This is a genomic window from Actibacterium pelagium, assembly GCF_002285415.1.
Classification (GTDB): domain Bacteria; phylum Pseudomonadota; class Alphaproteobacteria; order Rhodobacterales; family Rhodobacteraceae; genus Actibacterium_B; species Actibacterium_B pelagium.
Genome location: NZ_NSBU01000005.1, coordinates 302,314 through 357,169 on the forward strand (window position 1 = coordinate 302,314; position 54,856 = coordinate 357,169).

59 protein-coding genes (2 of these 59 running past the window's edge) are annotated in these 54,856 nt (G+C 58.8%); 38 read left to right on the forward strand and 21 right to left on the reverse strand.

The window, feature by feature from the left end:
• Both CLM58_RS06420 and CLM58_RS06425 read right to left on the reverse strand, forming a co-directional pair.
• A protein-coding gene (locus CLM58_RS06420) for an ammonium transporter (RefSeq protein WP_095595100.1) crosses the window boundary here: on the reverse strand, window positions 1-48 show its 5' end (the start). The gene continues 1,281 nt to the left of window position 1, outside the view; 48 of the gene's 1,329 nt are visible here — the first part of the coding sequence; its start codon is at window positions 46-48; its stop codon lies off the left edge, out of view.
• A 40-nt stretch (window positions 49-88) separates the two neighbouring features.
• Entirely contained in the window at window positions 89-427 is a 339-nt protein-coding gene (locus CLM58_RS06425; protein ID WP_095595101.1) for a P-II family nitrogen regulator, read from the reverse strand.
• A 282-nt stretch (window positions 428-709) separates the two neighbouring features.
• Between CLM58_RS06425 and CLM58_RS06430 the strand changes: the two genes are divergently transcribed.
• Entirely contained in the window at window positions 710-2,881 is a 2,172-nt protein-coding gene (locus CLM58_RS06430; protein WP_095595102.1) for a transglycosylase domain-containing protein, read from the forward strand.
• A gap of 28 nt (window positions 2,882-2,909) precedes the next feature.
• Here the strand turns inward: CLM58_RS06430 and CLM58_RS06435 are convergent, their stop codons facing one another.
• A complete protein-coding gene (locus CLM58_RS06435; protein WP_095595103.1) occupies window positions 2,910-3,515 on the reverse strand; it encodes an MlaC/ttg2D family ABC transporter substrate-binding protein in 606 nt (201 codons plus the stop codon).
• Window positions 3,505-4,242 (reverse strand): MlaA family lipoprotein, encoded by a 738-nt coding sequence (locus tag CLM58_RS06440; RefSeq protein WP_095595104.1) that lies wholly within the window; start codon window positions 4,240-4,242, stop codon window positions 3,505-3,507. Before CLM58_RS06440 ends, CLM58_RS06435 begins: the two co-directional genes overlap by 11 nt.
• Window positions 4,243-4,494: 252 nt before the next feature.
• On the opposite strand from CLM58_RS06440, the gene CLM58_RS06445 reads away from it, so the two are divergent.
• Genes CLM58_RS06445 through CLM58_RS06465 form a run of 5 tightly spaced genes read left to right on the forward strand, consistent with a single transcriptional unit; the run spans window position 4,495 to window position 8,042 of the window.
• Complete coding sequence (locus CLM58_RS06445; protein ID WP_095595105.1) at window positions 4,495-4,956, forward strand: RidA family protein; 462 nt, start codon at window positions 4,495-4,497, stop codon at window positions 4,954-4,956.
• Entirely contained in the window at window positions 4,953-5,720 is a 768-nt protein-coding gene (locus CLM58_RS06450; protein WP_095595106.1) for a glycerophosphodiester phosphodiesterase family protein, read from the forward strand. Before CLM58_RS06445 ends, CLM58_RS06450 begins: the two co-directional genes overlap by 4 nt.
• Window positions 5,721-5,750: 30 nt before the next feature.
• A complete protein-coding gene (locus CLM58_RS06455) occupies window positions 5,751-6,938 on the forward strand; it encodes a GNAT family N-acetyltransferase (RefSeq protein ID WP_095595107.1) in 1,188 nt (395 codons plus the stop codon).
• On the forward strand, window positions 6,931-7,212 hold the full coding sequence (locus tag CLM58_RS06460; protein ID WP_095595108.1) for a 4a-hydroxytetrahydrobiopterin dehydratase: 282 nt from the start codon (window positions 6,931-6,933) through the stop codon (window positions 7,210-7,212). The genes CLM58_RS06455 and CLM58_RS06460 overlap by 8 nt, the downstream gene beginning before the upstream one ends.
• A 17-nt stretch (window positions 7,213-7,229) precedes the next feature.
• Window positions 7,230-8,042: a mechanosensitive ion channel family protein gene (locus CLM58_RS06465; RefSeq protein WP_095595109.1), complete on the forward strand. Its 813-nt coding sequence runs from the start codon at window positions 7,230-7,232 to the stop codon at window positions 8,040-8,042.
• Window positions 8,043-8,160: 118 nt separating this feature from the next.
• Here CLM58_RS06465 and CLM58_RS06470 read toward each other — a convergent pair whose 3' ends face one another.
• On the reverse strand, window positions 8,161-8,646 hold the full coding sequence (locus CLM58_RS06470) for a peroxiredoxin (RefSeq protein ID WP_095595110.1): 486 nt from the start codon (window positions 8,644-8,646) through the stop codon (window positions 8,161-8,163).
• 84 nt (window positions 8,647-8,730) lie between these two features.
• Here CLM58_RS06470 and CLM58_RS06475 point away from each other — a divergent pair, with 84 nt between their 5' ends.
• The 4 genes from CLM58_RS06475 to CLM58_RS06490 all read left to right on the forward strand — a co-directional run bounded on the left by CLM58_RS06475 (window position 8,731) and on the right by CLM58_RS06490 (window position 12,054).
• The gene (locus CLM58_RS06475) at window positions 8,731-9,936 is read left to right on the forward strand and encodes an NAD(P)/FAD-dependent oxidoreductase (protein ID WP_095595111.1); all 1,206 of its coding nucleotides are present in this window, start codon (window positions 8,731-8,733) and stop codon (window positions 9,934-9,936) included.
• On the forward strand, window positions 9,933-10,502 hold the full coding sequence (gene rsmD, locus CLM58_RS06480) for a 16S rRNA (guanine(966)-N(2))-methyltransferase RsmD (RefSeq protein ID WP_095595112.1): 570 nt from the start codon (window positions 9,933-9,935) through the stop codon (window positions 10,500-10,502). The genes CLM58_RS06475 and rsmD overlap by 4 nt, the downstream gene beginning before the upstream one ends.
• Before the next feature lie 87 nt (window positions 10,503-10,589).
• Window positions 10,590-11,018, forward strand: a complete 429-nt coding sequence (locus CLM58_RS06485) for a globin domain-containing protein (protein WP_095595113.1) — start codon at window positions 10,590-10,592, stop codon at window positions 11,016-11,018.
• A gap of 154 nt (window positions 11,019-11,172) precedes the next feature.
• Window positions 11,173-12,054, forward strand: coding sequence for a DUF2189 domain-containing protein (locus CLM58_RS06490; RefSeq protein WP_095595226.1), 882 nt, complete (start codon window positions 11,173-11,175; stop codon window positions 12,052-12,054).
• Here CLM58_RS06490 and CLM58_RS06495 read toward each other — a convergent pair.
• Both CLM58_RS06495 and dapA read right to left on the reverse strand, forming a co-directional pair.
• Window positions 12,051-12,524, reverse strand: coding sequence for an SAM-dependent methyltransferase (locus CLM58_RS06495; RefSeq protein WP_095595114.1), 474 nt, complete (start codon window positions 12,522-12,524; stop codon window positions 12,051-12,053). The two genes, CLM58_RS06490 and CLM58_RS06495, sit on opposite strands and share 4 nt — an antisense overlap.
• A complete protein-coding gene (dapA, locus tag CLM58_RS06500; protein ID WP_095595115.1) occupies window positions 12,524-13,396 on the reverse strand; it encodes a 4-hydroxy-tetrahydrodipicolinate synthase in 873 nt (290 codons plus the stop codon). Before dapA ends, CLM58_RS06495 begins: the two co-directional genes overlap by 1 nt.
• A 134-nt stretch (window positions 13,397-13,530) precedes the next feature.
• On the opposite strand from dapA, the gene CLM58_RS06505 reads away from it, so the two are divergent.
• Complete coding sequence (locus CLM58_RS06505) at window positions 13,531-15,468, forward strand: lytic transglycosylase domain-containing protein (protein WP_095595116.1); 1,938 nt, start codon at window positions 13,531-13,533, stop codon at window positions 15,466-15,468.
• On the opposite strand, the gene CLM58_RS06510 is transcribed toward CLM58_RS06505, so the two are convergent.
• Both CLM58_RS06510 and mnmD read right to left on the reverse strand, forming a co-directional pair.
• Window positions 15,465-16,340, reverse strand: coding sequence for a DMT family transporter (locus CLM58_RS06510; protein ID WP_095595117.1), 876 nt, complete (start codon window positions 16,338-16,340; stop codon window positions 15,465-15,467). The two genes, CLM58_RS06505 and CLM58_RS06510, sit on opposite strands and share 4 nt — an antisense overlap.
• Entirely contained in the window at window positions 16,337-17,017 is a 681-nt protein-coding gene (mnmD, locus tag CLM58_RS06515; protein ID WP_095595118.1) for a tRNA (5-methylaminomethyl-2-thiouridine)(34)-methyltransferase MnmD, read from the reverse strand. Before mnmD ends, CLM58_RS06510 begins: the two co-directional genes overlap by 4 nt.
• Before the next feature lie 50 nt (window positions 17,018-17,067).
• Here mnmD and CLM58_RS06520 point away from each other — a divergent pair, with 50 nt between their 5' ends.
• The gene (locus CLM58_RS06520) at window positions 17,068-18,111 is read left to right on the forward strand and encodes an NAD(P)/FAD-dependent oxidoreductase (protein ID WP_095595119.1); all 1,044 of its coding nucleotides are present in this window, start codon (window positions 17,068-17,070) and stop codon (window positions 18,109-18,111) included.
• 115 nt (window positions 18,112-18,226) lie between these two features.
• Window positions 18,227-18,625, forward strand: a complete 399-nt coding sequence (locus tag CLM58_RS06525; RefSeq protein WP_095595120.1) for a VOC family protein — start codon at window positions 18,227-18,229, stop codon at window positions 18,623-18,625.
• Here the strand turns inward: CLM58_RS06525 and CLM58_RS06530 are convergent.
• Complete coding sequence (locus CLM58_RS06530) at window positions 18,615-19,154, reverse strand: NADPH-dependent FMN reductase (RefSeq protein WP_095595121.1); 540 nt, start codon at window positions 19,152-19,154, stop codon at window positions 18,615-18,617. The two genes, CLM58_RS06525 and CLM58_RS06530, sit on opposite strands and share 11 nt — an antisense overlap.
• 98 nt (window positions 19,155-19,252) lie before the next feature.
• Here CLM58_RS06530 and CLM58_RS06535 point away from each other — a divergent pair, with 98 nt between their 5' ends.
• Window positions 19,253-19,537 (forward strand): hypothetical protein, encoded by a 285-nt coding sequence (locus CLM58_RS06535; RefSeq protein ID WP_095595122.1) that lies wholly within the window; start codon window positions 19,253-19,255, stop codon window positions 19,535-19,537.
• A 3-nt stretch (window positions 19,538-19,540) separates the two neighbouring features.
• Here CLM58_RS06535 and CLM58_RS06540 read toward each other — a convergent pair whose 3' ends face one another.
• Entirely contained in the window at window positions 19,541-20,008 is a 468-nt protein-coding gene (locus CLM58_RS06540) for a GNAT family N-acetyltransferase (RefSeq protein ID WP_095595123.1), read from the reverse strand.
• A 229-nt stretch (window positions 20,009-20,237) separates the two neighbouring features.
• Between CLM58_RS06540 and smc the strand changes: the two genes are divergently transcribed.
• Together smc and CLM58_RS06550 are read left to right on the forward strand one after the other, a co-directional pair.
• Window positions 20,238-23,693: a chromosome segregation protein SMC gene (gene smc / locus CLM58_RS06545; protein ID WP_095595124.1), complete on the forward strand. Its 3,456-nt coding sequence runs from the start codon at window positions 20,238-20,240 to the stop codon at window positions 23,691-23,693.
• Window positions 23,694-23,875: 182 nt separating this feature from the next.
• Window positions 23,876-24,964 (forward strand): Hint domain-containing protein, encoded by a 1,089-nt coding sequence (locus CLM58_RS06550; protein WP_158221864.1) that lies wholly within the window; start codon window positions 23,876-23,878, stop codon window positions 24,962-24,964.
• 405 nt (window positions 24,965-25,369) lie between these two features.
• On the opposite strand, the gene CLM58_RS06555 is transcribed toward CLM58_RS06550, so the two are convergent.
• On the reverse strand, window positions 25,370-26,539 hold the full coding sequence (locus tag CLM58_RS06555) for a lytic murein transglycosylase (RefSeq protein ID WP_095595227.1): 1,170 nt from the start codon (window positions 26,537-26,539) through the stop codon (window positions 25,370-25,372).
• 759 nt (window positions 26,540-27,298) lie between these two features.
• Between CLM58_RS06555 and CLM58_RS06565 the strand changes: the two genes are divergently transcribed.
• The 3 genes from CLM58_RS06565 (at window position 27,299) to CLM58_RS06575 (ending at window position 28,958) form a co-directional block, all read left to right on the forward strand.
• Window positions 27,299-27,826: a Flp family type IVb pilin gene (locus CLM58_RS06565; RefSeq protein ID WP_158221865.1), complete on the forward strand. Its 528-nt coding sequence runs from the start codon at window positions 27,299-27,301 to the stop codon at window positions 27,824-27,826.
• A gap of 269 nt (window positions 27,827-28,095) precedes the next feature.
• A complete protein-coding gene (locus CLM58_RS17470) occupies window positions 28,096-28,617 on the forward strand; it encodes a Flp family type IVb pilin (RefSeq protein WP_373286802.1) in 522 nt (173 codons plus the stop codon).
• Window positions 28,618-28,763: 146 nt separating this feature from the next.
• Complete coding sequence (locus tag CLM58_RS06575; protein ID WP_095595128.1) at window positions 28,764-28,958, forward strand: hypothetical protein; 195 nt, start codon at window positions 28,764-28,766, stop codon at window positions 28,956-28,958.
• A 97-nt stretch (window positions 28,959-29,055) separates the two neighbouring features.
• On the opposite strand, the gene CLM58_RS06580 is transcribed toward CLM58_RS06575, so the two are convergent.
• Window positions 29,056-30,228, reverse strand: coding sequence for a MalY/PatB family protein (locus tag CLM58_RS06580; RefSeq protein ID WP_095595228.1), 1,173 nt, complete (start codon window positions 30,226-30,228; stop codon window positions 29,056-29,058).
• Window positions 30,229-30,326: 98 nt separating this feature from the next.
• On the opposite strand from CLM58_RS06580, the gene def (CLM58_RS06585) reads away from it, so the two are divergent.
• From def (CLM58_RS06585) to CLM58_RS06605, 5 genes are read left to right on the forward strand one after another with little or no spacing between them, the layout of a single operon-like run.
• Window positions 30,327-30,845, forward strand: a complete 519-nt coding sequence (gene def, locus CLM58_RS06585) for a peptide deformylase (protein ID WP_095595129.1) — start codon at window positions 30,327-30,329, stop codon at window positions 30,843-30,845.
• Window positions 30,842-31,342, forward strand: a complete 501-nt coding sequence (gene def / locus CLM58_RS06590; RefSeq protein ID WP_095595130.1) for a peptide deformylase — start codon at window positions 30,842-30,844, stop codon at window positions 31,340-31,342. The genes def (CLM58_RS06585) and def (CLM58_RS06590) overlap by 4 nt, the downstream gene beginning before the upstream one ends.
• Window positions 31,342-32,253, forward strand: coding sequence for a methionyl-tRNA formyltransferase (fmt, locus tag CLM58_RS06595; RefSeq protein WP_095595131.1), 912 nt, complete (start codon window positions 31,342-31,344; stop codon window positions 32,251-32,253). Before def (CLM58_RS06590) ends, fmt begins: the two co-directional genes overlap by 1 nt.
• 1 nt (window position 32,254) lies before the next feature.
• Window positions 32,255-32,497, forward strand: a complete 243-nt coding sequence (locus CLM58_RS06600; protein WP_095595132.1) for a hypothetical protein — start codon at window positions 32,255-32,257, stop codon at window positions 32,495-32,497.
• Between the two features lie 9 nt (window positions 32,498-32,506).
• The gene (locus CLM58_RS06605) at window positions 32,507-32,746 is read left to right on the forward strand and encodes a GlsB/YeaQ/YmgE family stress response membrane protein (protein ID WP_095595133.1); all 240 of its coding nucleotides are present in this window, start codon (window positions 32,507-32,509) and stop codon (window positions 32,744-32,746) included.
• Between the two features lie 7 nt (window positions 32,747-32,753).
• Here the strand turns inward: CLM58_RS06605 and CLM58_RS06610 are convergent, their stop codons facing one another.
• The gene (locus CLM58_RS06610) at window positions 32,754-34,526 is read right to left on the reverse strand and encodes an SLC13 family permease (RefSeq protein WP_095595134.1); all 1,773 of its coding nucleotides are present in this window, start codon (window positions 34,524-34,526) and stop codon (window positions 32,754-32,756) included.
• Between the two features lie 117 nt (window positions 34,527-34,643).
• On the opposite strand from CLM58_RS06610, the gene CLM58_RS06615 reads away from it, so the two are divergent.
• Window positions 34,644-35,384, forward strand: coding sequence for a YebC/PmpR family DNA-binding transcriptional regulator (locus CLM58_RS06615; protein ID WP_095595135.1), 741 nt, complete (start codon window positions 34,644-34,646; stop codon window positions 35,382-35,384).
• Window positions 35,385-35,438: 54 nt separating this feature from the next.
• Here CLM58_RS06615 and CLM58_RS06620 read toward each other — a convergent pair whose 3' ends face one another.
• Window positions 35,439-36,326, reverse strand: a complete 888-nt coding sequence (locus CLM58_RS06620) for a LysR family transcriptional regulator ArgP (RefSeq protein ID WP_095595136.1) — start codon at window positions 36,324-36,326, stop codon at window positions 35,439-35,441.
• Window positions 36,327-36,419: 93 nt separating this feature from the next.
• Here CLM58_RS06620 and CLM58_RS06625 point away from each other — a divergent pair, with 93 nt between their 5' ends.
• Window positions 36,420-37,013, forward strand: a complete 594-nt coding sequence (locus CLM58_RS06625; protein ID WP_095595137.1) for a LysE/ArgO family amino acid transporter — start codon at window positions 36,420-36,422, stop codon at window positions 37,011-37,013.
• A gap of 81 nt (window positions 37,014-37,094) precedes the next feature.
• Complete coding sequence (locus CLM58_RS06630) at window positions 37,095-37,334, forward strand: YdcH family protein (RefSeq protein ID WP_095595138.1); 240 nt, start codon at window positions 37,095-37,097, stop codon at window positions 37,332-37,334.
• A gap of 63 nt (window positions 37,335-37,397) precedes the next feature.
• Here the strand turns inward: CLM58_RS06630 and CLM58_RS06635 are convergent, their stop codons facing one another.
• The 3 genes from CLM58_RS06635 to CLM58_RS06645 form a co-directional block, all read right to left on the reverse strand.
• Window positions 37,398-37,838 carry a CoxG family protein gene (locus tag CLM58_RS06635; RefSeq protein ID WP_095595139.1) on the reverse strand — a complete coding sequence of 147 codons (441 nt, stop codon included), beginning with the start codon at window positions 37,836-37,838 and terminating at the stop codon, window positions 37,398-37,400.
• Window positions 37,839-37,934: 96 nt separating this feature from the next.
• On the reverse strand, window positions 37,935-39,338 hold the full coding sequence (locus CLM58_RS06640) for a helix-turn-helix domain-containing protein (protein WP_095595140.1): 1,404 nt from the start codon (window positions 39,336-39,338) through the stop codon (window positions 37,935-37,937).
• A gap of 81 nt (window positions 39,339-39,419) precedes the next feature.
• Complete coding sequence (locus CLM58_RS06645; RefSeq protein ID WP_095595141.1) at window positions 39,420-40,670, reverse strand: multidrug effflux MFS transporter; 1,251 nt, start codon at window positions 40,668-40,670, stop codon at window positions 39,420-39,422.
• 200 nt (window positions 40,671-40,870) lie between these two features.
• Between CLM58_RS06645 and CLM58_RS06650 the strand changes: the two genes are divergently transcribed.
• The 6 genes from CLM58_RS06650 to CLM58_RS06670 all read left to right on the forward strand — a co-directional run bounded on the left by CLM58_RS06650 (window position 40,871) and on the right by CLM58_RS06670 (window position 46,464).
• A complete protein-coding gene (locus CLM58_RS06650; protein WP_095595142.1) occupies window positions 40,871-42,403 on the forward strand; it encodes an acyl-CoA carboxylase subunit beta in 1,533 nt (510 codons plus the stop codon).
• A gap of 58 nt (window positions 42,404-42,461) precedes the next feature.
• On the forward strand, window positions 42,462-42,818 hold the full coding sequence (locus tag CLM58_RS06655; RefSeq protein WP_229666152.1) for a hypothetical protein: 357 nt from the start codon (window positions 42,462-42,464) through the stop codon (window positions 42,816-42,818).
• Window positions 42,811-43,212, forward strand: coding sequence for a RidA family protein (locus tag CLM58_RS06660; RefSeq protein WP_095595144.1), 402 nt, complete (start codon window positions 42,811-42,813; stop codon window positions 43,210-43,212). The genes CLM58_RS06655 and CLM58_RS06660 overlap by 8 nt, the downstream gene beginning before the upstream one ends.
• Window positions 43,213-43,458: 246 nt before the next feature.
• Complete coding sequence (locus tag CLM58_RS17410; protein ID WP_268236417.1) at window positions 43,459-43,581, forward strand: hypothetical protein; 123 nt, start codon at window positions 43,459-43,461, stop codon at window positions 43,579-43,581.
• A gap of 63 nt (window positions 43,582-43,644) precedes the next feature.
• Window positions 43,645-43,998, forward strand: coding sequence for a hypothetical protein (locus tag CLM58_RS06665; RefSeq protein WP_095595145.1), 354 nt, complete (start codon window positions 43,645-43,647; stop codon window positions 43,996-43,998).
• Between the two features lie 465 nt (window positions 43,999-44,463).
• Window positions 44,464-46,464: an acetyl-CoA carboxylase biotin carboxylase subunit gene (locus CLM58_RS06670; protein WP_095595146.1), complete on the forward strand. Its 2,001-nt coding sequence runs from the start codon at window positions 44,464-44,466 to the stop codon at window positions 46,462-46,464.
• A gap of 37 nt (window positions 46,465-46,501) precedes the next feature.
• Here CLM58_RS06670 and CLM58_RS06675 read toward each other — a convergent pair whose 3' ends face one another.
• Window positions 46,502-46,966, reverse strand: coding sequence for a DUF4174 domain-containing protein (locus tag CLM58_RS06675; protein ID WP_095595229.1), 465 nt, complete (start codon window positions 46,964-46,966; stop codon window positions 46,502-46,504).
• A gap of 97 nt (window positions 46,967-47,063) precedes the next feature.
• Here CLM58_RS06675 and scpA point away from each other — a divergent pair, with 97 nt between their 5' ends.
• The 5 genes from scpA (at window position 47,064) to CLM58_RS06700 (ending at window position 52,222) form a co-directional block, all read left to right on the forward strand.
• Window positions 47,064-49,193: a methylmalonyl-CoA mutase gene (gene scpA, locus CLM58_RS06680; RefSeq protein ID WP_095595147.1), complete on the forward strand. Its 2,130-nt coding sequence runs from the start codon at window positions 47,064-47,066 to the stop codon at window positions 49,191-49,193.
• A gap of 154 nt (window positions 49,194-49,347) precedes the next feature.
• A complete protein-coding gene (locus CLM58_RS06685) occupies window positions 49,348-49,959 on the forward strand; it encodes a VOC family protein (RefSeq protein WP_143226536.1) in 612 nt (203 codons plus the stop codon).
• A 108-nt stretch (window positions 49,960-50,067) separates the two neighbouring features.
• On the forward strand, window positions 50,068-50,760 hold the full coding sequence (locus tag CLM58_RS06690; protein WP_095595149.1) for a molecular chaperone DjiA: 693 nt from the start codon (window positions 50,068-50,070) through the stop codon (window positions 50,758-50,760).
• Window positions 50,757-51,794: an endonuclease/exonuclease/phosphatase family protein gene (locus CLM58_RS06695; protein WP_095595150.1), complete on the forward strand. Its 1,038-nt coding sequence runs from the start codon at window positions 50,757-50,759 to the stop codon at window positions 51,792-51,794. The genes CLM58_RS06690 and CLM58_RS06695 overlap by 4 nt, the downstream gene beginning before the upstream one ends.
• Before the next feature lie 101 nt (window positions 51,795-51,895).
• A complete protein-coding gene (locus tag CLM58_RS06700) occupies window positions 51,896-52,222 on the forward strand; it encodes a hypothetical protein (protein ID WP_095595151.1) in 327 nt (108 codons plus the stop codon).
• On the opposite strand, the gene CLM58_RS06705 is transcribed toward CLM58_RS06700, so the two are convergent.
• Both CLM58_RS06705 and CLM58_RS06710 read right to left on the reverse strand, forming a co-directional pair.
• Entirely contained in the window at window positions 52,219-53,748 is a 1,530-nt protein-coding gene (locus CLM58_RS06705; RefSeq protein WP_095595152.1) for a Ppx/GppA family phosphatase, read from the reverse strand. The genes CLM58_RS06700 and CLM58_RS06705 overlap by 4 nt on opposite strands.
• A gap of 48 nt (window positions 53,749-53,796) precedes the next feature.
• Window positions 53,797-54,856, reverse strand: partial view of an RNA degradosome polyphosphate kinase gene (locus CLM58_RS06710; RefSeq protein ID WP_095595153.1) — the final stretch only. Its footprint extends 1,109 nt past the window's final position; 1,060 of the gene's 2,169 nt are visible here — the last part of the coding sequence; its start codon lies off the right edge, out of view; the stop codon is at window positions 53,797-53,799.

Genomic DNA, 54,856 nt, shown 5'->3' on the forward strand with positions numbered 1-54,856 from the left:
CGGAAGCGCTACTAGCGCTGCTGCCGGGAGGAGTTTGGTCAGTTTCATTTGAATTAGTCCTTTTTCTCGAGGATCGGTTCGGCGCGTCTTACAGCGCGTCTTCGTTGCTCTCGCCGGTACGAACGCGCACGGCCTGATTGACATCGAGGACGAAGATTTTGCCGTCGCCGATCTTGTCGGTTTTTGCGGTGGTTTGGATGGTTTCGACCACCTGGTCTGCCATCGCGGCGGAAACCACGATCTCGAGCTTGACCTTCGGTACGAAGTTCACGGCGTATTCCGCGCCGCGGTAGATTTCGGTGTGACCCGACTGCGAGCCGAAGCCCTTGATCTCGGTCACCATCATTCCGCGTACACCGATGGACGTGAGCGCCTCGCGCACTTCCTCCAGCTTGAACGGCTTGATTGCAGCAATGATTAGTTTCACGTTTCTTCCCCTTCCACGTAAGGTTCTGGGGCCCTTGCGGGTCCATGGGGGGCATGAAGACGAAGATCGGGGTGATGTCTCAAGATTCGGGTCGTGAAAATAGACCTCGAAATAAGCATATGATTAAAAATTGAGCGCTAAAGTTTGTGCGGGGCAAATTTTGAGCACAGTTTGAAGTCAATAGGCCAGTAATTGCGGGGGAAACCTCGCCGCTCGTTCCCGCTCCACATTTACGCAAATGCGGGGTATCTTGCGCTCGTAGAACCCCAAAGGGGACGGGAAATGAGCAGTAATCGCGGGAAAACGCCGCGCCTGATGGGCGAAAAACGCCAAAAGAAGCAACCGGTTAAACGGAAGAAGGCTGCGCCGGCCAAACGGCGGCGTGCAGCAACGCCTGCGAAGAAGGGTGGAAACGTCTTTACGCGATTCTTCCGAGGTATCTTCCGTTGGATTACCCGTTTGGTGTGGATTGTCGGCTCTCGCGTGGCGCTTATCGGCGGATTAGTGGTCGCGGTTGCAGTCGCCTATTTTTACGTCACTTTGCCCCCTGTGACCGATTTGCTTGATGGCCGCACGCGTGGATCGGTGACGATCCTCGACCGGAATGACAAGGTCTTCGCGTGGCGCGGGGACCAGTTCGGCGGCCAGATTTCGGCCGATACCGTTGCGCCTGCGCTGAAAAACGCCGTAGTCGCGACCGAGGATAAACGTTTTTACTGGCACCCCGGTGTTGATCCGATCGGGATTGCAAGCGCGGTTCGCATCAACCTGCGCGAAGGCCGGGGCCCTTTGTCGGGCCATGGCGGGTCCACTCTGACGCAGCAGACAGCCAAACTGTTGTGCTTGGGGGATCCCTATGATCCCCAGAAATGGAAGAACGAAGCCGCTTACGAGGCTGACTGTCGCCGCACCACGCTTTGGCGCAAGGCGAAAGAGGCCATCTATGCGATGGCGATGGAAGCCAAGTACACCAAGTCGGAAATCCTGACGATCTATTTCAACCGTGCCTATCTGGGCGCGGGGACGCGCGGGTTCGAGGCCGCGGCCCAACGCTATTTCGGGAAATCCGCGAACAAGGTGAACGCGTCCGAGGCCGCAATGCTGGCGGGTTTGCTTGTTGCGCCGACGAAATATGCGCCGACTAACGACCTGAAACGCTCGCAGGATCGCGCCAATCTTGTGATGGGGTTGATGGAGGATCAGGGCTATCTCAGCGCGAAAGAAGCGGCTGTCGCCAAGGCCAACCCGGCGCAGCTGTCACGTGCAGCGCAGGCGCGGGCGGGGGGCTATTTCGCCGATTGGGTCATGGAAAGCGGCCCCGCCTTCCTGACCAACGATACGACCGAAGATGTCATCATCCGCTCGACACTGGATCAGCGTATCCAAAGAGCTGCGGAAGACGCGATGCAGTATATCTTTGAAACCAAGGTCCGCGCTGGATCAGAGGCTCAGGCGGCGATCGTCGTGATGTCCTCGGACGGGGCTGTGCGGGCGATTGTGGGTGGTCGGCAGACCAAGGTTTCGGGTGCTTTCAACCGGGCAACAATGGCGAAACGCCAGACGGGGTCTGCGTTTAAGCCCTTCGTCTATGCCGCCGCGCTTGATTATGGGTTTACGCCGAACGCGACGGTGGTGGACGAACCTTACTGTCTGAACGTGCCGGGCTCGGGCGAATATTGCCCGAAGAACTACACCAAGGACTTCAAGGGCAAGGTCACGCTGACACAGGCGCTGGCGCAGTCGCTGAACATTCCGGCGGTAAAAGTGTCGGAAGAAATGGGGCGCGACGCCGTCCGCAAGATTGCCAATGACTTTGGTATCGAAAGCGATCTGGCCGATGGTCCTGCACTGGCGCTTGGCGCGTCAGAGTCGACATTGCTGGAAATGACTGGCGCCTATGCCGGCATCCTGAACGGTGGCCAGTCGGTGACGCCATATGGGTTGATCGACCTGCGCCTTCAGGGGGACCGAGAGCCTTTGTTCACGCAGCAGGGCGGCTTGGGCGAACGGGTCATCACGACCGAAGCAGCCCGCAGCCTGACCTATATGATGAGCCGCGTTCTGGCCGAGGGCACAGGGACCCGTGCTCGGCTGCCGGGCCGCGAGGCCGCGGGCAAGACCGGCACCACCTCAGCCGCACGCGACGCATGGTTCCTTGGCTTTACGGCGGACTACGTGGCTGGCGTATGGATGGGCTATGACGACAACACGCCGTTGACGGGCGTCACCGGGGGCGGCTTGCCAGCAGATATCTGGAAAGAGACCATGGTGCGCGTCCACGAAGGGCTGCCGGTCAAACCCCTGCCAATGACTGTGCCGCGCCAGACGCCAACCTTCGCGACAGAGACCAACACCAACACGAACACCCGGCCTCGTCAGACCAATCGACGACGGGACCCGGACCCGGTCGAGCGGGTCCTGATCGATATTCTGCGTGGGGTGTTCGGGAACTAAAGAGCTGTTTCGCTAGCCCTGATCGGGCTTAGCCGGCGGTCTTCAGATCCCGGATCAACAGATCAAGGTTGCCCTTGCGGCTGTCCAGCATTGCGCCGATTTCTTCGCGCTCGCTGGCCAGCATGTTGATGCCTTCGATGATGAGGTTGAAGAACAGGTCCTTGCCGCTTTTGTCCGAGACAAGGAACTTCACATCATACGGGGCAGAGCCCGGAACGCGGACCGTGGTCGAAACCTCAAAGAAGCTTTTGACCTGTTTGGCCGAGGATACCTCGATCTTGCCGCCTTGGAACTCGCGGAAACGCTTGCCATACTTGCGTGCCATATAGCCTTGGAACGCTTCGGTGAAGGCGTTCATCTGCGGTGACGAAGCAGATCGCGCGGCCACCCCAAGGGCAGAGCGGGCGATGATCGGCACATCAGCATAGCGCGCAAAGATTTTCTCGAACGCGGCAATCATCCGGTCCTGAGACTGGCCGGACGAGATGACAGTGTTCACCTCATCCACCACCTTCCCGATCAGGGCACTGGCTTGCTGGGTGGTCAGGGCTTGTGCGGGAGCGCCCATCGCCAAAAGGGCGCCGGCGCTGGTCAGGCCGGCCAAAACATGGCGGCGGGTTGAGTTACTGGCCATAGGGATCCTCGTAAGGGTCAATATAAGGCACCTCTGCTTCGCTCCCTCCAAGTTTGAAGCGTCGGTTTTGCAAATAGGTCAAGCGGGTCTGCGCGTAGCTGTCCTCGCTGTCATATAGGATCGAATCCACGGTATTTGAGAAGTCGTTACGATCACCAAGTCGTGACCCGATATTGGTGGCCGTCTGCACTTTGCGAACATCATCGTGGAACATCGTCTCAACTGGATTCAGGACGAAATCGACGGCAGTTCCGACTGCGTCGCGGCTGGTTGACGGCCCAAGCAGCGGAAGCTCAAGATAGGCCCCTTCCTGCGCGCCCCAGACATGCAGGGTCTCACCGAAATCGGTGTCACGCTCTTCCAGGCCGATGGCCGTGGCCACGTCAAAAGTACCCGCCAGACCGATGGTCGAGTTCGCGACAAAACGCACCGTGTTATGAGCCGCATTCGCAAGGCGGCCCTGCATCACATTGTTGATCACATTGCTGGGCTCACCCAAGTTCGAAGCGATATTGCTAACGCCCTGGCGCACGGGCTTGGGCAGCACTGTGCCATAGGCTTTCGATGCCGGGCGCACGATGGCGGTATCCAGCCCCTTGTTGAAGGCGTGGACCCCACGGTTCGCGGATTCGAGCGGGTCGTTATATCCAGCGGTTGGGTCAGTCTGAGAGCAGGCAGCAAGAAATAAGCCTGACACAAGGGCAAGAGCTTGCAGTAAACGCGGCATCAAAAATAACCTTTTTTCAAACCCCCGCAGAAAGGGGCCGTCTTCTAATTCAGCTAAATAGGCTTTTGTGTCTTCTTGCCTAGACTAGACCAGACAGTTTCCTGCGCACAAGTTGCCGAAGCGCTACAATTGAAATTTGTCGAGCAACTTCGCCACATCCTTGCGGCTTTGCACAAAACTATGGCTGTTGTTTGCGCACATGCTGGAAGCGCGTTAGCGTCTTTCTAAAGCATGAAGACTCAGGAGACCCAGATGAGTGCAATACAAGACCGGTTAGAGGCGCTTGGCCTCACCCTGCCGGATGCGCCTGCGCCCGCCGCGAATTATGTGCCGTTTGTGCAGGTCGGACCGCTGTTGCATGTTTCGGGGCAAATCTCGGCGCGGGATGGGGCGTTGATTACCGGCAAGCTTGGGGCTGATCTGGATGTCGAGCAGGGGGCAGAGGCCGCGAAATGTTGCGCTTTGTCACTGTTGGCGCAGGCGCGGGCAGCTTGTGATGGTGATCTGGACCGGGTTCAACGCTTGGTGAAACTTGTGGGGTTCGTCAATTCGACGCCCGAGTTCGACCAGCAGCCAGCGGTCATTAACGGGGCCTCGGACCTGATGGTCGAGGTGCTGGGCGACGCCGGTCGCCACGCAAGATCGGCGGTATCTGCGGCATCATTGCCGTTTGGCGTCGCGGTAGAGATCGAAGCCATTTTTCAGATCCGATGACACCACTTCCCGACAGCTTTCTAAAAGCGCCTATCACGCACCGGGCCCTCCACGACAGGAAGGATGGCCGCCCCGAGAACTCCTTGGCCGCGATCCGGGCGGCGATAGCAGGTGGTTATGGTATCGAGATCGATATACAACCGTCTTCTGACCGGCAGGCGATGGTTTTTCATGACTATGATTTGCGCCGCTTGACCGAAGAGCACGGCCCCATCGCGCAACGCCATGCACATGAATTAGAAGCCGTGACGCTGACCGGCGGCTCAGAGGGCATCCCGACACTGAAAACTGTTCTGGAGCTTGTCGCAGGTCAGGTGCCGCTTCTGATCGAGGTGAAAGATCAGGATGGGCATATGGGGCCCAGTGTCGGCGCGCTGGAGCGGTCGATTGCCGAGGTTCTGGAAAACTACGAAGGCGACGCAGCTCTGATGTCGTTCAATCCGCATAGCATCGCCGTTCTGTCCCGTCTGCTGCCAGAGCGGCCGATGGGGTTGGTGACCTGTGACTACAACGCGCAGGATTGGCCTCTTTTACGTGAAGAGACGCGCGAGCACCTGCGCACGATCCCTGATTTTGAGCGATTGGGGGCCAGTTTCATAAGCCATGAGGCCGCTGATCTTGGGGCAGACCGTGTGGCCGAGTTGAAATCTCAGGGTGCAAAGGTTCTATGCTGGACGATCCGATCGCAAGCGGAAGAGGCAGAGGCGCGCAAAGTTGCGCATAACGTGACCTTTGAGGGCTATACCCCGGTGCGCATGCCTTGACCCGGGGCCTGATATCTCCAGTTTAAGGGCATGGACGCGACCCCGATTGAGATACGGACCCATTTAAGCATCGCCGACATTCCGGCGGCGGAATGGGATGCCTGCGCCGCCCCCGAAACGCTCGAGGGCGGGCGACCGATTGATCCCTTCACGACACATCGGTTCTTGCTGGCGCTAGAGGAAAGCGGATCGGTCGGGCAAGGCACCGGCTGGCACCCGCAATACCTGACCGCCCATGCAGGCGAGGTCATGATCGCTGCTGCGCCACTCTATGCAAAGAGCCACAGTCAGGGTGAATATATCTTTGACCACAACTGGGCCCATGCGTTGGAACGGGCTGGCGGCCGCTATTACCCGAAGCTGCAAATCGCCGTGCCCTTCACGCCTGCGACGGGCCGACGATTCTTGACCCTTACGGGGTTTGAGCAAACGGGCCGGGCGGCGCTTGTTCAGGGGGCGGTGCAGATCGCGTCGAACAACAACCTGTCTTCGCTGCACGTGACCTTCTGCACCGAGGAAGAGGCCGAAGCAGGCCGCCAGATTGGCCTGATGCACCGAACGGGCCAGCAGTTTCACTGGCAAAACCGAGGGTACGCCGATTTTGATGCGTTTCTCGCCGACCTGTCGTCGCGCAAACGCAAAAACATCCGCAGAGAGCGCGCCCAAGCGCAGGGGTTCGGTGGAAACATCCTGTCACTGACCGGGGATCAGATCGAACCACAACACTGGGACGCGTTCTGGCGCTTTTATCAGGACACTGGTGCGCGAAAGTGGGGAAACCCCTATCTGACGCGTCGGTTCTTCGACATCGCGCAAGAAACGCTGCGAGACGACATCCTGTTGGTCCTTGCAGAGATGAATGGTCAGTATTTGGCCGGCGCACTGAACTTCATCGGGCGAGAGACGCTTTATGGCCGCTATTGGGGTTGCACGGCGCATTTCCCCTGCATGCATTTCGAGCTGTGTTATTACCAAGCGATCGACTACGCCATCGACCATGGTCTGCAAGGGGTCGAGGCCGGGGCGCAGGGCGAACACAAGCTGGCGCGTGGCTATTTACCGGTGACGACGCACTCGCTGCACTGGGCTGCCGATCCCGGGTTCGCGCAAGCGATTTCCGACTATCTAGAGGCCGAACGCGACGCGGTTTCAGATGAAATTGAAATCCTGACCGCCTATGGTCCGTTCCGAAAGACGCAAGAGGACGAACATGACTGACAAGATTTCCGAAGAAGAGCTGGCGTCACTTCTGGCGAACGGCTGGCAAAAAGTTGACGGGCGTGATGCGATCACTAAGACCTATGTCTTTTCGAATTTTGTCGATGCTTTTGGCTTTATGACTCGCGCTGCTCTGTGGGCTGAGAAGTGGAACCATCATCCGGAATGGACAAATGTTTACAAAACAGTAGAGGTCACTCTGACCTCACATGACGCGGGCGGAGTGACTGACCGCGACGTTAAGCTTGCATCCAAAATGGATACACTGTTCTGACCCGCTCAGACATTTGAATGACGGAGACCCAAATGGACACCATTGTCGAAATTTTGATCAACATTGGCTATGCGCTGGCGATAGGCCTAGGCGCGATCTGGGCCAGTGGCTTTGCCAAAAAGAAGATCGAGCAACTAGGCACCAAACACCAAGAGTTGGATGTCACGCTGATGCGCTTTTTCGGCAGCGTCGCCCGCTATGCCATCATCGTGTTGGCCGGTATCTTTATTCTCGGCCGCTTCGGGATCGAAACAACCTCGCTGGCTGCTCTGATCGGTGCCGCAGGTCTGGCCATTGGTCTGGCCCTGCAGGGGACTTTGTCGAATGTTGCCGCGGGCGTGATGCTGGTGGGCTTCCGGCCCTTCAAGGTCGGTGACTATATCGAGGCCGGCGGCCACGCGGGCACCGTATCGGCGATTACCCTTTTCACCACAGAGTTGACCACCCCGGACAACGTTCAAATCATCCTGCCGAACGGCGACGTTTTTGGCGCGCCCATCACCAACTTTTCCTATCACGACACGCGTCGCGTGGATTTCGTTTTTGGTGTTTCGTATTCCAGCGACCTGAAACTGGCCGAGGATACCATCCGCGCTTGTATCAAGGCCGATGCTCGGGCGCATACCGACCCAGAGCCTCTGGTGAAAGTGTCCAACCTTGCTGGCAGCTCGGTTGATTTCACGGTCCGTGTCTGGTGTGACCGCACAGAGTACTGGAACCTGAAGTTTGACCTGACCCGCGCGGTGAAAGAAGCGTTCGACGCCAACAACATCGACATCCCGTTCCCGACGCAGATGGTTATTCACCAGAACGAATACTCTCCCGAATAACGTCGAGGAATGCGTTAGTAGCAATGTTAAAGGGCCCGCACAGGAATGTGTGGGCCCTTATTATATTGGCGCTCGGCTACCTAGGTAGGCCGCATTTTTGAAGCAAGTGAGCCTGCACTTAAAGCGTTTCGAGGAATTTCTCACCGGTCGAAATATCACAGACGCCCGGATCATCGACGCTCACGGCGACGACTTCTCCATTGTCGACCAGCGCAGCGTAGCGGTTTGAGCGACCGATCAGACCCAGATGCGGGGCTGTGAAGGCCATTTCCAGCGCGTTGGTCAGCTGACCTTCGGCATCTGCAAGCATCGAGATGCCCGCTTCATCCGCGCCAGTCGACTTGGCCCAGGCCGTCATCGCAAAGGGGTCGTTGACCGCGATGCAGATGATCTCGTCCACGCCCTTTGCGCGATACTGGTCGGCGGTCTTCATGAAGCTGGGCAGGTGGATGGTGGAACATGGGCCGGTAAAGGCACCGGGCAGGGCGAAGACCACAACCTTACGACCGCTCAGGACGTCGTGCAGCTGAACATTCTCGGGCCCTTCGGCACCCATTCTGGTCATCCGCGCGTCAGGCAGTTTGTCTCCAACCGAAATTCCCATGGCTCTCTCCTTGTTGCATTGCCAATGTCTTTGTCACAGTTATAGGTTGCCCCTGCACCTGCGGCCAGAAAAGATGAGGATCATATGTCGGATATTGTCGTAATTGGCGCCGGACAGGCTGGATGCTCTTTGGTCGCGAAACTGCGGTCTTTGGGGCACGAGGGAAAGATCACCCTCATTGGGGAAGAGGGCGCGCCACCGTATCAGCGTCCGCCCCTGTCTAAGGCCTATCTACTTGGGGAAATGGACCGCGAGCGGCTGTATTTGCGGCCCGAACAGTTTTACGCCGACAATGGCATCGACCTGAAACTTGCCGACACCGCAGTTGCAATCGATCGCAAGGACAAGGTCGTTGTCGCAGGTGGAGAGGCCATTCCGTATGACAAGCTGGCACTGACGGTTGGATCCGTTCCGCGCCGCCTGCCGGGCGCCATCGGAGGAGAACTGCAAGGCGTCCACGTTGTGCGCACGCTGGCAGATGTCGACACAATGGCACCAGCTTGTGTTGAAGGTGCGCGAGTTCTGATCGTCGGCGGTGGCTATATCGGGCTTGAGGCCGCCGCAGTCTGTGCCAAGCTGGGGATGCAGGTCACGCTGATCGAGATGGCCGAACGCATCCTACAACGCGTGGCAGCCCCCCAAACCTCTGATTTCTTCCGCGATTTGCACCGGTCTCATGGCGTCGATATCCGTGAAGGTGTCGGTCTGGACCGCCTTCTGGGCGAAGACAAGGTAACAGGTGCCCTTCTGACAGATGGGACCGAGTTGCTTTTGGATATGGTCGTGGTCGGGATTGGTATTTCGCCAGTGACCTCAATCGCCGAGGCCTGCGGCATCGCGCTGGATAACGGGATTGCCGTGGATGAATTCGGTCGCACCTCGGACCCCGATATCTATGCGGCAGGCGATTGCGCATCCTTCCCCTTTGATGGGGGGCGTATTCGTCTGGAAAGCGTCCAGAACGCCATCGATCAGGCTGAAAATGTGGCGCAGAACATGGTCGGCGAAGACGTCGCCTATCACCCAGAGCCTTGGTTCTGGTCGGACCAGTATGATGTGAAGCTGCAAATCGCCGGGTTGAATACCGGTTACGATCAAATTGTGACCCGGGAAAAGGATGGGGCGCTGTCTCATTGGTATTATCAGGGTGACAGGCTTCTGGCGGTTGATGCGATGAATGCCCCTCGGGCCTATATGGTTGGAAAACGCTTGCTGGCGATGGGCAAATCACCTGCGCCGGAAACGATTGCCGATACCACGATCGTCATCAAAGACCTGCTGCGCCCATGAGGATCATCGCGGGGAAATTTAAGGGCATGGCCCTCGCCTCTGTCGGGAAGGGCGATGCCGGGGCGCATCTGCGCCCCACGACAGATCGTGTGCGCGAAAGCCTTTTCAATCTGTTGCTGAATGGCGGGTATGGCGATCCGGTCGACGGCGCGCGGGTACTGGACCTGTTTGCGGGCACCGGGGCCTTGGGGCTTGAGGCGCTGTCGCGCGGAGCGGCCCATGTCACTTTGGTGGATGATGGTGTCAAAGCCCGCAGCCTGATCCGCGAAAACATCGAGAAATGCCGTGCCCAAGGGGTGACCCGCCTGTTCCGCCGCGATGCAACGCGTCTTGGCGAAAATCGCGGGGTGGGGTTTGACCTGATCTTTCTTGATCCACCCTACGGCAAAGATCTTGGCGCAAAGGCCCTTGCCTCGGCCCAGTCTGGTGGCTGGCTGGCTTCTGACGCGCTGATCGTCTGGGAAGAAAGCACCCCCCAGACGGCGCCCGAGGGGTTTGAATTGCTTGATAGTCGCAAGTACGGCGATACCCATATCACGATCCTTCGCGCGCCCACCACTGACTAGCCCTCGTTTCTTAATCCTTTGGAAAGCCTCCCCGTGCAAAGAGTGCGGACAGATTTGTTTAGGTTTTTTCCAAAGGTGCAGAAGATAATGACAGACGTAGAACGGAAGATGATTGCGCAATCCCTGCCCGTCATTCTTCGGAACAAGGGACGGCTGCGCCAATCCTTTTTCCGGCATCTTTTTAAAGCCGTTCCCGAAGCCAAGGACCTGTTTAAACGCGACGCGGCGCACCAAGGGATGATGTTTGAACGAACACTGGTCGACATCTTCTATGCATGCACCCAGCACGGGGCGCTTGCCGCGCATGTTGACGACTTCGTCGGCCTTCACAAACGGTACCACTTTGAAGACCGTCACTTTATTGCCTGTGAAGACGCTTTGGTCGCGATGTTCGCGGATAGCATGCAGGGCCGGGATGAGTTGGAAAAGGACGTTCAGGCTTTGCTGCAAACACAGGTCCGGCATCTGGTGGCACGTTTCAAACAGCAATACCACTTAGCCGCAAAAGCGGCGTAGCCAGTCCGGCTGCCTTGCCTTTCCCAAAATCGTGACCCTTGAGTGACCGGTTTTGTGCTAATCTGGTCTTATGACCGACCTGTCCGGCCTTGCGGACAAGAAGTTCGCCTGCCCCGTGACAGGCCAACAATCTTGTTTGAAAGGAGAGGTTGGCATGGTTCAAACCATAGGAAATCCAGTATCTTGGGCCGGTGGCGCGTTGTTCGGTGCGTCAAAGCGGGTAGGCGAGGCGACCCGGTATCTGGCTGTACAAGACGCCGCCAAGCCCCGGATCCAAAAGCTGCAAACCGAAGACCTGCTGATGGCCTTGGTTATGGGCTTTCGCGATTTCACCGCCATGCGCACGGATGTGCTGTTTTTGGTGGTCCTCTACCCGTTCATGGGCGTCGCGCTGTCACTAATGGCGTTTAATGAGGGGCTTTTGCCTCTGATCTTCCCAATGGCCTCGGGCTTTGCCCTGTTGGGGCCGGTCGCGGCCATTGGCCTGTATGAGATGAGCCGACAAAGAGAGGCCGGACATGACATCGGATGGTTCAGCGCCTTGGGCGTTTTGCGATCCAAAATCCTTGGGCCGGTTCTGGTTCTGGGGCTTTACCTGTTCGCGATTTTCGGGCTGTGGATGTTCGTGGCTTGGGCCATTTACGCCACCACTCTTGGCCCGTTGCCACCCACCTCACTGTCTGGCTTTGTCACGGATATCCTGACGACGCAGGCGGGATGGGCCATGACGATCATCGGTGTTGCGGTCGGCGGGCTTTTCGCGGCCGTTGTCTTGATGATCAGCCTAACGGCGTTCCCGATGCTGATTGACCGGCGGGTCGGGTTGCCGGTGGCGGTGTCCATCTCGATCAAAGTTGCCAAGCTCAATCCGGTTCCGGTGGCTACCTGGGGGCTGATCGTCGCAATATCCATGGCGCTCGGATCAATCCCGGTGTTCCTTGGCCTTGTGGTCGTGATGCCGGTGCTTGGCCACGCAACATGGCATCTTTATCGCTCGGCGATCCGGTTTGATGAGGCACCGGCAGAGGACGTTTAAGGCGCGTCGACGCGGGCAATCCACGGTTTGATATCGACCAGCGGGGTGCCGTCAAAACAGTCGATCGCGTCGATCCCGATGCGACCGGCGTCAATGTCCAGTGAGGTGATGCTGACAACGGCCAGTGCGATTGGGTTCGGTCGCACGGGCGAGCGCAAAGAAAACGTTCCGCGCGGCCCTTTGTCGGAATGCCGTGGTGCCTGCAGCACAAGGTCACGACGTGCCTGATCCATCCAATAGAGCAGAATAATCCGGTCCCCTTCAGACAGGCCGGTCAGGGCCGGGCGATAGTCTGCATCCAGTTGGACGTGGAACTCTCCACCCCGTTCACGCGCCTGGGTCAGGTTGTGCGGGGCGGTGTCTTTTTGCCATGGGGAATAGATTTTGCCGATAAAGGCGACCGTAGGGCCTTCGACCTCGGCTGGGTCGAAGGGGAGGCTGACCTCCCCCTCTCTTTTTTCAAAGCTCATCAGAGCAGGCCAGCATGGGCCATTGCCGCGTCAAGCTGTGCGGCGACCGCGGGGGTGACCGTGGTCAGCGGGCTGCGCACTTCGTTCTCGACCATGCCCAGTTTGGACAGGGCGTATTTCGCGCCAGCAACGCCGGGTTCGGCAAAGATGGCGATGTGGAGCGGCATCAGTAGGTCCAGAAGCTCTAGTGCTTTGGCATAGTCACCCGCCAGCGTGGCCTCTTGGAACTCTGCGCACAGTTTCGGCGCCACGTTTGCCGTGACCGAGATGCAGCCGACGCCGCCATGGGCGTTGTAACCAAGTGCAGTCGCGTCTTCGCCCGACAGCTGGATGAAGTCGGTCCCGCAGGTGATGCGGGTTTGCGGCACGCGGCTTAGGTCGCCGGTTGCATCTTTCACCCCGACAATGCGTGGCAGCGTGGCCAACTCGCCCATGGTTTCGGGCGTCATGTCTACGACCGAACGACCGGGAATATTGTAGATGATGATCGGCAGGTCGCAGCTGTCATGCGCTTGCGTGAAATGCTCGATCAACCCGGCCTGAGTCGGTTTATTGTAGTAGGGTGTCACCACAAGCCCCGCCGCAGCCCCCACGCTTTTGGCGTATTGCATGAAGCGGATGGTTTCGACGGTATTGTTCGACCCGGCACCTGCGATGACAGGTACGCGGCCCGCTGCGGCCTCGACCACGGTGGCGACGACTTTCTCGTGCTCTTCGTGGCTTAGGGTGGGGCTTTCGCCGGTGGTGCCGACGGGGACCAGCCCGTGCGAACCCTGTTCGATCTGCCACTCGACCAGACGTTTGAGCGCGTCGAAATCCACTGCGCCGTTCTTAAACGGCGTCACCAGGGCTGGAATTGACCCTTTGAACATGACTCGCTCCTTTTCTGTTAGGCATCGGCGCTGAATCGCCGGTAATCGCGCGGACACTAGCGCCACGTCACGATAATGCCAAGTTCGTGTATTGAGTAGGGATCGCTAGACGCTACATTTTTACCAGACTCGGAATGGCGGACACCCCGATGGTTCGGATTTTTATGGCAATCACCGTGATTTACGCGCTGGCGGCGCCCGGTTGGGCGGCGTCGGTGACAGAGGTGATGGCTGCTGTACGGGCAGATAAATGGGATGAGGCGGCACAGCTGACCCGTCGCGATGATCTGATGCGCGACGTGGTGGACTGGCGGCGTTTGCGCGCTGGGGAAGGTGAGTTCCCCGAGTACCTTGATTTTCTGTCACGCAATCCCGATTGGCCGGGTCTGGCGCGTGTGCGCCTGCGGGCAGAAGAACGGATGCCGGATAATTTGTCAGCCGAGGCTGTTCTGGACTTCTTCTCGGCCGCCCCCCCGTCCAGCGGGGATGGCGCGACACGGTTGGCCTTGGCGTACCAAGCTTTGGGGCAACCTGAAGCCGCATCCGCCATCGCGGTTGAGACTTGGCAGACACGTCCCCTTACTGTTTCGGCACAATTGGCCCTGATGACGGTGTTTCCTCAGGACTTGAACCCGCATCACGAGGCGCGATTGGACGCGATGCTTTGGGCTGGGGCGTCAGAGTCCGCCCGACGGATGTACCCGCTTGTGTCGGACGGCTGGGAAAGGTTGGCAGAGGCCCGGATCGCGTTGCGCGAAAAGAAGAACGGGGTGGATGCCCGTATTGATGCCGTGCCATCGTCCTTGGCCGGTGATGCGGGCCTTGCGTGGGAAAGGTTCAACTGGCGTGCGAACAAGGGGCTGACCGACAGCGCACTGGAATTGCTGGAACAGAGGACAGGCTCGAAAGCCTCTCTTGGCCAGCCCGAGAAATGGGCAAAGCGGCGCGCGGTCTACGTGCGGCGTTTGATGCGGGACGGAGAGCACCGGCGCGCTTATCGGTTGGCCTCGCAGCACCACTTGCCGGAAGGGTCCAGCTTCGCGGATTTGGAATGGCTGTCGGGCTATCTGTCACTGCGGTTCCTGAACGAACCCTTGCAGGCGTTGCAGCACTTTTACCGATTTGAAACTGCGGTTCAGACACCGATCAGCCTTGGTCGGGCAGGGTACTGGCAGGGCCGGGCGCTGGAAGAGCTTGGCCAATCCGATGCCGCGCGAGAGGCCTATGCCAAGGGCGGCCAGTTCCAGACCAGTTTCTATGGTCAGCTTGCGGCAGAGAAAGCTGGAATAGCGCCGGACGTAACAATGGTCGGGCAAGGCGGTCTTCCTGATTGGCGGCATGCCGCATTTGCCAAGAGTGATCTGGTGACCGTGGCAAAACGATTTGCCGATGCCGGAGAGCGGAACTTGGCCGAATGGTTCCTGACCCATCTGGCCGAAAGCCAAAATGTTCTGGGGCAGGCGCAGTTGGCCGACATGGCGCTGGATTGGGGAGAGCCTCATATCGCGCTAAAGATTGCCAAACAGGCTGCGGGTCAGGGCTTTGTCCTGCCCGAACCCTATTTCCCGCTGACCGAGCTGTCCAAGGACAATCACGGCGTCCCGACAGAGCTGGTACTGGCCATCGCGCGGCGCGAAAGCGAATTTGACCCGGCTGTGACCAGCGGCGCAGGCGCGCGCGGGTTGATGCAGTTGATGCCGGGAACGGCGCGCGATGTCTCGCGGGATATCGGTGTGGGTTACAACCTGTCTGCCCTGCTTACGGACCCTCAATATAATGCCCAGCTTGGCGCGGCCTATCTAGAGCAGATGATCGAGAAGTGGGGCCCCAGTGTGGTTCTGGTGGCCGCGTCCTATAACGCGGGGCCGCACCGTGCGACGGCTTGGATCGAGAGGTTCGGCGATCCGCGGTCTTCCCGCGTTGATGTGATCGACTGGATCGAGCATATCCCCTTCACCGAGACCCGAAACTACGTCATGCGCATTGCGGAGTCCCTGTGGGTCTATGAAACGCGGCTGTCCGGAAAAGCGGGCCCCATCGGCCTGTCAGACACGTTGCGCAATGGGTTCTAAGCAGCTTTTTCCCGCCGCCTTGCGCGGATCAGGGTGAACATCCCCGCGCTGATGACAATTCCGGCACCGATGGCGACGTTAAGGCGAAGGACTTCTCCGAAGATCAACAACCCAAGTATCGTTGCAAAGACAAGTTGCAGATAGGCAAACGGTTGCAAGGCACTTGCCTCGGTCAGTTCATAGCAGCGGATCAGCAGCCAATGGGCGGTGGCCCCGGTGATGCACAGGGCAAGCATCCAGCCCCAATCGGTCGGCGTCATAGCCTCCCAATGCCAAAGGCCGATCGGCGTCAGAAGAATGGCCCCCACGACCCCGGTCCAGAAGAAACTGGTGGCGGTGCCGTCGAACCGCGCGGCATAGCGGTTCAAAAGCCCATAGAGAGCAAACATCAGGGCCGCGATCAGCGGGATGATTGCGAAAGGCGAAAAGACAGTCATCCCGGGCTGCAAGATCACCAGAACCCCGATGAAGCCGACCCCGATGGCGGACCACCGGCGCCAGCCGACTTTTTCCCCGAGAACGGGGCCCGAAAGCGCGGCTACCAACAGGGGGTAGGCGGCAAAGACGGCATGGCTTTCGATCAGGCCAAGGTGGACGAAACTTGTGATCATCACGCAAATCTCGCACGCGATCAGGGCTGCGCGGAAGATCTGCAGGAAGGGCCGTTTGGTGGCCGCGACCTTGCGCAGCCCACCGGCCTGTCGGGCGGCGAAAGCGATGACGAAGGCTGCGAAGAACCAGTAGCGGATCATCACGATCATGTAGACGTTATAGTGCCGCGCCAAGTGCTGAGAGATCGCATCCTGAAGAGCGAAGATCAGCATGGTCAGCGCCATGAGATATATACCTAGTCGGGTGTTCTGCTCTGTCATTGCGGTAGGCTCGCTTGGGTCATGTGGCGTTTGCGGCCAAAGCCAGGAGTGCGTGTGACGGTGAAGCCTGCGTCCTCTAGGCCCCGGCGCACGAAGCCTGCGGCGGTGTAGGTTGCAGCCGTTCCGCCTGCCGTGGTGTGTCGGGCGACCTGCGTCATCAAATCTGCATCCCAAAGCTCGGGGTTCTTGGCCGGGGAAAACCCGTCCAGAAACCAAGCATCTGCTTTGCCCACCCACGCGGGCAGGGTTTCGCGGGCGTCACCCAGAATGATCTCGGCTTCCAGCCCATCGCAGGAAATCCGCGTCTGACCGGTAGCCCATTGATCCAGAAACGGGTCTGCTACCGCGCGGGCCTCTGGGAAGGCCTGCAAGGCGCGATCAATCTCGGGCGCGCTCATTGGGAAGGCTTCAAAGCTGGTAAATCGCAACGGCCCGTCAATCCCCGCGTCCCGCCAGGCGATTAGCGCGGCCAGCATGTTCAGCCCGGTCCCGAAGCCCAGTTCGGCCACATGAAACCCTGGTGCAAACCGTGCAGGCAGGTCATTGCCCGACAGGAAAACATGGCGCGTTTCTTCCAGCCCGTTTTCCAGCGAGAAATACGGGTCGTCAAATTGGGTCGAGACCGGAATGGCGTCGTCTTTCCAGTCCAGAGACGCCTTTGGCTGGTTTGTGGGCATGGCATGGCCTATGGGTGTCAGAGGACCAAGACTTATCAAGGCGGGCGGCAATGGCAAGCATGGATGTCACAGTGATGGGGGCAGGGGTGTTTGGCCTGTCGGTGGCCTATGCCTGCGCGGCGCGTGGGGCTAAAGTGCGGGTCATTGATCCTCATGGTGTTGGCGCCGGGTCGTCGGGCGGCCTTGTCGGGGCGCTGGCCCCGCACGTGCCCGAGAACTGGAACGACAAAAAGGCCTTTCAATTCGACAGTCTCATCATGGCGGAAGGCTTCTGGGCCCGTGTGGCAGAGCTGTCTGGGCGCGACCCCGGCTATGCCCGGTCCGGCCGGTTGCAGCCCATCGCGGATGCACGCACGCTGGAACTGGCGCATCAACGGGCCGAGACGGCCAAGACGTTGTGGCAGGGTAAGGCGAGTTGGACCGTCCGCCCTAGATCAGAGTTCGACGACTGGGCCCCGCAAAGCCCGACAGGATACCTGATTCACGACACGCTGACCGCCCGCATGCACCCGCGCAATGCGTGTTCGGCCTTGGCCGGAGCGGTTGAAGCCCTTGGTGGCCAGATCATCATCGGTGATGCGCCCACTGAAGGGGCAGTGGTCTGGGCGACGGGCTATGCGGGTTTGCAGGCCCTGTCAGAGGAACGCGGCAAGACCGTAGGCAACGGGGTGAAAGGGCAGGCGATGCTGCTGCGGTTCGCGGCGCAGGACCGGCCTCAGCTATTCGCAGATGCGCTGCATATCGTGCCGCATGGGGACGGAACGGTCGCGATCGGCTCTACCTCAGAGCGTGACTTCGACGATTCAAAATCCACCGATATTCAGTTGGACGAGATCCATGCTCGCGCCCTTGCGGCCTTCCCAGTCCTGCAAGGAGCCGAAATCCTCGAACGTTGGGCCGGTGTCCGTCCGCGGGCCAAAAGCCGCGCGCCGATGTTGGGGGGCTACCCGGACCGCCCGGGCCATTTTATCGCGAACGGGGGCTTCAAGATCGGCTTCGGCATGGCCCCGAAGGTGGGGCAGGTCATGGCCGATCTTGTGTTGGACGGGCAGGATGCCATTCCAGAGGGGTTTCGGGTCGAAGTGAACCTTTAAGCTGTGGGTGCGGTCTCGACATCGCGCACTGGGTTCATCAGGCCGATCAGGGTTTGCAACCAGCATCCTCTTCGCCATAAATGGCGGGTCGGGCCGCCAACCATAGGATGACAATATGCCGAAACTATCTGCGCTGGATCATCTGGTTCTGACGGTCGCAGACACCGATGCAACTGTGGCGTTCTACACTGAAGTTTTGGGTATGGGGGTAGAGACATTCTACCCCGCGGATGGCTCGACCCGTCAAGCGCTGACTTTCGGGGTGCAGAAGATCAACCTGCACAAAGCCGGAGCAGAATTCGACCCCAAGGCGGCAAGACCCACCAAAGGGTCTGCGGACCTGTGTTTTCTTAGCGATACATCTATCGATCAATGGATTGAGGCTCTGGCAGAGCACGGCGTCGCCGTGATCGACGGTCCGGTTGCCCGCACCGGGGCGACAGGGCCGTTGCTGTCGATCTATATCCGCGATCCGGATGGGAACCTGATCGAGATTTCCAACCTTACCGCGTGATTTCGCGCTTCAGGTCTGCCATCAATTCGGCCAGTGCTTCGGCTTCTCGCGTTCCGGTCAGGTGCCCTTGGTCGTCAAATGCCTTTGCGCCGCCCCCGACCAGAACGGCTGGACCCTGAAGCAGGCGCGGGCGGAACGAATACAGCGCCAGACGCAAAGCGGCCTGTGTCATCAGGCCACCTGACGTCCCTGATGTCGCCGACATGATCGCCACCGGCTTGTCGCGGAACGGGCGGCCCTTGGTACGACTGACCCAATCCAGCGCGTTCTTCAGCACGCCCGACAGCGACTTGTTATATTCAGGTCCCGAAATGACGACCGCGTCGGCGGCGGTAATCTGATCCGCCAGCAACTGAACCTCGGCCGGAATGCCCTCTTTTTCGAGATCGCCGTCAAACAGAGGAAGGCGCAGGTTGGCCTGAACAAAACTGTCTGGCTCAAAGACTCGGGCCGCTTCGCGGACGAGCAAGCTGTTGATGGATGCCCCGCGCAGGGACCCGCTGATGCCAAGCAACGTTGTCTGAGACACTTGAAACTCCTGAACTGTCCGGGCGGAGGTTAGGCCAAACGAAGATCACGTCCAGTCGTTAACGGTTCATTTACAACGAAGGTGTCAGGTTTCTGCCCATGAAGAAGGTCCTGATCCCCATTGCCCTGACTATTCTTACCGCCTGCGATGCGCCCAGCCCCGGTATGAGCGGGGCAATCACGCGTGAGGTAACGGTCGAGGGAAGCACGTTTACAGTGCACCGTCTGGGCGACCGGGCTGAAGCGATCCGGACCAATTTCGAATTTCGTGACGGTGTGATGGCGCGAGGTCACCGGGCTATTGAATTGGCAACCGGATGCCAGATCGTACGCGGCAGTTTCACCGGGGATCCGGCGCTGATGAAAGCCAAGCTGAAATGCTAGGCCTCAGTACACTGCCATCTCTAGTTCCTTTTCCATGAAAAGGCTGGCGGGGTGATCGTCATAGCTGCCGAACCGATCCCGGGGTTCATATCCAAGCCGCTGGTACAGTTTTACAGCCGGTTCCAGTTTATCACCTGTCTCCAACCGCAAAACAGATAGTCCAATGTCCTTGGCGACCTGCTGTAGTTCAGCCAAGAGCGCGCGTGCCACGCCCAGACCACGGGCGTCTGGTTCGACATACAGGCGTTTGACCTCTCCATAATCACCCTCGTCTACCAGCGCGACGCAGCCCAAGGGGCACCCCTTGGTCCGGGCGACAAGGAATAGGCTGTTCGGGGTGTCCAGTTCTTCAGGAGAATACGAGAAGCATTCATCGGCGCTGTAGACCGCTTCCAGCGCAGACTGGCTGGCGGCGATCAGGGTTCGGCTTGAGGATGACAGGGGATGTTCGACGCGAATCTTGAGTGACATAGAGCTACCTTTGTTCACCTCCCTCCGGCGATTGATAATATTTTATGCAAAGGGGTCAATTCGAAACTGGCGCTTGTTTGGCGCAAAATTCTGCAGAAATAAGCGCGTAAATCTGCCTATATGTTGTGGATAACCTCCATTATGCCGCTATATCGTGGGTCTAAGCTTGACAGATGGCCTGCAGAATCCAGAATGATTGTGTTCTGGAATCAGTCATTGGACCCCTTCGTTGCGATTCTCTCGTCTAAAACTCAACGGTTTCAAAAGCTTCGTCGATCCGACCGACCTGATCATCGCCGATGGTCTGACCGGTGTGGTGGGACCAAACGGGTGCGGCAAGTCCAACCTGCTTGAAGCTTTGCGCTGGGTGATGGGCGAAAACCGTCCGACTGCGATGCGTGGCGGCGGCATGGAAGACGTGATTTTTGCGGGCGCTGCGACCCGACCCGCCCGGAACTTTGCCGAGGTCAGCCTGCAGATCGACAACTCGGAACGGCTGGCGCCGTCGGGGTTCAATGAGCAGGATATCCTCGAAGTCGTGCGCCGGATCACCCGCGATGCGGGCTCTGCCTACAAGGTGAATACCAAGGACGTGCGCGCGCGCGATGTACAGATGCTGTTTGCCGATGCCTCGACAGGGGCACATTCGCCGGCGCTGGTGCGGCAAGGCCAAATCTCGGAACTGATCAACGCCAAGCCCAAGGCTCGGCGTCGGATCCTTGAAGAGGCTGCCGGAATTTCCGGTCTATACCAGCGCCGGCACGAGGCAGAGCTGAAGCTCAAAGGGGCCGAGACGAACCTGGCCCGCGTCGATGACGTGATTGAGCAATTGGCGAACCAACTGTCGCAATTGGCACGGCAGGCGCGTCAGGCGGCACGCTACCGTCAGATTGGCGAGGACCTGCGCCGGTCCGAAGGTTTGTTGTTGTACCGCCGCTGGAAAGAGGCGGACGAGGCCCGACTTGCGGCCGAAGCGACGTTGACCGAACGCACCACGGCTGCCGCGCAGGCAGAAGCCGCGGCACGGCAGGCTGGCAAGGCTCGGCAGGCTGCGGATGACAAGCTCCCCCCGCTGCGCGAGGAAGAGGCGATCGCCGCAGCCGTCCTGCAACGTCTTCAGGTTCAGCGCGACACGCTGTCCGACCAAGAGGCGCGGGCGCGTCAAACGATTGAAACCCTGACCAGCCGGATCGACCAGCTGACCCGCGACATCGATCGTGAAAGCGGTCTGAATCGTGATGCGGGCGAAACCATCGAAAAGCTCGAGTGGGAGCTTGACCAGTTGTTGAAGGCGTCCGAGGGCCACGAAGAGGCCCTGGAAGCCGCAGCTGTCGAAGCGCGCGATTCCGGCTCGATCCTTCAGGACCGAGAGACGACCCTGTCAGAATTGACCGAAGACGTCGCCCGTCTGGCCGCGCGTCACCAGTCCGCGCATCGCCTGCTGACCGACACAACAAAGAACCTTGAGCGGAACGAAGCCGAGGCCAACCGCGCTCGTCAGTCCGTGGAAACCGCGCAAGAGGCGTTGAACACCGCAGAAGAAGCCGCCCAACGGGCCGCGAAGTCACAAGCCGAAGCCATTGTTCGCGCAGAGCAGGCTGAAAAGGCCCTGCAGGATGCCGACAACGCACGAGCCGAAGCGCAATCGCGCGAGGCTGAAGCCCGCGCCGAGCATTCCGAAGCGGAAGGCGAAGCCGGGGCGCTACGGGCCGAGGTCGCCGCTTTGGCGCGTCTGGTCGAGCGTGACACGGCTGAGGGCGGTCAGATCATGGACCAGCTTAGCGTCGAAGGCGGTTATGAAAAGGCGCTGGGTGCGGCGTTGGCCGATGACCTGCGTGCCCCGGAAATTGGTGGCGCGGACAGGTCTGGCTGGGCGGTTTTGCCGCCGCTGGACCAAGCCTTGCCGTTGCCGGGCGGTGTGCGACCGCTGTCTGACTATGTGAAGGTTCCTCCGGTGCTGGCCCGCCGCATGGCGCATATCGGTCTGGTAGATGCTGCCGATGGGCCGCGTCTGCAGGCTGCGCTGTCTCCGGGCCAGCGTCTGGTGTCACTGGAAGGTGACCTATGGCGATGGGATGGCTTCCGGGCTGGGGCTGAAGATGCGCCGTCAGCCGCGGCTTTGCGCCTGCAACAGTTGAACCGTCTGGTCGAGTTGAAGCGTGATCTGGAAGAGGTTGGAGCCCGTGCCGCAGGCGCCGCTGCGGCCCATGACGCGCTGACCAAACAGCTAAAAGAGCTGACCGAGGCCGACAAACGCGCCCGCGACGCGCGCCGCGATGCCGATCGTGCTGTGGCCGATGGTGGTCGGGCGCTGTCTCGCGCGGAAAGTGACCGCGCAATTGCCGCGACCAAGCTGGAAGGTGCAGAGCTTGCCGTCGCCCGCCATGACGAAGAAGCGATGGGCGCGCGCACGCAATTGAAAGAAGCGCAAGCCGCTGTCGACAAGCTGGCGGACCTCGACGAGGCCCGTGCCAAGGTGGAAGAGGTCAAGGTCACCGTGGAAGCCGCACGTATGACCATGATGTCCAAGCGCTCGGCCCATGACGAGCTGCGCCGCGAGGGCGAGGCCCGCACCAAGCGTCGCCAGGAAGTGACCAAGGAAATCAGCGGCTGGAAACACCGTCTGGAAACTGCTGGAAAGCGGATTGCCGAACTGGCAGAGCGCAAAGAAACCTCGGAAGAGGAACTGAAAACCGCCACCGCCGCGCCGGAAGAGATCGCTGCGAAGCGAGCCGAACTGGCCGACGCGATTGACGAAGCCGAAGCACGCCGCCGCAAGGCCGCTGACACGTTGGCCGAAGGCGAAACCGCTTTGCGAACTGCCGAACAGGCCGAACGTGACGCCGAACGCGCCGCGTCCGAGGCCCGAGAGGCTCGTGCCCGGTCCGAGGCTCGGGCCGATGCGGCCCGCGAAACCGTGGCCTATGCCGCCGAGCGGATCGAGGAAGAGCAAGAGACCACTCCGCAGGCCCTGCTAGAGCGATTGGATGCGGACCCGGAGAAGATGCCGGATGCAGAGAAGGTCGAGGCCGACGTTAACCGCCTAAAGCGTCAGCGAGATGCGCTTGGGGCGGTGAACCTGCGCGCCGAAGAGGACAGCAAGGAAGTCAGCGAAGAGCATGACAATCTGGTCTCTGAAAAGCAGGATCTTGAAGAAGCGATCCGCGCTTTGCGCAACGGTATTGCCAGCCTGAACCGCGAAGGGCGCGAGCGTCTGTTGACCGCGTTTGAGCAAGTGAATGACAACTTCTCGATGCTGTTCACGCACCTCTTTGGCGGCGGTGAAGCCAAGCTGGTACTGGTGGAATCCGACGACCCCCTGGAAGCCGGGCTAGAGATCATGTGCCAGCCACCGGGTAAAAAGCTGTCGACCCTGTCGCTGCTGTCCGGGGGCGAACAGACCCTGACCGCCTTGGCCCTGATCTTTGCCGTCTTCCTGGCCAATCCTGCGCCGATCTGCGTGTTGGACGAGGTCGACGCCCCGCTGGATGACGCGAACGTCACTCGTTTCTGCGACATGCTAGACGAAATGACCCGCCGCGCCGACACGCGCTTCTTGATCATCACGCACCACGCCGTGACCATGAGTCGTATGGACCGCCTGTTTGGCGTGACCATGGCGGAGCAGGGGGTCAGCCAGTTGGTGAGCGTGGATCTTAAAAAGGCTGAACAGTTGGTTGCGTAACAAGCGGATCGCCCCAAAAGCGCCGGATTGGTCCAATACTTCCCTTATTTGAGTGAAAAAGTCGCGATTAGTGAGTTTTTTAGTTTCTCTTGGATTCCCGTTTGGCAAATTTCAACGTTATGTTATTGGGGATGGGGTCTTATTTCATTTGCCCCCGGAAGGCGCAAAGTTGGAGTGTTAGTATGTCTGGTGAATTGAGTATTGAATACGTCGCAGTCGAAAACAAATTCGATGCAGGTAACTCTACTTTGAACCTAATCGATCAAACCACTACAAGCTACACAATCCAGTTTGCAGCAGATGCTGACCAAGATGGGGTCAATGATGATGGTGACCTTTTGTTGGAATATGTCGATAATGGTGATCCGAAAAGCGCAGGCCCAGATCCCGACACTTCAATCTACATAAATGGCAGCGGCCCCTACGAAGTAGGCTTCATCGCCGAGGGTGATTTGCCTGTTGATGGCAAGGTCCCGGTAGGAGATCAGGGAACGACCGTTGTGAAAATCGTAGTTTACGATTATCCGAACGAGGGCGATGAGTTGAAGTTGATTTTATCGCCCGACGGCTCAATCACTGATTGGACAGGTTATGGCAACGGCAACATCACACTTGTGCCGAGCACCACTGACACCTTCGTTTGTTTTCAGCGCGGAACCTTGTTGCAAAGCAAGGACGGGTTGGTACCGGTCGAGCAACTAAAGATCGGTGATTTGATTGAGACTGCAACTGGTATTTTGGCTGCGGTGCGTTGGGTCGGGTCTAGGGACGTGTCTTTGGTTGAACTTCTAGGCAACCCGAATGCACGCCCCGTTTGCCTTCCAATAGGCGCTCTCGGCAATGGAGTTCCGACCACGGACCTTTGGGTTTCGCCACAGCACCGTGTGCTGGTCCAAGGGCATCTGGCCGAAACACTTTTTGGTGTGCCAGAGGTATTTGTCGCAGCCAAGCATCTGGATTTTGGTGATTTGGCCAAGGGAAAGAGGCGCCCTTCCGAGGTGGAATATTTCCACATCTTGCTGGACAAACACGATGTGCTGATTGCCAACGGTGCCCCGGCCGAAAGTCTGTTTCTGGGCGATCAAGCGTTGACTATGCTGTCGGACGAAAGTCTTGCAGAGATTGAGGCACAATTTCCGCGTGATCAGCATCCCGAATTGTGGAGCGGGAAGGTGTCTGCCCCGACCCTAAATGCAGACGAAGCGGCTGTGTTGTCTCAAGCTTTATGCGCGGATTTGCAAAATGCAAAAGATGGCGCCGTGGCAGCTTAAGTTGCGTTTATCAGGTTAATATTTAGCATTTGTTAAGAAATTGAAGGCGGAACAGGTTTATTGTTTCCGTCTTACCCAGGGTAATGAACTAGCATATGTCACCTAGGCGACATATGCGGGACACACTAATTGCCCAACTTGTATAGGGTACACTATCTGTCGGTTTAGGAATCGCGAGACGCATTTTCGTCAAGGCTGTGGTTCCTGTTGAGTGGAGATATAAATGAGTGAATTTCTTGTCTGGTCAGCAGGCCTGCTTGCGCTGGTCATGGCTGACAAGATCGCGCCAAGCCTAGCAATGGTGCTTTGAGCGGTCGTATTAATCAGAATTTAGTGAACGGTTACCGAGTATCGTTTTGAGAAGGCCGGGGCACAGGACCCGGCCTTCTTATATTCGGGAAACCCCTATATGCGCGACAACAACGATTTCGTGGGCCAAGCGTCTGCTGGCAGTCCAAGATTTTGCTGTTCCGCCTGAACTGCGGCGCGGGTGCGCGCGCCCAGAATGCCGTCCACTTTACCAACATCATGTCCACGTGCTTGCAGGCGGCGCTGAAGCTCTTTCATCTCGGCCCCGCTTAACCCGGCCTCTGGGGAGCCAGCATCGAAAATCGACGCGCCCTCTAACCTTGTCGCGAAGTAGGCGGCGGTAGTGACATAGACGAAGCTTTGGTTCCATTCGAAATAGACGTCAAAGTTCGGGTAGGCCAGAAAGGCCGGACCATTGCGCCCCATCGGCAGCAGGACAGAGGCCTTGAGTTTCGACGACCCCAGCTTGCCCTCGCGTGGCTTTACGCCAAGGCGCGCCCATTCACCGACGGTTTTGGTTTTTCCCAGCCCAGTTTCCGACCAGTTCAGGTTTGATGGGACCTTGATCTCTTGCAGCCATGGTTCGTTCTTGCGCCAGCCTAAATGAGACAACATCTTTGCCCCTGACATAAGGGCGTCAGGTGCCGACGTTTTCAGGCTGACTTTCCCGTCGCCATCACCGTCGACGCCGTTGGTCAGAATGTCATGGGGCAGCATTTGAACCATGCCGATCTCGCCGGCCCATGCGCCTGTGGTGCGGGCGGGATCAAAGTTGCCCTTCTCAAACAATTTCAGAGCCGAGAAAATCTGTGGGCGGAACAGTTCAGGCCGTCGGCAGTCATGGGCAAGGGTCACCAGCGCATTCAACGTGTTGTAGTCGCCTTGAACCGCGCCATAATCGGTCTCAAGCGCCCAAAATGCCAGAAGCACTCCGCGCGACACCCCGTAATCCTTTTCGATCCGGTCAAAAATCGCGTCCCACTTCTTGGCATTCCGGCGCCCGTTGTCGATGCGGTTCTGGCTGATGATCCGGCGCGAAAAGGTGATGAAATCAAGCTGGAACACGCCCTGAGCCCGGTCTGCCCGAATGACTTTGGGATCTTGCTTCACGCTAGAGAAGAACCGATTAACCGACTTGCTGGAGTGGCCCATAGACCGTGCTTCAGACTTCAGACCCGCAACGAAATCCGAAAAGCTACCTCCGCAATTCGCATTTGCAGGCAGGCTAAGGGCCAAGGAAAAGGCAAGGCTAACGGCAATGCGCATCGGGGTCTCCGCGTTTGTTTGGGCAGAGAGTATCAGCCTGACTTCTTGGGGCAACAACGAAGCGGTCATATGCTCTGAAGGGGCTGAATTTCGCAAGTTTGGTGAGAAGGGTCGGGTTTTTGAAATTTTGAAAAATGGCAATAGTCTCCAAAAAAATGCCTAAGTCACGATTTAGGTATCCTTTGGAAACATGTTTATACACTTATGCTCCGCGGGCTTTGAGTTGTGTCGGTAGTTGATTGGTTGAATTGAGAGGATTGAGGGATGAATGCGTGTTGGAAGGCATTTGCCCAAGAAGAAGATGGCGCAGTCACCGTGGATTGGGTGGTTCTGACGGCCGCGGTTGTCGGTTTGGCTTTGTTTGCGGTCGTTTCAGCAAAAAACGGGTCAACTGCTTTGGGTACCAAAATTAATACTTACATGCAGACAGCGATCACTGTTGGTGGCTCGACTGGCGGTTAACGGCAGGCATTGACCGAAGCTCATGTGAGAGTTGATCCTACCGATTATTGATTTCAGTATGGTGCAATAGGGGCTTCCGAGAGGCCCCTTTTTGTTTTCCAAAGATCGGCAGCCAGAGTTTTGGCTGGGAATCAAGCTCGGCCGACGGGGTGGCTGCAAAGAATTTATAATATCCAAACAAAGGGTTAATGGCTTGTGCCGCGAATTGAGGCTGGAGGTGCCAAACTCCGGCCCGATTTCTAATCTTAAGTAGGTGTCAAGGGTGAGTTGGGCAGCATTTTACTAAGTTCGAACTGATTGGACGAAGTGATGACTGTAACGAATGGCAATAGACTTTGGCGCTTTCTGAAGGACGAGCGTGGAGCTGTAGCGGTTGATTGGGTCGTGTTGACCGCCGCTGTCGTCGGGCTGGGCATCCTAGTAGTTGCGGGGGTTTCGTCCGGAACAAACAACCTAAGCCTCAAGATACAAACGGCTCTGATGGACATGGAAGTGTTAGAGGTCGTAACTTCGTTCAGCGTCGGCGCGGCCCTATCATCACGCTATGGCACCGAGGCAGAGTATCAGGCACTTGTTGGTCGGGCGCAAAACTTCATGGATACATTGGGTGTTGAAGCAACGGTCAATGAGGTCGAAAGCTATTTAGCTATTTCCCAAAACTCTGCGGGCGGAGATGCGGTAATGATTGATGCCGTGGGCGTCGGGATCCAGGTGCTTTCCGATGCAGGCCATGACGTCGGCTCTGAACTGCAGGCGTCTTATCAAAGTGAATATGACCGCTGTGTGAGCAGTGGCGCGGCCTGTGCAAATAGCGCGGGAAGCTGACGTTTCGTAGGCCCGCCCGTCCACTAAAGGCGCTGAGGCTGGTCGCCAGCGTAATGTCAGGTTATCGCCGCAACATCGTCCCCAGCTGAATTCCCCCGAGTATTCGCGAGCAATTAAGTGTCGCCTACCCGTCATTTGGCCCGCGATCTTGAAAGAAATTCTCTTTCAGGTCGAAAGTTATGCAAATTTCGCCACAAAGCTGCCCAATTCCTATCCTTAAGGATAGTTCAGTGCGAATTTAGTTTGGTTTTCGGTATCGGAGGGGAAAAATGATCCGGAATTTTAAGCGGTTTTTGAATGACGAAAGCGGCGCAGTCACGGTGGACTGGGTTGTGTTGACAGCGGCGATTGTTGGCCTGGGAATTGTGGTTATTGCCGTGGTTTCCGGCGGAACGAATGGCCTTTCCGAAAAGATCAATAGTACCCTAGCGGCGATGGGGGTTGGTGAGGCGGTCGCCGCTGCGTCATCGGCCTTCGAACGGGGCAGCCTTCTTGGCACATTTTTTCAAAACCCTGACACACAAGAATTTTACCAAGACATACATGCGTCTAATGTGGAAATCTACGGTGCTGAGGCGTATGCGGCGCAACTCGGAGATGACATGCAGTCCGCAATAATAGACCTTGAGGCTGGCGGAAACGGTGGCTATGGAGATAGTGTTGACTACTATGGACTAGGCGTTGAAGCTATGTCGAATGCAGGCCACGACGTAAGTGGTTTAGCCGAGCAGTATGATCAATATTATTCTGCTTGCGCAGCCAGCACTGCTTGTTCTGGCGGTGTCTCGTAATCAACCTGTTAACCAAAAAGACCTGCGGCCCTGTCATGTCCTTGATGGTAGGGCCGCCTGAGACTTCGGAACATATCTGTCCAAAGATATGTTAGGATATCCCCTAGTAATTAAGGTTTTTGATTAGTCTTAAGGGGGATTCCTGTATGAATGCGGTATTTCAGGCATTTGTGGAAGACGAAGGTGGCGCAGTCACAGTGGACTGGGTCGTACTGACAGCGGCGATCGTCGGGCTGGCCATTTTCGTTATCTTTTTGGTTCGGGGCGGGGCTGGCGCCTTGGCCACCAAGATAAGCAATACATTGGCGAACTCGATCACGGTTGGAACCACTGGTGGATAGTTAAGGGCCGCCCTAACTATTAAACAGGCGCCAATTCTATTGGTCCCGGTCAGCTTGTTACGCGGGCTAATTCGGCGTGGATTATCGACGTCGATTGCTACTGCAAATCCGCGAAAGCACCCTGCAGGCGTGCAACTGCGTCCTCTACCCGCGCCCTTTGGGTGCCCAGATTAAAGCGCAGGAAATTCTCTCCACCAATGCCCAATCCCGCGCCCGGAGTTGTGACTATCCCGGCTTTTTTAAGCACGCGATCACTGAATTCCGATTGCGACATGCCTGTGCCTTCGAAATCGACCCATGCCAGATAGGTCGAGGCCTGCGGCATGACCGTCACCCCCGGGATCGCGTTCACACCTTCGCTGAAAACGGCAAAGTTTTCAGAAAGATAGGGGTTCAATTGATCAACCCAAGCCGCGCCGGCTTTGGAATAGGCCGCGATGGTCAGCACATATCCCAACAGGTTCGGCTGAATCTCCATCATCTTGTAATAGTCGGCGAACCGCGCCCGCAGGGTGGCATCAGGGATCGTCACTGCCCCAAGGCGCGTGCCCGCGACGTTGAAGGTTTTCGAGGCCGAAGTCAGCATCACCAGCTTGTCCGAAATCTGGGGGATCGCCGTCGCCGTCGGCAGGTGCGTCGTTCCGGGGAAGACAAGGTCGTGGTGAATCTCGTCGGAAACAAGGATCAGGTCGTGCTTGTCGCAGAAGGCGGCAAGTTCGTTCAGCTCGTCCTGCTCCCAGACCCGTCCGGCCGGGTTATGGGGAGAGCAGAACAGCACCATCTTTTCGCGCCCGGTCAACAGGGTCTCGTACCGTTCGAAATCCATGCGATAGATGCCGTCGACGATCTGCAGAGGAAACTCTGTCACGTTGCGTTTGCCTTTGCGGATCTTGGCCGCAAACTCGTGATAGACTGGCGAAAAGATCGCAACGTGATCGCCGGGATCGGTCATGGCTTGCATCAGCAAGGCCAGTGCATTGCCCAGCCCGAAGGTCGAAAAGCTGTTCGCGGGGTCCACGGACCAGCCATGTCGGTCCTGCATCCACTGGGCCGAGGCCTCTAGCGCCGCATCGCGTTTGTGGAAATAGCCGTAATAGGCGTTGCCCATGAGCCCCTTCACCGCGTCCTGCAGAAAGTCAGGTGCCGCGAAATCCATGTCTGCAACCCACATAGGCAGTGCGCCTTTGGCGTCCGGACCAAAGAAGTCAGGTGCGCCGTCCCATTTGGTTGAGTTCATACCAAGGCGGGTGATGGGGTCGTCAAAATTCATGGGGGTCTCCGTCATTCGCGCTGACGCTAACGGAATCTGCGTCAGGTGCAAGCCATTGGCGCATTGCACCAAGGGCTCGCATCCCCTACATGAGCCACATGATTAGACCGATCCTTATCCACCCCGATCCGCGCCTGAAAAAGGTGTGTGACCCCGTCGACGACCTGTCGGACGAGCTGCGCACGCTGGCCGATGACATGCTGGAAACCATGTATGATGCGCCCGGCGTTGGCCTTGCCGCACCGCAAATCGGCAAGCTGCACCGCCTGATCGTTCTGGATTGCGTCAAGGAAGAGGGTGAAGAGCCGCGTCCGCTGATCATGTTCAACCCCGAGGTCATCGCCTCATCGGATGAAACCAACGTCTATGAAGAAGGGTGCCTGTCGATCCCGGATCAATACGCCGAGGTGACCCGGCCCAAGGTTGTTGATGTGTCGTGGATCGACCGTGACGGTAACCAGCAGCAAGAGACCTTTGACGGGCTTTGGGCGACCTGCGTGCAGCACGAGATCGACCACCTGAACGGCAAACTGTTCATTGATTATCTGAAGCCGCTCAAGCGCCAGATGATCACCCGCAAGATGCAGAAGCTGAAACGCGAGATGGCCCGCTCGTGACTGTTCGTCCCTTTGTTCCGTGGCCCGACAAGCGGCTGAAAACGCCTGCCGAACCGGTAGAAGAAATCACCGATGAAATCCGTGAAATCTGGGCCGATATGGTCGAGACGATGGATGCCATGCCCGGCTATGGTCTTGGCGCCCCGCAGATCGGGGTGATGAAACGTCTGGCTGTTGTGGATTGTTCTGAGGAACGTGGACAGGCCGTGTTGCTGGCCAACCCCGAGATCCTGCATGCCTCGGTCCAGCCGCGCACCCATGAAGAGGCGAGCCCGAACTTGCCAGGCGTCTCTGCCGCGATCGACCGGCCCCGCGCCGTGACCGTGCGGTTTCTGAATGCCGAGGGCCAGATCGAAGAGCGTGATTTCGTGAACCTCTGGGCGACATCGGTCCAGCACCAGATCGATCATCTCAATGGCAAGATGTTCTTCGACAACCTGTCGAAACTGAAGCGCGACCGGTTGCTGAAACGCGCCGCCAAATTGCGGAGGGGCTGATGCGGGTCATCTTTATGGGTACCCCCGATTTCTCGGTTCCGGTGCTTGATGCGCTGGTCGATGCGGGACACGAGGTTGCCTGTGTTTATTGCCAGCCGCCGCGCCCTGCGGGACGTGGCAAGAAAGACCGGCCGACGCCGGTTCACGCACGTGCCTTGGAACTGGGGCTTGAGGTGCGCCACCCTGTTTCGCTGAAAGGCGAGGCTGAGCAGGCGGAATTTGCGGCCCTAAACGCCGACATCGCCGTGGTCGTTGCCTATGGGCTGATCCTGCCGCAAGCGGTGCTGGATGCTCCGACCCACGGTTGCCTGAACATCCACGCCTCTCTTCTGCCGCGTTGGCGCGGCGCCGCACCGATCCACCGCGCGATCATGTCGGGCGACACACATACCGGCATCTGCATCATGCAGATGGAAGCTGGTTTGGACACGGGGCCCGTTCTTCTGCGCCACGAGACAGAGATCAGCGCGACCGAAACCACAGGTCAATTGCACGACCGCCTGTCACAGATGGGCGCCAAGTCTATCGTCGAAGCGCTAGAGCGATTGCCTGAACTGGCACCGGACCCCCAACCCGAAGAGGGGGTCACCTATGCCAGCAAGATCGAGAAAGCCGAGGCGGCCATTGACTGGACCAGATCTGCGACAGAGATCGACCGTCAGATCCGCGGTCTGTCCCCGTTCCCGGGGGCCTGGGCGATGATCGACGGGCAACGTGTCAAATTCCTTGCCTCTGTTACGGCAGAGGGGCAGGGTGAGCCGGGTGAAGCGCTGGATAACGTGCTGACCATCGCCTGTGGCCAAGGTGCGGTGCGCATCCTTCGGGCGCAGCGCGCAGGCAAAGGCGCACAGGACGCGCAGGTCTTCCTGCTCGGTAATCCGGTCGCCAAAGGAACGAGGCTAGGAGCATAGAATGTATTTTCTGATCTCGATTATCGGGACCGCAGTGATTGCCGGGATCGTGGGCTATGCCTCGGAACGGTCGGGGTTTACCCGCAACGGCGCGCTGCCCTCGATTATTATCGCGGTTGGAGGGGCGATCCTGTTCTTCTTCACCAAGTTCATGTTCGGGATCAGCTTCGGCTCGCCGGGTGTTGATGCTATTATCGCCTCTGTGGGCGCTTTGGTGATCGTCCCGACCCATTGGCGCAAGTAGGAGGCCGCAATGCCGATCGTATGGCTTATCATCCTCGGGGCCGCCGCTGGTTTTCTGGCGACGCGGTTCATGAAAGTGGATACGGACGTTCCCACCACCATGGCGATCGGGATCGGCGGGGCCTTGATCGGGGGACTGTTGCTTAGAACCCTTCTGTCAGTGATGGGCGCGCTGTCCGGGCTTGTTGGGGCCGTGCTGGGGGCCATGCTGCTGATCTGGCTGTGGCAGACCTATATCGTTAAGAAATAGGCCCCGCTTACAGCGGCCAGAACACCAAGATCGCAGGGATCGAAACCGCAACGATCAACAGCTCCAGCGGCAGGCCCATGCGCCAGTAATCTCCGAACTTATAGCTACCCGGACCAAGGATCAGAGTGTTGTTCTTGTGACCGATAGGCGTAAGGAACGCACAGGATGCGGCGACGGCCACGGCCATCAGGAACGGGTCGGGGCTGACACCAAGGGATTGCGCCATCTGGATGCCGACCGGTGCCGCGACAATCGTGGTGGCGGTGTTGTTCAACACATCACTCAGCGTCATGGTGACCACCATAAGGACGGTCAGAACCGCCCAAGCAGGCAAGCCTTCTGTCAGGCCGACCAAAGCGCCCGCAATGAGCTCTGTCCCGCCAGAGGTTTCCAGCGCGGCACCCAATGGGATCATTGACCCCAACAAGACCACCACCGGCCATTCGATATGTGTGTAAAGCTCTGCCAGCGGGATAATCTTCGCCAGCGTATAGGCGACCACAACAAGGCCAAGCGCGATGGGCAGGTAGATCAAGCCAAAGCTGGCGGCCACAATCGCCCCGGCAAACAGGCCAATCGCAAGCCACGTTTTGTTGTCCTGCGTGACCGCCAGACCGCGCTGCGCCAGTGGCAGGCAGCCCAGCCAGTCAATCACGTCCTGCGTCATGTCTTGCGGTGTCAGAAGTAGCAGGATGTCACCGGGCTTGATCACGGTTCTGCGGATCTGCTGTGTGATCGGCCGACCCTCACGTGAGATGCCCATCAGCACCGTCCGGTGCCTCCAGTTCAACCCCACCGCCTGCGCGGTTTTGCCCGCGATGCGCGATGTCTCGGTGACCACAACTTCGGTGACGGATACACCGTCGCCTTCGGCGCGCAGTTTCTCTTCCCGGATCTGGTCAGCAACGCGCAACCCGCTGGTGGCGCGGAATTCGTCCAAGGCGTCGGGGGTCGCTTCCAGCAGGATCTCATCGCCTGCCTGTAGCTTGGTGTTGTGTTGCATCCCGAAGCGGCGTTTACCGTCGCGGCGCAGGCCCAGAAGAACGACATCGGCCTTGTCTGCGATCTCTGTCAGTTCTTTCAAGCGCGAGCCAATATGCTTGCTGTCCTTGGGGACGGTCAGCTCAGAGACATACTGCGCGAAGTCTTCCGCGGTCGATGTCTTGTGTTCCGGTGTCGGGATCATCCGCCAGCCGATCAGGGCCACGAAGACAAGCCCGGCGATGGCCGCCACGCCGCCCACCGGGGCGAAATCGAACATTGAGAAGCTTTCACCAAGGCTTTCTTCGCGGATAGCAGCAATGATGATGTTGGGCGGTGTCCCGATCAGCGTGACCATACCGCCAAGAATCGTCGCAAAGGACAGCGGCATTAGCGACAATCCCGGCGCCCGGCCCGCTTTGCGCGCGGTCTGAATGTCCACGGGCATCAACAGGGCCAATGCGGCCACGTTATTCATGAATGCCGACAGAATGCCGCCGATGGTGCCCATAATCGCGATATGCGCGCCAAGGCTGCGCGAGGTGTCCGCGACTTTCTGCGTGATCAGCAAGACCGCCCCGGACCGGACCAGTCCGGCCGAGACCACAAGAACAAGCGCAACCACCAAGGTGGCCGGATGGCCAAAACCAGAAAAAGCGTCCTTGGAGGGGACAACCCCCAATACGACGCCGGCCAGCAGTGCCGAGAAAGCGACAATGTCATAGCGGAACCGTCCCCAGATCAAGAGAACGAAGACGATACCGAAAAGCGAAAACAGGATGATCTGGTCTTGTGTCATGCGGCCAACACTACCTGAAGTATGTCTGAAGGATAGGGGGAAAGCGGCTGGATGCTTGCCCCTTCGCGACCCACCCCGTATAGAACGCAAAACCCGCAGAATTCCTCGGAGGTTCACATGGCTGGCCACTCAAAATGGGCAAACATCCAGCACCGCAAAGGGCGGCAGGACGCCGCACGCTCGAAGCTGTTTTCGAAACTGTCGAAAGAGATCACTGTCGCCGCAAAGATGGGCGACCCCGATCCCGAGAAAAACCCGCGCCTGCGTTTGGCCGTGAAAGAGGCCAAATCGCAGTCGATGCCGAAGGACAACATTGATCGTGCGATCAAGAAGGCCATCGGCGGCGAGGGCGAAGCCTATGAAGAGATCCGGTATGAGGGCTATGGCCCTAACGGCGTCGCGGTGATTGTCGAGGCGATGACCGACAACCGCAACCGCACCGCATCGACCGTTCGTTCGACCTTTACCAAGAACGGTGGCAATCTTGGCGAAACTGGTTCGGTCGGCTTCATGTTCGAACGCAAGGGCGAAGTGACCTATAACGCCGAGGCTGGCGATGCCGACACTATCATGATGGCGGCGATCGAAGCCGGGGCCGAGGACGTCGACAGCAGCGAAGAGGGTCACGTCATCATCTGCGCCGATACCGATCTGAACGAAGTATCGAACGCGCTGGAAGCAGAGCTGGGCGAATCCGAGACCGCTAAGCTGATCTGGCAGCCGACCACCACGACCGAACTGGGTCTGGAAGACATGCAAAAGCTGATGAAGCTGGTGGATGCGCTGGAAGACGACGAGGACGTGCAGCGTGTCACGACCAACTTTGAGGCCTCTGACGAGGTTATGGCACAGCTGTAAGCTGGCCCATCATACTTTTTGAAGCGGCACCCAATCGGGTGCCGTTTTTCTTTGTCACATTTTCTGTGACATTGGGGCCAGATGTGTCCGCGCCCGACGACGGATCGCATTGGTCAGCGGGGCAAGCGGCTCTGCCACGTGACGGGCCACCTGCCAATAAAGCGGAGTCAGGTAATTCGCGTCAGGGATCACCGGAACCAGACGCCCTTTTGCAATGTGATCGGCCACAAGCGACTTTGGGTTCATGCCCCATCCAAGCCCGTGTAGCGCAGCATCGACGAAGGCATGGGTTGAGGGCAGAAGATGGGTGGGCGGATGCAGCTTCGTACCGAATGCAGCCTCGATCCAATCCAGCTGCAGCCGGTCTTTGGCGCTGAAGGTCATCATCGGGGCGCGTTCAAGCCTGTCCTTGGTCACCCCACCTTCGAACCACCGCGCCATGAACTCTGGGCTGGCGGTGGGGATATATTCAATCGCCCCAAGCGCGTGGCTATCGCAGCCCTGAATGGGTTTCGCGCTAGAGGTCACGGCAGCGGACACTGCCCCTTCTTTCAGCCAGCGCGCCGAATGGTCCTGATCGTCGACTTCGACCTCGTAAAACAGCGGTACAGATGCCAAAGCTGGAATGATCCACGTTCCCAGGCTGTCCGCATTCACGGCGATCCGGATGCGGGCGGTGGCGGTTTCAAGTCCCAGATCATGTCCCAGCTTGGCTTCAAGCAGGGACACTTCCTGCGCGTGACGGGCCAGTCGTTGGCCTGCCTCTGTCGCAACGCACGGGGCGCCGCGAAGCACCAAGGGCGTGCCCACTTTTTCTTCCAGTGCCTTCAATCGCTGCGACACCGCCGATTGCGTGATGTTCAACTCGGTGGCGGCGGCGTCAAAGCTGCCTTGGCGCAAAACCGCGGACAAAGCGGCCAGTTGGGCAGGGTCGAAGTTCATTAGAAACTCTAATTCATATTGATAATGATTAATTTGTTTAACCCAACTCGCCGACGTATGTGAAGGGCAGGCAAGACAGAAGGAAGCAGCAGTATGGCAATTTACGGGGCAGGGTTCGCACTTGGGTTTTCCCTGATTCTGGCGATCGGGGCGCAGAATGCCTTTGTTCTGCGACAGGGAATACGACGAGAATTCGTGCTGCCGGTCGTGCTGACCTGCGCCATCTCGGACGCCATCCTGATCGCGGCAGGTGTGGCGGGGTTCGGCTATCTGGTGCAACAGGTCCCATGGTTGCACCGTGTCATGTTGATCGGGGGGGTGGCCTTCCTGATCGCCTACGGCGCGCGCGCATTCTGGGCCGCTTTTCGCGGGGGCGAGGCGCTGGCCGCCGAGGGTCAGCAGGGTCGCTCAATGGCGCAGGTTATTGGGGTCTGTCTGGCCTTCACTTGGCTGAATCCGCATGTCTATCTGGATACGGTGGTCCTGATCGGCTCTATCGCGTCGCAATATGAGGACCGCCTGCTTTTTGCCCTTGGGGCGGTGACGGCAAGTTTCGTATTTTTCTTTTCGCTTGGGTTCGGCGCACGGCTTTTGGCACCACTTTTTGCAAAGCCCACCGCGTGGCGGTGGCTGGACGGGGTGATCGGTTTGGTGATGTGGGGGATCGCCGCAAGTTTGTTGATTTAAGTGCGCTAATTGATCCGAGTCAAAGTGCGGGGTTTTCTGGCGGGGTAGTGTCTCTTTGGAAACCACGAACAGAGGACTAAAATGTCGCATACACCCCATGAACTGGCCGCCGATTTTCCCGATCAGGTAGAGGCAATTCACAAACTGAAATCCGAAAACGCGCATTTTGCGCGGTTGATGGATGAGTATCACATGGTCAACCGCGACATTCACCGGGCCGAGACCAATGTCGATCCGGTAGATGACATGCACGATATCGAGATGCGCAAGAAGCGGATGCAGTTGAAAGACGAAATCGCGCGGATGCTTGGCGCTCTTTAAAAGAAATGGCCGTCGCCCAAATCGGGAGACGGCCTTCTCAGTCTGGGAAAAGTCTTCCTGCGGTCAGCCTTCGACCGAGTTCTTGAAGCGCTCGAAGAACTGATCTGCCATCTTCCGGGCAAACCCATTGATCAGCCGCGACCCAAGCGCGGCGATCTTGCCGCCAACCTTGGCTTCGACGTCATAGGTCAGCAAAGTGCCCTCGGCCACGTCTTCCAGACGCACCTTGGCGCCACCCTTCGCAAAACCAGCCACACCGCCCTTGCCTTCGCCGTTGATGGTATAGCTTTCGCCATCGACCACGTCAGAAAGGGTAACCTCGCCTTTAAAGGTGGCTTTGACCGGGCCGACCTTTTGTTTGACGGTTGCCGCGAAGCCATCTTCGGGGGTGCCGGTCAGTTCTTCGCAGCCGGGCACGCAGATTTTCAAAGTTTCTGCGTCATTCAGCTTGGCCCAGACCGTAGCGCGGTCGGCGGCGATTGTCTGGCTTCCAGTCAGTTCCATTCGGGCGGTCCTTTTCCCTTATATCCGGTTGATGCAAGGGATACTCGGTTCGCCTAAGGCCAGCTAGTTCGACATTGGTCGGAACTGGCCAAGACCTTAATCGGAAATCTCATAGGGCAGGACCCCGCGTCGGTCGGGGTTGACCGTCAAATGCCGTTCCAGCGGCGGGACAGAACGTTGATGACAGTTCTTCCGCTCGCAAATCCGACAGGAAATCCCGATCGGCTCAAACGCTGCTGCGCGGCTTAGATCCAGATCGTCAGCGTAGACCAGCTGCGCTGCATGCTGCACCTCGCATCCCAGACCAATCGCATAGCGCCGGATCGGGGCGCCCCAGCCCCCGCCGCGTTTAGAGATATGCCGCGCCAGACAGAAGTACCGCACCCCGTCCGGGGTTTCGGCCAACTGGCGTAGAAACCCCTCGGGTGTCTCGAAAGCCCGATGCACGTTCCACAGCGGACATGCCCCGCCGAACCGCGCGAATTGCAGTCGCGTGGCAGAGTGGCGCTTGGTGATCGTGCCCGCCTGATCCACGCGCACAAAGAAAAAGGGAATCCCCTTGGCGCCGGGGCGCTGCATCGTCGACAGCCGATGCGCGACTTGCTCGATCGAAGCGCCGAACTGACCCGCCAACCGCTCTAGATCGTGGCGCGTGTCCTTTGCCGCCTGCAGGAAGGCGCGATAGGGCAGAAGGGCCGCGCCCGCGAAATAATTGGCAAGGCCAAGCCGTGCGATTTCACGCGCCTCTGGGGTCTGGAAGCGGGCAAGGTCCAGTGTCGCCTCGAACAGGTTTTTCTGCGTCAAAAGGGCCAGTTGGTGCAGCAGTTGAAAGCGTCGCGTCGCGTCGGTGCTGCGCGAGGACATGTGCAGCACGCCATTGGTCGGGTCCAACCCGCGCACCAATTCGGATTCGCTGGTGACAATGTCGATGCCCTGGGCTTTCAGCGCCTCTTCGGCCAGTGCCATCGGATCCTGCCGCTGACCATCGGGGCAGGCGAAATTCTCGGCGGCTCGGTCAATCGCGTCGATATAGTTGTCGCAATAATGGAAGAAGTCGCGCACCTCTTCCCACGGGCTGGCCTGCGCGCGGGTGTCTTCACGGCCCAATGCCTCGTCCAGCGAGGCAAGACGTTCATGGGTTTGTCGCAGGTTTCGATGCAGGTCCAGAAAGGCCCGCGCAAGGGCAGGGGCGTTCGAGGCGACCAGCCTCAGGTCGGTCATAGGCGGTGGGTTTTCCCCGAAAACCGGGTCGGCCAGCGCCTCTTTCATATCGCTGACAAGGCGTTCTTCGTCCCCCGTCGACAGTTGAGTCACGTCAAAGCCGAACTCTTGCGCCAAGGCCAGAATCACCCCGGTCGAGACCGGGCGATTGTTGTTTTCCATCTGGTTCAGGTAGGGCAGGCTGATCTTCAGCTTCGCCGCAAAATCCTTTTGCGTCAGTCCGATCTTGGTGCGGATTTCCCGCAGCTTGGCCCCGGCATAGAGTTTCTGGGTCGCCATGATTGCCCTTCTGAAATTCGCAAATTTGCTATTTTCAATCCAGTGTTTGCAAATTTTGCGATGAAGGGCAAGCTCAGTGGCTCAGGCGTGGGGCGTGCTTGGCGGGTGCTTGGGGTCAACCGGTCCTTCAAGCCGGTCGATGCGCACGACGTAAAGCGTGGCGAAAACGCCAAAGACGCTGGCCCCGATCATCACCGCCATCAGGGGCAAAACGCCGTCTCCGATTTCCAGCAGATGGCCGGACAGAGCCGCAAGCGCGGCACCGCCGCCGATCATCAGGGCACCGCCAAGGCCGCTGGCCGATCCGGCAAGATGTGGGCGCACGGACAGAAGGCCTGCATTGGCATTCGGCAAGACCATGCCGTTGCCCAGTCCGATGAAGCTTGTCAGGCCGAAGAAGGCCAGCGGATGGGTCGACCCAAGGGCAATCAGCAACAGGCTTATCGACAGCCCGGAAACGACCAGCAAAGAGCCGGTGATGATCATGGTGTTTATCCCAAGTCGGATCGAGTATCGCCCGGACAGGAAGTTTCCGACCAGATAGCCCGCGGCAGGAATGCCGAAATAGGCCCCGAGCTCAGCCGGTTCGAGGCCATAAACCTTGGCCCCGACCAAAGGGGCGCCGCCGACATAGGCAAAGAAGGCCCCCGACGAAAACGCGGCCGCTAGCGCATAGCCCCAGAACCGGCGCGAGCGCAGAAGTTCAGGGTATTCCCGAAACTGACCGATTACGCTGTTTTCACTTGGCTGAGCGGTTTCCTTGAAGTCGAGCCAGATAATCACCCAGACCAGCACGCCAAAGCCAAGCATGGCCCAGAAATTCGCCTGCCATCCAAAGTGCTGTCCCAGAAAGCCGCCCAGCATCGGGCTAAGCATCGGGGCCAGGGACATGCCCATGGTGACGTAACCGATCATCGAGGCTGACTCTTCGCGGCCATAAAGGTCTCGAACAGCCGCGCGGCTTAGGGCGATGCCGGTGGCGACGACGGCTTGGGTCGTGCGGAAGAAGAGAAGCATCTCGATGCTGGTCGACAGGGCGCATCCGATACTGGCCAATCCGAACAGGGCAAAGCTGATCAGAAGGATGATGCGCCGTCCAAAGCGATCGGACAGCGGACCCAGAAAGATTTGCAGGACCGCGTTGGCCCAGAGGTAAAGAGAGACCGAAAGCTGTGCCACCCGATATTCGGATTGGTAGAATTCTGCCATGTTCGGCAGGGACGGCAGGAACATGTTCATCGACAGCGCAGGTAGACCCGCCACCAGCACAAGTGTCAGGGTGTGCGGCGGTGTTGTGCGATCAAGGAATCTGGAGCGAACGATGGTGGACATAAGCACCTCTTATTGAGGCTGGGACGTTAGGGGGGATTGCTGCGTTTGACGAGGCACAGTCACTGTGCATTCCGTCGAATTTGCAGATTTGCAATTTGCTGCACCCGCTCTGCCAACAATTTGCAAATTTGCCAGAATCTTCTTTGATGCTGCACCTGCAAAGTATACGTTGCGTCAAACCATTACGAGGGGGCGCCAGAATGAAAGATATTCTCCAGGAACTCGAAGAACGCCGCAGCCAGGCCCGTTTGGGCGGTGGGCAGCGCCGGATCGACAGCCAGCACGCCAAGGGTAAACTGACCGCACGCGAGCGGATCGAACTGCTGCTGGACGAAGACAGCTTCGAAGAGTTCGATATGTTCAAGGCGCATCGCTGCGTCGAATTCGGCATGGAAGAGAACAAGCCTGCTGGCGACGGTGTCATCACCGGCTGGGGCACCATCAATGGCCGCATGGTCTATGTGTTCAGTCAGGACTTCACCGTTCTGGGTGGCTCGGTTTCGGAAACCCACGCTCAGAAGATCTGCAAGATCATGGATATGGCCGTTCAGAATGGCGCGCCTGTCATCGGTCTGAACGACTCGGGTGGTGCACGTATTCAGGAAGGCGTTGACGCGCTGGCCGGTTACGCCGAGATCTTCCAGCGCAACATCATGGCCTCGGGCGTGGTTCCGCAGATTTCTGTCATCATGGGCCCCTGTGCCGGTGGCGCGGTGTATTCGCCCGCGATGACCGACTTCATCTTCATGGTTAAAGACACGTCCTATATGTTCGTAACCGGCCCTGACGTTGTGAAAACTGTGACCAACGAACACGTTACGGCAGAAGAGCTGGGCGGTGCGTCCACCCACACCAAGAAATCCTCGGTAGCGGACGGCGCGTTTGAAAACGACGTAGAGGCCCTGTCTGAAGTGCGCCGCCTTGTCGACTTCTTGCCGCTGAACAACCGTGAAAAGCCACCGGTGCGTCCGTTCTTTGACGACCCGGCGCGGATCGAGAGCAGCCTCGACACGCTGATCCCGGACAACCCGAACATGCCGTATGACATGAAAGAGTTGATCTTGAAGATCGCAGACGAAGGCGACTTCTACGAAATCCAGGAAGACTTTGCTGGCAATATCGTCACCGGCTTCATCCGCATCGAAGGCCAGTCGGTTGGCGTTGTGGCCAACCAGCCGATGGTTCTGGCGGGTTGTCTGGACATTGACGCATCGCGCAAGGCGGCACGTTTCGTTCGTTTCTGTGATGCGTTCGAAATTCCGATCCTGACCTTGGTTGACGTTCCGGGCTTCCTGCCGGGCACCAGTCAGGAATACGGCGGCGTCATCAAACACGGCGCGAAACTGCTGTTTGCCTATGGTGAAGCAACCGTACCGAAAGTGACCCTGATCACCCGTAAAGCTTACGGCGGTGCCTATGACGTTATGGCGTCTAAGCACCTGCGCGGCGACTTCAACTATGCATGGCCGACCGCACAGATCGCGGTGATGGGGGCCAAAGGCGCGACCGAGATCCTGTATCGCTCAGAGCTGGACGATCCCGAAAAGACCGCCAAGCGGACCGAGGATTACGAAGACCGTTTCGCCAACCCGTTTGTCGCGGCAGAGCGTGGCTTTATCGACGAGGTGATTCAGCCGAAATCGACCCGCCGTCGTGTTGCCCGGGCCTTTGCGTCGCTTCGCAACAAGAAGCTGACCAACCCGTGGAAAAAGCACGACAATATTCCGCTTTAAAATCGCGAAACCCCTGCCCGGATTATCCGTTCGGGCAGGACCTTAGGGGGCATCTCTGGTGACAACCAACCGCTGGCATATCAACCGCACCAAGACCGCGCTGACCTTGTCGCGCCGCTTGGATGTGCGTTGGGATATCGCCGTGCAAACGGTTCTGCCCCCGGCACGAAAAACGCGTCTGGCGCATCAGATCAGACAGGACATGTGGCGGAAACTTCAAGCTCTTCGTGGTTTCTGCCCCGCGGTGAGAGTCGAGGAGGAAGGCTCTTATCTGCGCATAACTGCGGGTGGCGATATCGCTGCCCGCAGTTTCCCTAAAACCCGGGTCGAAGACCAGATCAGAGATCTGTTCGACGATTCAGCCCGTGTCGCCCGTTGGCTCCGCCATGCAAAGCAAGAGGTCGCACATGCCTGAGTTTCATCTTTTCTCGAACGGTCCGCGCCCCGTCGCGCCCTTCAGTCACGCGGTCGAATCTGATGGGTGGGTGATTCTCACCGGGCAGATGCCAACGGACCCGAACGCCCCCGACGCGCCCCTGCCCGAGGGGATCGAAGCGCAGACCCGCCGCGTCATGGACAACCTCGCCCTGATTCTGTCCGAGATGGGGCTGGACCTAAGCCATGTCGTTCAATGTCGTTGTTTTTTAACGGAATTCGAACGCGACTATGCCGCCTTTAATCAGACCTATCAGACCTATTTCCCCGAAGACCGACGCCCGGCGCGCACCACTGTTGGTGTGACCGCTTTGGCCGTTGGTGCGCTTGTCGAGGTCGATTGCATTGCCCGGAGACCGGAAAATGACGGCTGAGGTCCTGCAACTTAATCGCAAACTGCTCAAGAGTGCGACATTTCTCACACAGAATGAGGGGTATTCGGCACATCCAAAGCAAAAAACTGCCGAAAAACCGGTCACTTGTGCGCTTCTCCTCTGTGCAGGGACAAATCCTTACGCTAGCATCACTTGCAGCAGCAAGTCCGCTGTCATTAACTGTGAGCTGAAGCGCTGGAGCACCAAGTGGTCTGTCGCCAAGCAGAAAACTATTAGGAGCGTAGGATGTCCAAGACTCTCAAAACCCTCGTCGCTGTTTCCCTGGTTGCATTCGTTGCCGCATGTGCCCAGCAGGAAGAAGTCGTGGTTGAGCCTGTTATGGTTGAGCCGGTTTCGGAGAAGATGTAATCTTCTTCTGGCGCATCCGCGCCGAGTGAATACAGTTGCCTCCCTAACCTATTGGGGGGCAACATGCTAAAATACCGCGGGTTCCCAGGCCGTCTAGCCGGAACCGATTACCAATTCACAATTCGCCGAGAAAACAAGAAAGGGGTTACGCCCCTGATCCGACGCGAGCGCTATGCTGATCGCAAACCTGCGGATCGCCGCGCAGACGCGGGATTTCTTGAGGCGCTGATCCAATACTTCGGCGAAGAGCCGTTCGAGCGTGGCAATCTGGATGCCGGACGTCTGTCCTGGCTGTTTGGCCGCGAAGTTCTGCCCGCCGAAGATCCGTTCGACCCTGAAAGCTATGAGGCCCTGCTGCGCATAGATATGGAAGCGGCCCGGCTGAGCTTTCCGGACCTTCCGTGGCAGGGGAGGTAGGCATGATTCTGCGTGCGGATTCCGTTGTTGGGCAAGAAAACGCTCATCTTGAAGCAGAGCGGTCTTCGCCCTTTTCGCTATGCCAGCCATGGGACAAGCTTGGGTCATGGGTTGTCCGGCTTTTGCATCTCTGCCGGGGTCCAGCCCTTAACTACCGTTACCCTTCCCCTTCCCGCTGGTCTGGTCCGATTATTCGGATCAGGCCAGTTTTTTCCGCTGTGAAACGGCAGGGCATTGCCGATCACAATTGCGGGCAGCAGGCGCTTATTGCGACGACGCAGGTAACTGCCGCTAAGACTTCTCGTGGCGCGGGTTTGACCCGCGCCCGACAGCTCACCGCGAACCGGGCTGACCGGTTCGCCTTACTACTATCCGACATCTCGAACCAATCGCACCGCGCCGGGGTCCACCCCGCGTCGCGTGGTTTGGCGTGTCGTTAAGAATGACCAGAAAAAGGACTGTCCAATGTTCGACAAAATTCTGATCGCCAACCGGGGAGAGATCGCATGCCGCGTGATCAAGACCGCACGGCGTATGGGTATCAAGACCGTGGCCATCTATTCGGACGCCGACCGCAATGCGCTGCATGTGGAAATGGCCGACGAAGCGGTGCATATCGGCCCGCCCCCGGCGAACCAGTCCTATATCGTCATCGACAAGGTGATGGATGCCATTCGCCAGACCGGCGCACAGGCCGTGCACCCGGGCTATGGCTTTTTGTCTGAAAACGCGAAATTCGCCGAGGCTCTGGAAGCCGAAGGCGTCGCCTTCATCGGCCCGCCGAAAGGCGCGATCGAAGCGATGGGTGACAAGATCACCTCGAAGAAAATCGCTCAAGAGGCCAACGTGTCCACCGTTCCGGGCTACATGGGCTTGATCGAGGACGCGGATGAGGCCGTGAAGATCTCGAACGAGATCGGCTATCCGGTGATGATCAAAGCCTCCGCCGGTGGTGGTGGTAAAGGTATGCGCATCGCGTGGAACGATCAGGAGGCTCGCGAAGGGTTCCATTCGTCCAAGAACGAAGCGGCCAGCTCTTTCGGTGATGACCGCATCTTCATCGAGAAATTCGTTACACAGCCGCGTCACATCGAAATTCAGGTTCTCTGCGACGCGCACGGAAACGGCATCTGGCTGAACGAGCGTGAATGCTCGATCCAGCGCCGGAACCAGAAGGTTGTCGAAGAGGCGCCGTCGCCCTTCCTTGATCCCGAGACCCGCAAGGCGATGGGCGACCAGTCGGTCGCTCTGGCCAAGGCCGTGGGCTACACCAGCGCCGGCACCGTGGAATTCATCGTTGACGGCGACAAGAACTTCTACTTCCTCGAAATGAACACCCGCCTGCAGGTGGAACACCCCGTGACAGAGCTGATCACCGGCGTCGACCTTGTCGAGCAGATGATCCGCGTCGCAAACGGCGAGCCGCTGTCGATCACGCAGGACGATGTGAAGATCAACGGCTGGGCCATTGAAAACCGCCTGTACGCCGAAGACCCGTACCGCAACTTCCTGCCGTCGATTGGCCGTCTGACCGCCTATCGTCCGCCGGCAGAAGTTGTCACCGACACCTCGATCGTTCGGAATGACACCGGAGTCTATGAGGGCGGCGAGATCTCGATGTACTACGACCCGATGATCGCGAAGCTTTGCACCTGGGCACCGACCCGGAAAGAGGCGATCGAAGATATGCGCGTCGCGCTGGACAGCTTCGAAATCGAAGGCATCGGTCACAACCTGCCGTTCCTGTCGGCGGTGATGGATCACCCGAAATTCATCTCGGGCGACATGACCACGGCCTTCATCGCGGAAGAGTACCCCGAAGGCTTCGACGGCGTGACACTGGACTCTGACGCACTCAAGCGCATCGCCGTGTCGGCTGCCGCCATGAACCGTGTCGCGGAAATCCGTCGCACCCGTGTGTCGGGCCGTATGGACAACCACGAACGTACGGTTGGCGACGAATGGGTTGTCTCTCTGCAGGGCGAAAGCTTTGACCTGCATATCGAGGCCGACCATGATGGTTCGACCGTCTTCTTCGATGACGGCACCAGCTATCGCGTGACCTCTGACTGGACCCCGGGCGACAGCCTTGCAACCCTGATGGTCGACGGCACGCCGCTGGTTCTGAAGGTGAACAAGATCACCGGCGGGTTCCGCATCCGCAACCGTGGTGCCGACCTGAACGTCCACGTGCGCACCCCGCGTCAGGCCGAACTGGCCAAACTGATGCCGGAAAAGGTCGCACCGGATACATCGAAGATGCTGCTTTGCCCGATGCCGGGTCTGATCGTGAAAGTCGACGTCGAAGTCGGCGACGAGGTTCAGGAAGGTCAGGCGCTGTGCACCGTCGAGGCGATGAAGATGGAAAACATCCTTCGCGCCGAGAAGAAGGGCGTCGTCTCCCAGATCAATGCGGCCGCAGGCGACAGCCTTGCCGTTGACGAAGTGATCATGGAATTCGAGTGAGCCGAGAGCGCCTCATAAACACGCGGGTCGGCGGGATTTATTCTCCCCGCCGATCTCGCACCTCTTGCTGGCGCAGCGGCAACTTGTCGATGCTGCGTGACAGTTCGCGCACGTCCCACGGGAAGGGCTTGCGCAGGTATACGCTGCCATCCTTGCCCACCAGCACCATCATGAAGCTGCGCGGGCGGTATTCGGTCCGCGCCTCGGATTTGGCTGCGGGATCGGTGTCGGTAATGATCACCACGTCACGTTCCGCCAGTTCCTCGGGCAAGGCCTCGATCAGCGCCATCTGCTGGACGAACCTTGGATCGTACTCGGAATCTCCGAACACGATGACGGGCCGCGCAATCCAGCGAAAATCCTCGATGTGCACCTCATCGGCAGAGAACACCACGCTATGGTCCGCTTGCCAGCGTTCGACCGGCGTCATGGCCACACCATCGGTGGCTGAAGACATCATGGGCCACATTAAAAGCCCCAGAACAACGAATAACCGCGACATAATCCCTCCTGTCCAACCTGATATAGGTGCGGCAGACCGGATTGCGAAGAGATTTGCGGCTTGAACGCCGCGACCGGACTGAAGAAGGACGATCAACATGACGGATAAGATCAAGGCATGGAAAGAGTTGGCCGAGAAAGAGCTGCGCGGCAAACCGCTGGACGCTCTGGACTGGGAAACGCTTGAAGGCATCAAGGTCAAGCCGCTCTACACCGCCGAGGACACGGCCGACCTGCCGCAAATGGGTGAAGTCCCCGGCTTTGGCCCCTTCACCCGTGGTGTGAAGGCGACCATGTACGCCGGTCGTCCGTGGACCATTCGTCAGTATGCCGGTTTCTCGACCGCCGAGGAATCCAACGCCTTCTACCGCAAAGCCTTGGCCGCCGGTCAGCAGGGTGTCTCGGTTGCGTTCGACCTTGCGACCCACCGCGGCTATGACAGCGATCACCCGCGTGTTGAGGGCGACGTTGGTAAGGCCGGTGTGGCGATCGACAGCGTTGAAGACATGAAGATCCTGTTCGACGGTATCCCGCTGGATAAGGTGTCGGTCTCGATGACCATGAACGGCGCAGTGATCCCGATCCTTGCGAACTTCATCGTCACCGGTGAGGAACAGGGCCACGACCGCAGCCTGCTGGCAGGCACCATCCAGAACGACATTCTGAAAGAGTTCATGGTCCGCAACACCTATATCTATCCGCCTGAACCTTCGATGCGGATCATCTCGGATATCATCGAATACACGTCGAACGAGATGCCGAAGTTCAACTCGATCTCGATCTCGGGCTATCACATGCAAGAGGCCGGCGCGAACCTGGTGCAAGAGCTGGCCTATACGCTGGCCGATGGCCGCGAATACGTCCGCGCAGCGATTGACGCCGGGATGGATGTCGACAAGTTCGCAGGCCGCCTGTCGTTCTTCTTTGCCATTGGCATGAACTTCTTCATGGAAGCCGCCAAACTGCGCGCCGCGCGCCAGCTGTGGCACCGCATCATGACCGAGTTCGGCGCCAAGTCCGAACGTTCGAAAATGCTGCGCACCCACTGCCAGACCTCGGGCGTGTCACTGCAGGAACAAGACCCCTATAACAACGTCATCCGCACCGCGTACGAGGCGATGTCGGCCGCCCTTGGTGGCACCCAGTCGCTGCACACCAACGCGCTGGATGAAGCCATCGCGCTGCCCACCGAATTCTCGGCCCGGATCGCGCGGAACACCCAGATCATTCTGCAGGAAGAAACCGGCATCACCAATGTGGTCGATCCGCTGGCGGGCTCCTACTACGTCGAAAGCCTGACCAACGAGCTGGCCGAAAAGGCCTGGGCCCTGATCGAGGAAGTCGAGGAAATGGGCGGAATGACCAAGGCCGTGGCCTCTGGCATGCCCAAGCTGCGGATCGAGGAATCGGCCGCCCGTCGTCAGGCCAACATCGACCGCGGCGATGAGGTCATCGTCGGCGTGAACAAGTACCGTCTGGAAAAAGAGGACGAGATCGACATCCTCGACGTCGACAACTTTGCCGTCCGTGAAGCCCAGATCGCGCGCCTGAACAAGATGCGCGATACCCGTGATGAAGACGCCTGTCAGGCGGCGTTGGCGGAACTGACCCGCCGCGCGAAAGAGGGAGGCAATCTGCTGGAAGCGGCGGTCGAGGCCGCACGCGCCCGTGCATCAGTCGGAGAAATTTCAATGGCTATGGAAGACGAATTCGGCCGCCACCGCGCCGAAGTGAAGACCCTCGCAGGCGTCTATGGCGCAGCATATGAAGGCGACGAAGGTTTCGCCCAGATCCAGAAAGACATCGAAGACTTCGCCGAGGAAGAGGGCCGCCGCCCGCGCCTTCTGGTGGTTAAGATGGGTCAGGACGGTCACGACCGTGGCGCGAAGGTCATCGCGACCGCCTTCGCCGATATCGGCTTTGACGTTGACGTTGGACCGCTGTTCCAAACCCCGGCAGAGGCCGCGCAGGACGCGATCGACAACGACGTGCATGTCGTGGGCATCAGCTCGCAAGCCGCAGGTCACAAGACCCTTGCACCGCAGCTGGTTGCCGCGCTGAAAGAGGCGGGCGCCGAAGATGTCATCGTCATCTGCGGCGGCGTCATCCCGCAGCAGGACTATCAGTTCCTGTATGACAACGGTGTTAAGGCGATCTTCGGCCCGGGCACCAACATTCCGGCTGCGGCGAAGGACATCTTGCAACTGATCAAGGACGCGCGCGGCTAAGTCCCCGCGCAATCCACTTCAAACGCCGCCCCACGGGGCGGCGTTTTTCGTTGTGGGATTGGCGGTGGGAAAAAACCTGCCCCTGAAACCCAAAACCGTGGTTTAATCTTCTTTGGTGGACACGCCTGAACCGGATCAACCCAAGAAACCGACCATGCTGAACCTCGACCACATTGTTATCTCGACCCGCGATCTGGACGCGGGCGCGGCGCATGTCGAAGACCTGTTGGGCGTACCGCTGGCCCCGGGCGGAGAGCACCCCGACATGGGCACCTATAACCGCCTGCTGTCGCTGGGCCCGGACTGTTACCTTGAGGTCATCGCAATCAACCCCGATGCGCCCGACCCGGGCCGACCGCGTTGGTATGCGCTTGACCGGTTTCAGGGCGACACCCGTCTGACCAACTGGGTCGTGAACTGGCCTACCGGGATGGACCTGCCTCACCGGCCTGAGGGCACCGGCCCAATGTTGCCGATCCAACGCGGTGATCTGCGCTGGCGCATGACCATCCCCGAGGATGGAGAGCTGCCCTTCGACAACACCGCCCCCGCCATCCTGATCTGGGATTCCCCGCAAACCCCGGCTCAGCTGTTGCCCGATCAGGGCTGTGCGTTGATCTCTTTGAACATCGAACACCCCGATGCCGTCGAACTGGCCAACTATTACGAACGCGATCTGATGGGGCAGGGGGTGGAATTCATCGAAGCCGCCAAGCCCAAACTTTCAGCATTGATCGAAACGCCCAACGGAATGGTGCGGCTTTAGGCGCAATGGTGGTTGCCACCGATTTCACGATGCTTAGGGTAGCCGCCAAATTTCTTGAATCCGGAAACCCCCACTGACAGGGGGACACCCGGTTGCTAGGGTAAACCCATGTCGATCTGGACCCGCATAGCCGAGGCGCTGTCCGCGCTTTCCAACGGCGAACCCCTGTCCGAGGTGTTCGAGCGTCTGCGCACACCGCCCGAACGCTCTGTCGCCTTCACCATCGCGGTGATCGCTCTGGGGGCCAAGATGGCCAAAGCCGATGGGCAGGTCACGCGCGACGAGGTCACCGCCTTCCGCGAAGTGTTCACCATCCCGCCCGAGGATGAGGCAAACGCGGCCCGTGTCTTCAACATGGCCCGCACCGATGTCGCTGGCTTTGATGAATACGCCCGCCGCATCCGCCGCATGTTCGGGGAAGAGGCCTCGGATTCACCGCCGCTTTGCTACCTGCTGGAAGGTCTATTCCACATCGCCATAGCCGACGGCGAATACCACCCGAACGAGGATGTCTTCCTTCAGGAAGTCGCCGACATTTTTGGTCTGTCGGAAGCCGAGTTTAAACGCCTGCGGTCGCGCTTTGTCCCCGATGCCGAACACGACCCGTTCGACGTGCTGGGCGTGACACCCGACATGACACTGTCGGAAATCCGCGCCGTCTGGCGGGCCGAAGTCCGCGAGACCCACCCAGACAGGCTTAAGGCGCGCGGCCTGCCCGAAGAGGCTGTCAAACTGGCCGAGAAGCGTCTGATCATGATCAACCGCGCCTGGGAAGAGATCCAGGGAAAGCAGGCCGCGTGAGGGTCGCCACGTATAACGTCGAGTGGTTCAACAACCTCTTTGATGACAACGGCAACCTGTTGGACGATGGGGAATGGTCCGCACGTTATGACGTGACCCGCACCGACCAACTGTCCTCGCTTGGCATCGTCTTCACCGCGATGGATGCCGACGCGGTCATGATCATCGAAGCGCCCGACCAGAACGGCAAACGCTCGACCGTCAGCGCGCTTGAAAACTTTGCCAACACCATGGGCCTGCGTGCCAACCGCGCCATCGTCGGGTTCGAGAACCACACCCAGCAAGAGATCGCGCTGCTTTATGACCCCACAACGCTGACCCCCCGGCACGACCCGCAGGGCGAGGCGACTGGTAAGAAGGGCTCGGCTGATGCGCCGCGGTTTGACGGGGTGTTCCGGCTGGATCTGGATGTGGACGCCGCGCCAGAATTGATCAACTTCTCCAAGCCGCCTCTGGAGCTGGCGATCGAAACCGCCAAGGGCAACACGTTCCGCATGATCGGTGTTCATGCGAAATCCAAGGCCCCGCATGGTGCTTCGACCCCCGAAGAGGTTTTGCGCCTGTCCATTGCCAACCGCCGCAAGCAACTGGCCCAATGCATCTGGCTTCGTCAGCGGGTCGAGGCGCATCTGGACGCGGGCGATCCAATGATCGTTCTGGGTGATTTCAACGACGGTCCGGGGCTGGACGAATACGAAGAGCTTTTCGGCCATTCCGGGGTCGAAATCGTTCTGGGACTAAATCAGGAAGATACGAGCAAGCGCCTGTTTGATCCCCACGCCCGACAAGCGATCAAGGGCAGCCACGCAGCTGCCCCGCCGGTTACAGCGCGGTTCTACCTGAGCCACGAGAAACGCTATCTATCGGCGCTTCTGGATTATGTGATGGTCTCGTGCGATCTGGCCGCGATGGAGCCTGTCTGGCGCATCTGGCACCCGTTTGATGACCCCGAATGCTATCGCAACCAAGACCTGTGTCAGGCGCTTCTGACCGCGTCAGACCATTTTCCGGTCACGATGGATATCGATCTTTAGCCGCAAAATCGTATGTACAGGTTCTGTACGGCGTCTGTACGCAAAACACATCCCGATTTCGCGGCCTTCAAACCCGCTGACCGGACCCCTATATTAGGCGGATGAAACACTGGCTTCTTATCCTGTCGCTTGCTGCGACACCCGCGCTTGCCCAATCCCCCGAGGCCGAGGTCGAAGGTGATATGCAGGAAGGGATCAACCTGTTGGAAGAGGGTGCAAAGCTGTTCTTCAAGGGCCTGATGGACGAGATGGAACCCGCCCTGCAGGACCTGAAAGACGGCATGGAACCCGCCCTGCGCGACCTGATGGACAAGCTTGACGATCTTGATGCCTATCACCTGCCAGAGGTCCTGCCCAACGGCGATATCATCATTCGCCGCAAGGTCCCCCTGACCCCCGAAGAAGAAGAGGGCGAGGTCGAGATTTAGCCCTCAATCACCTCGGTCTTCACGTTCAGCGACTTGGCCAAAGAGGTCAGACGCGCTTCGGCAACTTCACCGAACAACGGTATGGCTGGCTTGCTAAGCGTCAGTGTCAAAAGGGTTTTTACCGGGTCCAGGCGTAGTGCGATCAGTTCCTGCGGCGCCTGGCTAGAGAACATTGCCCCAAAGCGCATGGCTTTTCCCAAAATCTCGGCTTCCTGAATCTGGTCCTCGTTCAGCAGTGTGAACAAGGGGTCGAACCGGCTGTCAGCGCGGTTGTTCTTATACCGGTGCAACAGGGCCAGCCCAAGGAAGACGCGCCCCTGATGATCCAGTCCGCCAAGGTTGGCGCGGGTGGCGTTGTCGAAACAGACCTCGTGCCGATAGTCGGGGTGGGCACGCCACGCGGTGTCATGCAGAAGGCACGCGGCCTTCACCAGCCGCCAGCGTTCCTTTGGGAATAGTGGTCGGACAAAGTGATACAGCTGCCGACCAAACCCCGGCAGGCGGGCGGTCGTGGCCTCGGCAAACCGGCAGGCTTCGATCAGCGGGTCGCGCTGGCGGATCGGATCTGGCATCTGCTCGTACAACATGCCCTCGCGGATGCCATAGCTCGAGATGAAAACCTCTTTGGTATCAAAACGTTCCAGCAGAATTTCCAGCACCATGCAGGCGATGGGAACCAATGTCATCCGTTCGGGGCTGATCCCGGCTTGCGACCGCAGCGCCTCGTTGTCCTGCCCCAGAATCCATTCGATCGTCTCGGCCACTTGCGTGCGGGTCAGGCTGTATTCATGCAGCACCGTCAGCGGATAGCCCCGACGCATCATGTCCAGTTTGGCAATCGCCCGCCACGAGCCACCGACCAGATAAATCCGGTCATGCAAGTCACCAACCGCCTTCGCCAGATCATCAATGATACCAGTCACGTAGGTGCGCAGTTCTTCCGGGTCCTCGATATCCTTCAGCTTCAGTGGCCCAAGTGGAGAGGTTACGCAGTCCCCGATTTCACCGCCCTTCAGTACGGCCAGCTCCATGGATGAGCCGCCGATGTCGCACATCAACCCCTCGGCCCCGGGCCAGCCCAGCAAAACGCCTTGCGCAGACAGGCGGGCCTCTTCCAGCCCGTCGATCACGCGCAGGCGAAGGCCGGTCAAGTCTTCGACCTCTTCGATGAATTCGGGCCCGTCTTTTGCTTCGCGCACCGCGGCGGTGGCAACCGTATGGATCGGGGTCGCGCCCATGGCCTCGGCCAATGTCGTGAACCGGTGCAGCGCTTGCAGCGCGCGTTGGCGTCCTTCGGGGTTCAGGTGGCCGGTATCCGCCAGACCCGCGCCAAGAGCACACATCAGTTTTTCGTTGAAGAAATAGGCCGGGCTACGGGCCGCCCCGTCGAACACAACAAGACGGACAGAGTTCGAGCCCACGTCAATTACGGCCACGCGCCGCAGGGCCTGCGCGTCTGGGTCCTGAAAGATCGGTTCACCCTCGGGGCCCCAATCCAGCGGCAGCTCTTGTTCTGGACGGTTCATTCTAAGCCCTCTTCCTTGGGTGCAGAATTTCGCAAGTCGGGATTCGGGTCAATCGTAGGAATGCATCAGTTTCGGCACGTCTTTCGCCCCGGCAGAGCCGCGTCCCGACAAAGAGGGGTTTTCCATGAAGAACCGATGGCAGTTGAAGGATGTCTTGTCGGCGGGAAAGCGCGTGTAGCTGCCGTCGGGGTTCATGATCCAGCTTTGCGCCTCGTCCGCAAGATTTGCGGCCATGATCTGGCTGACGATCTGGGCTTTCACGGTGGGGTTCTTCGCCTCGACCAGCGTTTCCACACGGCGGTTCAGGTTCCGCCCCATCCAGTCCGCGGACGAGAAATATACCCGTGCCTTTTTCGACGGAAGACCATGCCCATTCCCGAAACAGGCAATCCGAGAGTGTTCAAGGAACCGGCCAACAACCGATTTGACGCGGATGTTTTCACTAAGCCCCTTAATCCCCGGCCGCAAACCGCAAATGCCCCGGATCACAAGGCTGATCTTCACGCCGTCCTGACTGGCTTTGTAAAGCGCGTCGATGACATCCGGTTCGATAAGGCTGTTCATCTTCACCCAGACCTCTGCCGGGCGGCCCGCCTTGGCATGGGCGGATTCCTCTTCCAACCGTGTCAGGATCGTCGATTTCAGATCCAGCGGCGAGATAGAGAGGTTTTCCAGCCCCGCGGGCTCTGCGTAGCCGCCGACATAGTTGAAGACTTTGGTGGCATCGCGTCCAAGCGCTGGATCGCAGGTGAAAAAGCTAAGGTCGGTGTAAATCTTCGCGGTGTCCGGGTGATAATTTCCGGTGCCATAGTGGGTATAGGTCACCAGCTGGTCGCCCTCGCGCCGAACAACTGTGCTGATCTTGGCGTGGGTCTTGTAGTTGATGAACCCGTAGACCACATGGGCGCCCGCGCGTTCCAGACGACGGGACTGGCGAATGTTGGCGGCTTCGTCGAAGCGGGCCTTCAGCTCGACCAAGGCAGTGACCGACTTGCCGTCCTCGGCGGCTTCACACAGGGCTGCGACGATCGGAGAGTTCTTCGAGGTTCGATAGAGCGTCTGCTTGATCGCCACCACATTCGGGTCGCGGGCTGCTTGCTGCAGAAAC

Bases quoted from the DNA above. Each gene is read 5' to 3' on its own strand.
- CLM58_RS06705 (WP_095595152.1), bottom strand. From the start codon at position 53,748: ATGAACCGTCCAGAACAAGAGCTGCCGCTGGATTGGGGCCCCGAGGGT.
- CLM58_RS06600 (WP_095595132.1), top strand. From the start codon at position 32,255: ATGTATTTTCTGATCTCGATTATCGGGACCGCAGTGATTGCCGGGATC.
- CLM58_RS06670 (WP_095595146.1), top strand. From the start codon at position 44,464: ATGTTCGACAAAATTCTGATCGCCAACCGGGGAGAGATCGCATGCCGC.
- CLM58_RS17410 (WP_268236417.1), top strand. From the start codon at position 43,459: ATGTCCAAGACTCTCAAAACCCTCGTCGCTGTTTCCCTGGTTGCATTC.
- CLM58_RS06620 (WP_095595136.1), bottom strand. From the start codon at position 36,326: ATGAACTTCGACCCTGCCCAACTGGCCGCTTTGTCCGCGGTTTTGCGC.
- CLM58_RS06495 (WP_095595114.1), bottom strand. From the start codon at position 12,524: ATGAGCTTTGAAAAAAGAGAGGGGGAGGTCAGCCTCCCCTTCGACCCA.
- CLM58_RS06455 (WP_095595107.1), top strand. From the start codon at position 5,751: ATGGACGCGACCCCGATTGAGATACGGACCCATTTAAGCATCGCCGAC.
- CLM58_RS06465 (WP_095595109.1), top strand. From the start codon at position 7,230: ATGACGGAGACCCAAATGGACACCATTGTCGAAATTTTGATCAACATT.
- CLM58_RS06660 (WP_095595144.1), top strand. From the start codon at position 42,811: ATGCCTGAGTTTCATCTTTTCTCGAACGGTCCGCGCCCCGTCGCGCCC.
- CLM58_RS06575 (WP_095595128.1), top strand. From the start codon at position 28,764: ATGAATGCGGTATTTCAGGCATTTGTGGAAGACGAAGGTGGCGCAGTC.
- CLM58_RS06520 (WP_095595119.1), top strand. From the start codon at position 17,068: ATGGCAAGCATGGATGTCACAGTGATGGGGGCAGGGGTGTTTGGCCTG.
- CLM58_RS06615 (WP_095595135.1), top strand. From the start codon at position 34,644: ATGGCTGGCCACTCAAAATGGGCAAACATCCAGCACCGCAAAGGGCGG.
- CLM58_RS06505 (WP_095595116.1), top strand. From the start codon at position 13,531: ATGGCGGACACCCCGATGGTTCGGATTTTTATGGCAATCACCGTGATT.
- mnmD (WP_095595118.1), bottom strand. From the start codon at position 17,017: ATGCCCACAAACCAGCCAAAGGCGTCTCTGGACTGGAAAGACGACGCC.
- CLM58_RS06555 (WP_095595227.1), bottom strand. From the start codon at position 26,539: ATGCGCATTGCCGTTAGCCTTGCCTTTTCCTTGGCCCTTAGCCTGCCT.
- def (WP_095595129.1), top strand. From the start codon at position 30,327: ATGATTAGACCGATCCTTATCCACCCCGATCCGCGCCTGAAAAAGGTG.
- CLM58_RS06635 (WP_095595139.1), bottom strand. From the start codon at position 37,838: ATGGAACTGACTGGAAGCCAGACAATCGCCGCCGACCGCGCTACGGTC.
- CLM58_RS06470 (WP_095595110.1), bottom strand. From the start codon at position 8,646: ATGGGAATTTCGGTTGGAGACAAACTGCCTGACGCGCGGATGACCAGA.
- CLM58_RS06450 (WP_095595106.1), top strand. From the start codon at position 4,953: ATGACACCACTTCCCGACAGCTTTCTAAAAGCGCCTATCACGCACCGG.
- CLM58_RS06675 (WP_095595229.1), bottom strand. From the start codon at position 46,966: ATGTCGCGGTTATTCGTTGTTCTGGGGCTTTTAATGTGGCCCATGATG.
- CLM58_RS06665 (WP_095595145.1), top strand. From the start codon at position 43,645: ATGCTAAAATACCGCGGGTTCCCAGGCCGTCTAGCCGGAACCGATTAC.
- CLM58_RS06435 (WP_095595103.1), bottom strand. From the start codon at position 3,515: ATGGCCAGTAACTCAACCCGCCGCCATGTTTTGGCCGGCCTGACCAGC.
- CLM58_RS06445 (WP_095595105.1), top strand. From the start codon at position 4,495: ATGAGTGCAATACAAGACCGGTTAGAGGCGCTTGGCCTCACCCTGCCG.
- CLM58_RS06610 (WP_095595134.1), bottom strand. From the start codon at position 34,526: ATGACACAAGACCAGATCATCCTGTTTTCGCTTTTCGGTATCGTCTTC.
- CLM58_RS06485 (WP_095595113.1), top strand. From the start codon at position 10,590: ATGACAGACGTAGAACGGAAGATGATTGCGCAATCCCTGCCCGTCATT.
- dapA (WP_095595115.1), bottom strand. From the start codon at position 13,396: ATGTTCAAAGGGTCAATTCCAGCCCTGGTGACGCCGTTTAAGAACGGC.
- CLM58_RS06475 (WP_095595111.1), top strand. From the start codon at position 8,731: ATGTCGGATATTGTCGTAATTGGCGCCGGACAGGCTGGATGCTCTTTG.
- CLM58_RS06605 (WP_095595133.1), top strand. From the start codon at position 32,507: ATGCCGATCGTATGGCTTATCATCCTCGGGGCCGCCGCTGGTTTTCTG.
- CLM58_RS06550 (WP_158221864.1), top strand. From the start codon at position 23,876: ATGTCTGGTGAATTGAGTATTGAATACGTCGCAGTCGAAAACAAATTC.
- CLM58_RS06650 (WP_095595142.1), top strand. From the start codon at position 40,871: ATGAAAGATATTCTCCAGGAACTCGAAGAACGCCGCAGCCAGGCCCGT.
- CLM58_RS06690 (WP_095595149.1), top strand. From the start codon at position 50,068: ATGTCGATCTGGACCCGCATAGCCGAGGCGCTGTCCGCGCTTTCCAAC.
- CLM58_RS06700 (WP_095595151.1), top strand. From the start codon at position 51,896: ATGAAACACTGGCTTCTTATCCTGTCGCTTGCTGCGACACCCGCGCTT.
- CLM58_RS06580 (WP_095595228.1), bottom strand. From the start codon at position 30,228: ATGAATTTTGACGACCCCATCACCCGCCTTGGTATGAACTCAACCAAA.
- CLM58_RS06535 (WP_095595122.1), top strand. From the start codon at position 19,253: ATGAAGAAGGTCCTGATCCCCATTGCCCTGACTATTCTTACCGCCTGC.
- CLM58_RS06645 (WP_095595141.1), bottom strand. From the start codon at position 40,670: ATGTCCACCATCGTTCGCTCCAGATTCCTTGATCGCACAACACCGCCG.
- CLM58_RS06625 (WP_095595137.1), top strand. From the start codon at position 36,420: ATGGCAATTTACGGGGCAGGGTTCGCACTTGGGTTTTCCCTGATTCTG.
- CLM58_RS06540 (WP_095595123.1), bottom strand. From the start codon at position 20,008: ATGTCACTCAAGATTCGCGTCGAACATCCCCTGTCATCCTCAAGCCGA.
- rsmD (WP_095595112.1), top strand. From the start codon at position 9,933: ATGAGGATCATCGCGGGGAAATTTAAGGGCATGGCCCTCGCCTCTGTC.
- CLM58_RS06490 (WP_095595226.1), top strand. From the start codon at position 11,173: ATGGTTCAAACCATAGGAAATCCAGTATCTTGGGCCGGTGGCGCGTTG.
- CLM58_RS06440 (WP_095595104.1), bottom strand. From the start codon at position 4,242: ATGCCGCGTTTACTGCAAGCTCTTGCCCTTGTGTCAGGCTTATTTCTT.
- CLM58_RS17470 (WP_373286802.1), top strand. From the start codon at position 28,096: ATGATCCGGAATTTTAAGCGGTTTTTGAATGACGAAAGCGGCGCAGTC.
- CLM58_RS06525 (WP_095595120.1), top strand. From the start codon at position 18,227: ATGCCGAAACTATCTGCGCTGGATCATCTGGTTCTGACGGTCGCAGAC.
- CLM58_RS06460 (WP_095595108.1), top strand. From the start codon at position 6,931: ATGACTGACAAGATTTCCGAAGAAGAGCTGGCGTCACTTCTGGCGAAC.
- CLM58_RS06630 (WP_095595138.1), top strand. From the start codon at position 37,095: ATGTCGCATACACCCCATGAACTGGCCGCCGATTTTCCCGATCAGGTA.
- CLM58_RS06640 (WP_095595140.1), bottom strand. From the start codon at position 39,338: ATGGCGACCCAGAAACTCTATGCCGGGGCCAAGCTGCGGGAAATCCGC.
- scpA (WP_095595147.1), top strand. From the start codon at position 47,064: ATGACGGATAAGATCAAGGCATGGAAAGAGTTGGCCGAGAAAGAGCTG.
- CLM58_RS06510 (WP_095595117.1), bottom strand. From the start codon at position 16,340: ATGACAGAGCAGAACACCCGACTAGGTATATATCTCATGGCGCTGACC.
- CLM58_RS06430 (WP_095595102.1), top strand. From the start codon at position 710: ATGAGCAGTAATCGCGGGAAAACGCCGCGCCTGATGGGCGAAAAACGC.
- fmt (WP_095595131.1), top strand. From the start codon at position 31,342: ATGCGGGTCATCTTTATGGGTACCCCCGATTTCTCGGTTCCGGTGCTT.
- CLM58_RS06685 (WP_143226536.1), top strand. From the start codon at position 49,348: ATGCTGAACCTCGACCACATTGTTATCTCGACCCGCGATCTGGACGCG.